General features: G+C 70.7%; 46 protein-coding genes (1 of these 46 only partly in view). 26 read left to right on the plus strand and 20 right to left on the minus strand.

What is annotated here, in order from left to right; genetic code table 11:
* The first annotated feature begins 143 nt into the window (after nucleotides 1-143).
* The 4 genes from ACIHFD_RS54720 to ACIHFD_RS54735 all read left to right on the plus strand — a co-directional run bounded on the left by ACIHFD_RS54720 (nucleotide 144) and on the right by ACIHFD_RS54735 (nucleotide 3,272).
* Complete coding sequence (locus ACIHFD_RS54720; protein ID WP_350729473.1) at nucleotides 144-674, plus strand: PadR family transcriptional regulator; 531 nt, start codon at nucleotides 144-146, stop codon at nucleotides 672-674.
* Between the two features lie 95 nt (nucleotides 675-769).
* On the plus strand, nucleotides 770-1,786 hold the full coding sequence (locus ACIHFD_RS54725) for an alpha/beta hydrolase (protein ID WP_397373660.1): 1,017 nt from the start codon (nucleotides 770-772) through the stop codon (nucleotides 1,784-1,786).
* Nucleotides 1,783-2,250 carry a nitroreductase family deazaflavin-dependent oxidoreductase gene (locus ACIHFD_RS54730; RefSeq protein WP_397373661.1) on the plus strand — a complete coding sequence of 156 codons (468 nt, stop codon included), beginning with the start codon at nucleotides 1,783-1,785 and terminating at the stop codon, nucleotides 2,248-2,250. Before ACIHFD_RS54725 ends, ACIHFD_RS54730 begins: the two co-directional genes overlap by 4 nt.
* 119 nt (nucleotides 2,251-2,369) lie before the next feature.
* Nucleotides 2,370-3,272 carry an aminoglycoside phosphotransferase family protein gene (locus ACIHFD_RS54735; RefSeq protein WP_397373662.1) on the plus strand — a complete coding sequence of 301 codons (903 nt, stop codon included), beginning with the start codon at nucleotides 2,370-2,372 and terminating at the stop codon, nucleotides 3,270-3,272.
* Between the two features lie 460 nt (nucleotides 3,273-3,732).
* Here the strand turns inward: ACIHFD_RS54735 and ACIHFD_RS54740 are convergent, their stop codons facing one another.
* The 5 genes from ACIHFD_RS54740 to ACIHFD_RS54760 form a co-directional block, all read right to left on the minus strand.
* Nucleotides 3,733-5,091, minus strand: a complete 1,359-nt coding sequence (locus ACIHFD_RS54740; RefSeq protein ID WP_397373663.1) for a S8 family peptidase — start codon at nucleotides 5,089-5,091, stop codon at nucleotides 3,733-3,735.
* A gap of 199 nt (nucleotides 5,092-5,290) precedes the next feature.
* Complete coding sequence (locus ACIHFD_RS54745; RefSeq protein ID WP_397373665.1) at nucleotides 5,291-6,655, minus strand: S8 family peptidase; 1,365 nt, start codon at nucleotides 6,653-6,655, stop codon at nucleotides 5,291-5,293.
* Nucleotides 6,656-6,795: 140 nt separating this feature from the next.
* Nucleotides 6,796-8,694 (minus strand): S8 family peptidase, encoded by a 1,899-nt coding sequence (locus tag ACIHFD_RS54750; RefSeq protein WP_397373666.1) that lies wholly within the window; start codon nucleotides 8,692-8,694, stop codon nucleotides 6,796-6,798.
* Nucleotides 8,695-8,794: 100 nt separating this feature from the next.
* Complete coding sequence (glgB, locus tag ACIHFD_RS54755; RefSeq protein ID WP_397373727.1) at nucleotides 8,795-10,957, minus strand: 1,4-alpha-glucan branching protein GlgB; 2,163 nt, start codon at nucleotides 10,955-10,957, stop codon at nucleotides 8,795-8,797.
* A gap of 103 nt (nucleotides 10,958-11,060) precedes the next feature.
* On the minus strand, nucleotides 11,061-14,156 hold the full coding sequence (locus ACIHFD_RS54760; protein ID WP_397373667.1) for a BTAD domain-containing putative transcriptional regulator: 3,096 nt from the start codon (nucleotides 14,154-14,156) through the stop codon (nucleotides 11,061-11,063).
* Nucleotides 14,157-14,260: 104 nt separating this feature from the next.
* On the opposite strand from ACIHFD_RS54760, the gene ACIHFD_RS54765 reads away from it, so the two are divergent.
* Nucleotides 14,261-15,094: an NAD(P)-dependent oxidoreductase gene (locus tag ACIHFD_RS54765; RefSeq protein WP_397373668.1), complete on the plus strand. Its 834-nt coding sequence runs from the start codon at nucleotides 14,261-14,263 to the stop codon at nucleotides 15,092-15,094.
* A 60-nt stretch (nucleotides 15,095-15,154) separates the two neighbouring features.
* On the opposite strand, the gene ACIHFD_RS54770 is transcribed toward ACIHFD_RS54765, so the two are convergent.
* From ACIHFD_RS54770 to ACIHFD_RS54780, 3 genes are all read right to left on the minus strand, one after another.
* Nucleotides 15,155-16,480, minus strand: coding sequence for an aminoglycoside phosphotransferase (locus ACIHFD_RS54770; RefSeq protein WP_397373669.1), 1,326 nt, complete (start codon nucleotides 16,478-16,480; stop codon nucleotides 15,155-15,157).
* Nucleotides 16,481-16,483: 3 nt separating this feature from the next.
* Entirely contained in the window at nucleotides 16,484-18,187 is a 1,704-nt protein-coding gene (gene treS, locus ACIHFD_RS54775; RefSeq protein ID WP_364264377.1) for a maltose alpha-D-glucosyltransferase, read from the minus strand.
* Nucleotides 18,188-18,259: 72 nt separating this feature from the next.
* On the minus strand, nucleotides 18,260-20,359 hold the full coding sequence (locus ACIHFD_RS54780; RefSeq protein ID WP_397373670.1) for an alpha-1,4-glucan--maltose-1-phosphate maltosyltransferase: 2,100 nt from the start codon (nucleotides 20,357-20,359) through the stop codon (nucleotides 18,260-18,262).
* Nucleotides 20,360-20,652: 293 nt separating this feature from the next.
* Here ACIHFD_RS54780 and glgP point away from each other — a divergent pair, with 293 nt between their 5' ends.
* Both glgP and ACIHFD_RS54790 read left to right on the plus strand, forming a co-directional pair.
* Nucleotides 20,653-23,235 (plus strand): alpha-glucan family phosphorylase, encoded by a 2,583-nt coding sequence (gene glgP, locus ACIHFD_RS54785; RefSeq protein ID WP_397373671.1) that lies wholly within the window; start codon nucleotides 20,653-20,655, stop codon nucleotides 23,233-23,235.
* A gap of 53 nt (nucleotides 23,236-23,288) precedes the next feature.
* Complete coding sequence (locus ACIHFD_RS54790) at nucleotides 23,289-24,185, plus strand: MurR/RpiR family transcriptional regulator (RefSeq protein ID WP_350729495.1); 897 nt, start codon at nucleotides 23,289-23,291, stop codon at nucleotides 24,183-24,185.
* Here the strand turns inward: ACIHFD_RS54790 and ACIHFD_RS54795 are convergent.
* Together ACIHFD_RS54795 and ACIHFD_RS54800 are read right to left on the minus strand one after the other, a co-directional pair.
* Nucleotides 24,148-26,067 carry an N-acetylmuramoyl-L-alanine amidase gene (locus ACIHFD_RS54795; RefSeq protein ID WP_397373672.1) on the minus strand — a complete coding sequence of 640 codons (1,920 nt, stop codon included), beginning with the start codon at nucleotides 26,065-26,067 and terminating at the stop codon, nucleotides 24,148-24,150. The two genes, ACIHFD_RS54790 and ACIHFD_RS54795, sit on opposite strands and share 38 nt — an antisense overlap.
* A gap of 104 nt (nucleotides 26,068-26,171) precedes the next feature.
* Nucleotides 26,172-27,110: an LD-carboxypeptidase gene (locus ACIHFD_RS54800; RefSeq protein ID WP_397373673.1), complete on the minus strand. Its 939-nt coding sequence runs from the start codon at nucleotides 27,108-27,110 to the stop codon at nucleotides 26,172-26,174.
* Between the two features lie 68 nt (nucleotides 27,111-27,178).
* Between ACIHFD_RS54800 and ACIHFD_RS54805 the strand changes: the two genes are divergently transcribed.
* Complete coding sequence (locus ACIHFD_RS54805) at nucleotides 27,179-27,970, plus strand: class I SAM-dependent methyltransferase (protein ID WP_397373674.1); 792 nt, start codon at nucleotides 27,179-27,181, stop codon at nucleotides 27,968-27,970.
* Here the strand turns inward: ACIHFD_RS54805 and ACIHFD_RS54810 are convergent.
* From ACIHFD_RS54810 to ACIHFD_RS54825, 4 genes are all read right to left on the minus strand, one after another.
* Nucleotides 27,967-28,938, minus strand: a complete 972-nt coding sequence (locus ACIHFD_RS54810) for a zinc-binding dehydrogenase (RefSeq protein ID WP_397373675.1) — start codon at nucleotides 28,936-28,938, stop codon at nucleotides 27,967-27,969. The genes ACIHFD_RS54805 and ACIHFD_RS54810 overlap by 4 nt on opposite strands.
* Before the next feature lie 72 nt (nucleotides 28,939-29,010).
* Complete coding sequence (locus ACIHFD_RS54815; RefSeq protein WP_397373676.1) at nucleotides 29,011-29,793, minus strand: SDR family NAD(P)-dependent oxidoreductase; 783 nt, start codon at nucleotides 29,791-29,793, stop codon at nucleotides 29,011-29,013.
* Nucleotides 29,790-31,064, minus strand: a complete 1,275-nt coding sequence (locus ACIHFD_RS54820; protein WP_397373677.1) for a beta-ketoacyl-[acyl-carrier-protein] synthase family protein — start codon at nucleotides 31,062-31,064, stop codon at nucleotides 29,790-29,792. The genes ACIHFD_RS54815 and ACIHFD_RS54820 overlap by 4 nt, the downstream gene beginning before the upstream one ends.
* 232 nt (nucleotides 31,065-31,296) lie before the next feature.
* Complete coding sequence (locus ACIHFD_RS54825; RefSeq protein ID WP_397373678.1) at nucleotides 31,297-32,325, minus strand: 3-oxoacyl-ACP synthase III family protein; 1,029 nt, start codon at nucleotides 32,323-32,325, stop codon at nucleotides 31,297-31,299.
* A 176-nt stretch (nucleotides 32,326-32,501) separates the two neighbouring features.
* On the opposite strand from ACIHFD_RS54825, the gene ACIHFD_RS54830 reads away from it, so the two are divergent.
* On the plus strand, nucleotides 32,502-32,750 hold the full coding sequence (locus tag ACIHFD_RS54830; RefSeq protein ID WP_397373679.1) for an acyl carrier protein: 249 nt from the start codon (nucleotides 32,502-32,504) through the stop codon (nucleotides 32,748-32,750).
* A gap of 114 nt (nucleotides 32,751-32,864) precedes the next feature.
* On the plus strand, nucleotides 32,865-33,125 hold the full coding sequence (locus ACIHFD_RS54835; RefSeq protein ID WP_397373680.1) for a hypothetical protein: 261 nt from the start codon (nucleotides 32,865-32,867) through the stop codon (nucleotides 33,123-33,125).
* A 287-nt stretch (nucleotides 33,126-33,412) separates the two neighbouring features.
* On the opposite strand, the gene ACIHFD_RS54840 is transcribed toward ACIHFD_RS54835, so the two are convergent.
* Nucleotides 33,413-34,126 carry a helix-turn-helix domain-containing protein gene (locus ACIHFD_RS54840; RefSeq protein WP_397373681.1) on the minus strand — a complete coding sequence of 238 codons (714 nt, stop codon included), beginning with the start codon at nucleotides 34,124-34,126 and terminating at the stop codon, nucleotides 33,413-33,415.
* 339 nt (nucleotides 34,127-34,465) lie between these two features.
* On the opposite strand from ACIHFD_RS54840, the gene ACIHFD_RS54845 reads away from it, so the two are divergent.
* Nucleotides 34,466-35,596, plus strand: a complete 1,131-nt coding sequence (locus ACIHFD_RS54845) for a DUF418 domain-containing protein (RefSeq protein WP_397373683.1) — start codon at nucleotides 34,466-34,468, stop codon at nucleotides 35,594-35,596.
* Between the two features lie 131 nt (nucleotides 35,597-35,727).
* On the plus strand, nucleotides 35,728-36,603 hold the full coding sequence (locus ACIHFD_RS54850; protein WP_397373684.1) for an oxidoreductase: 876 nt from the start codon (nucleotides 35,728-35,730) through the stop codon (nucleotides 36,601-36,603).
* On the opposite strand, the gene ACIHFD_RS54855 is transcribed toward ACIHFD_RS54850, so the two are convergent.
* The 3 genes from ACIHFD_RS54855 to ACIHFD_RS54865 form a co-directional block, all read right to left on the minus strand.
* Nucleotides 36,583-37,725, minus strand: coding sequence for a helix-turn-helix domain-containing protein (locus ACIHFD_RS54855; protein ID WP_397373685.1), 1,143 nt, complete (start codon nucleotides 37,723-37,725; stop codon nucleotides 36,583-36,585). The genes ACIHFD_RS54850 and ACIHFD_RS54855 overlap by 21 nt on opposite strands.
* Nucleotides 37,718-38,479, minus strand: coding sequence for a hypothetical protein (locus ACIHFD_RS54860; RefSeq protein ID WP_397373686.1), 762 nt, complete (start codon nucleotides 38,477-38,479; stop codon nucleotides 37,718-37,720). The genes ACIHFD_RS54855 and ACIHFD_RS54860 overlap by 8 nt, the downstream gene beginning before the upstream one ends.
* A 142-nt stretch (nucleotides 38,480-38,621) precedes the next feature.
* Complete coding sequence (locus tag ACIHFD_RS54865) at nucleotides 38,622-40,628, minus strand: CehA/McbA family metallohydrolase (protein ID WP_397373687.1); 2,007 nt, start codon at nucleotides 40,626-40,628, stop codon at nucleotides 38,622-38,624.
* A 68-nt stretch (nucleotides 40,629-40,696) separates the two neighbouring features.
* Between ACIHFD_RS54865 and ACIHFD_RS54870 the strand changes: the two genes are divergently transcribed.
* Entirely contained in the window at nucleotides 40,697-41,383 is a 687-nt protein-coding gene (locus tag ACIHFD_RS54870) for a rhodanese-like domain-containing protein (RefSeq protein ID WP_397373688.1), read from the plus strand.
* A gap of 6 nt (nucleotides 41,384-41,389) precedes the next feature.
* Here the strand turns inward: ACIHFD_RS54870 and ACIHFD_RS54875 are convergent, their stop codons facing one another.
* Complete coding sequence (locus ACIHFD_RS54875) at nucleotides 41,390-41,674, minus strand: Fe-S cluster assembly protein HesB (RefSeq protein ID WP_350729526.1); 285 nt, start codon at nucleotides 41,672-41,674, stop codon at nucleotides 41,390-41,392.
* 94 nt (nucleotides 41,675-41,768) lie between these two features.
* Here ACIHFD_RS54875 and ACIHFD_RS54880 point away from each other — a divergent pair, with 94 nt between their 5' ends.
* The 12 genes from ACIHFD_RS54880 to ACIHFD_RS54935 all read left to right on the plus strand — a co-directional run bounded on the left by ACIHFD_RS54880 (nucleotide 41,769) and on the right by ACIHFD_RS54935 (nucleotide 55,040).
* Entirely contained in the window at nucleotides 41,769-42,422 is a 654-nt protein-coding gene (locus ACIHFD_RS54880; protein ID WP_397373689.1) for an endonuclease, read from the plus strand.
* Between the two features lie 46 nt (nucleotides 42,423-42,468).
* Nucleotides 42,469-43,242 carry an enoyl-CoA hydratase/isomerase family protein gene (locus ACIHFD_RS54885; protein ID WP_397373690.1) on the plus strand — a complete coding sequence of 258 codons (774 nt, stop codon included), beginning with the start codon at nucleotides 42,469-42,471 and terminating at the stop codon, nucleotides 43,240-43,242.
* Nucleotides 43,243-43,311: 69 nt separating this feature from the next.
* Nucleotides 43,312-43,674, plus strand: a complete 363-nt coding sequence (locus tag ACIHFD_RS54890; protein WP_397373691.1) for a hypothetical protein — start codon at nucleotides 43,312-43,314, stop codon at nucleotides 43,672-43,674.
* Nucleotides 43,665-44,870: a DUF6395 domain-containing protein gene (locus ACIHFD_RS54895; protein ID WP_397373692.1), complete on the plus strand. Its 1,206-nt coding sequence runs from the start codon at nucleotides 43,665-43,667 to the stop codon at nucleotides 44,868-44,870. Before ACIHFD_RS54890 ends, ACIHFD_RS54895 begins: the two co-directional genes overlap by 10 nt.
* A 16-nt stretch (nucleotides 44,871-44,886) precedes the next feature.
* Entirely contained in the window at nucleotides 44,887-45,729 is an 843-nt protein-coding gene (locus ACIHFD_RS54900) for a M55 family metallopeptidase (RefSeq protein WP_397373693.1), read from the plus strand.
* A gap of 54 nt (nucleotides 45,730-45,783) precedes the next feature.
* Complete coding sequence (locus ACIHFD_RS54905; protein WP_397373694.1) at nucleotides 45,784-47,334, plus strand: flavin monoamine oxidase family protein; 1,551 nt, start codon at nucleotides 45,784-45,786, stop codon at nucleotides 47,332-47,334.
* Between the two features lie 70 nt (nucleotides 47,335-47,404).
* A complete protein-coding gene (locus ACIHFD_RS54910; RefSeq protein WP_397373695.1) occupies nucleotides 47,405-47,923 on the plus strand; it encodes a YbaK/EbsC family protein in 519 nt (172 codons plus the stop codon).
* Nucleotides 47,924-48,055: 132 nt separating this feature from the next.
* Nucleotides 48,056-50,011, plus strand: a complete 1,956-nt coding sequence (locus ACIHFD_RS54915) for a protein kinase (RefSeq protein ID WP_397373696.1) — start codon at nucleotides 48,056-48,058, stop codon at nucleotides 50,009-50,011.
* A 16-nt stretch (nucleotides 50,012-50,027) separates the two neighbouring features.
* Entirely contained in the window at nucleotides 50,028-51,851 is a 1,824-nt protein-coding gene (locus tag ACIHFD_RS54920) for a serine/threonine-protein kinase (protein WP_397373697.1), read from the plus strand.
* A 35-nt stretch (nucleotides 51,852-51,886) separates the two neighbouring features.
* Nucleotides 51,887-53,092, plus strand: coding sequence for a serine/threonine-protein kinase (locus ACIHFD_RS54925; RefSeq protein ID WP_397373698.1), 1,206 nt, complete (start codon nucleotides 51,887-51,889; stop codon nucleotides 53,090-53,092).
* 195 nt (nucleotides 53,093-53,287) lie between these two features.
* Nucleotides 53,288-54,067: an electron transfer flavoprotein subunit beta/FixA family protein gene (locus ACIHFD_RS54930; RefSeq protein ID WP_397373699.1), complete on the plus strand. Its 780-nt coding sequence runs from the start codon at nucleotides 53,288-53,290 to the stop codon at nucleotides 54,065-54,067.
* 19 nt (nucleotides 54,068-54,086) lie between these two features.
* Entirely contained in the window at nucleotides 54,087-55,040 is a 954-nt protein-coding gene (locus tag ACIHFD_RS54935) for an electron transfer flavoprotein subunit alpha/FixB family protein (protein WP_350729546.1), read from the plus strand.
* A gap of 344 nt (nucleotides 55,041-55,384) precedes the next feature.
* On the opposite strand, the gene ACIHFD_RS54940 is transcribed toward ACIHFD_RS54935, so the two are convergent.
* Nucleotides 55,385-56,179 (minus strand): ArsR/SmtB family transcription factor, encoded by a 795-nt coding sequence (locus tag ACIHFD_RS54940; RefSeq protein ID WP_397373700.1) that lies wholly within the window; start codon nucleotides 56,177-56,179, stop codon nucleotides 55,385-55,387.
* A 279-nt stretch (nucleotides 56,180-56,458) separates the two neighbouring features.
* Between ACIHFD_RS54940 and ACIHFD_RS54945 the strand changes: the two genes are divergently transcribed.
* Nucleotides 56,459-57,339 carry the 5' portion of a hypothetical protein gene (locus ACIHFD_RS54945; protein ID WP_397373701.1) on the plus strand. The gene runs 25 nt beyond the window's last position, so only the first 881 of its 906 coding nucleotides appear in the window; its start codon is at nucleotides 56,459-56,461; its stop codon lies off the right edge, out of view.

The raw sequence follows: 57,339 nt of genomic DNA on the forward strand, positions 1-57,339 counted from the left end.
TGGCCGCCGCCCATCTCAACACACTCGACCGCGCTGAGAGATCACGGCAGGATCTCTGGCTTTCATAGCGAATATGGAGAACGGTTCATACCCTGTTCGGCAGGGCTTTGGCGGGTGAGGGGCCCCGGCGAGTGAGGGAGACGATGTCGGCGACGCGACTGCTGGTCCTTGGTGTGGTGCGGCTGCACGGTCAGGCACACGGCTATCTGGTGGGCTCCGAACTGGAGTCGTGGGAGGCCGGGCAATGGGCAGGGCTCAGGTCGGGCTCGATCTACCACGCGCTGCGTCAGCTTGCCAAGGAAGGTCTTCTGGACACCAGCGAGGTGCACGAATGGCCGGGCCGCGTCGATTACGCCATCAATGAGAAGGGCGAGGCGGAGTTCCTCGGGCTGCTCAGAAGCGCCCTCAGGGTTCCCGATCGGCGTCCGGAGCTGCTCAACGCGGCCCTTGTGCTGCTACCCGCGCTGCCCGAGGAGGAAGTGATCGCGCTGCTCAAGGAGCGGGTGCACGCTCTGGAGGGCGAGCGGGAGCAGATCGTGGCCACGGCCCAGGAGGGAAAGCGCCCAAGGAACGTGAGAGAGCTGTTCACCCTGCGCGCGGCGCAGGCGGCGGGTGAGGCGGCGTGGATCCGTGACTTGATCGGGCGGCTGGAACGCGGTGAGGAGCCGGCCTGATCGGCCGGAGACCGGTTTGACGGCAGGAGGGTGGATGAGCCATAGTTCGATACCCAAATTTGGTTAACCAAATTTGGGTACCTCGAAGGAGTTTCATGCGCATCACGACAGCGGTACTTCTGGCGCTCGTCTCGATCCCCGCAACCTCGATCCCGGCAGCTGCGAACGCCGCCTCCGCCTGCCGGACGGTCAGCGCCGAGGTGGCGATGACCTCCACTGGCCCCGCCGACCAGCGCGTCGCCGGCACTCTGTGCCTGCCGCGCGGCCGTGCCGCCACCGTTCAGCTGCTCATTCCCGGCGGCTTCTACGGCCAGGCCTACTGGCGGATGCGCGGCGACCGGCAGAGTCCCTCCTACGTGGAGACGATGACCGCCGCCGGGTACGCGACGCTGGCCATTGATCGTCTCGGCACCGGGGCGAGCTCCTACCCGCCGAGCGCCCGCTTCGGGCAGGACACCCACCAGATCGTCATCCGCCAGCTCATCCGGCAGTTGCGCGAGGGTCGTCTAGGCGGTGGCCGGTTCGCCAAGGTCGTTCTGGTCGGCCACTCGCTGGGCTCGACCCTCGCCCGCACGGTGGCCGCCGCACATCCGGCGGAGGTGGACGGCGTCATCCTGACCGGCGAATCGAGCGTGCCGAACGAGGCCGCGTTCGAGCAGATGGGCGCCGGAATCTACCGCGCCGCCGACGACCCCCGCTTCGCCGGGCGCGGGCTCGACGACGGCTACCTCACCACTCGGCCCGGCCTGCGGGCCACCTGGTTCTACCACCGGCCCAACGCCGACCCCAAGGTCATCGCCGCCGACGAGGCCACCAAGACGACGGACGTCTTCCCTCCCGGCGACTCCTACACCCCGCCCTCGATCAACAAGCAGATCCAGGCCCCCGTACTGATCGTCAACGGCGAGCATGACAAGCTGCTGGCCGGAGCCCGTTCCTCCTCGGCCGCGCTGCACGCCCAGGAGGCCCCTTTCTACGGTCCCCGCGCCAAGCTGGAGACCGTCCTGGTCCCCGGCACCGGGCACGTGCTCAATGGCCACCGCACCGCGCCCCACTGGTTCGCCCAGGCGCGCGCGTGGGCCGACCGCCGCGTGGGCGGAGCGGCGCGATGAGCCAAGAGCCGATCGACAGCCCGACCGGGTGGGTGGCCAGGCACGTCAAGAGCTACGCCGAGTCCGGCGGCGCTCGAGGTCACCTCTTCCACGGCGCTCCCACGCTGCTGATCACGACGATCGGCCGCCGCTCAGGACTTCCCCGGCGCACCGCCCTCATCTACGGCCGCGACGGCGACCGCTACCTCGTGGTCGCCTCCAACGGCGGCGCCGCCGACCATCCGCTCTGGTTCCACAATCTGCTCGCTCAGCCGCAGGTCAAGGTGCAGGTCGGGGCCGAGGTGTTCGATGCGGTGGCCCGCCCGGCGGCCGAGGACGAGCGGCTCCGCCTGTGGGAGACGATGACCGGGATATGGCCGCGCTACATCGGCTACCAGCGAGAGACGTCAAGGCAGATCCCGATCGTGATCATCGAGCGGGCGGCAATGCCAGATCTCGGCAGCGATGCTCCTGTGCCGTATTGATCACGAATCAAGTTCCACCTGATGCTGACATGCCTGGCATGCCGAGGTGGATCGGAGCGACTCTGGCGAGTCGGCGGGTCTGGTCCGCTCCGCCTGTCGCCTCAGTACTGTGACTTCGCATGACCGACCCCGAGATCGAGATCACCGCAGACCTGGTCCGCGACCTGCTGCAGGAGCAACATCCAGACCTTGCAGGGCTGGCCATCCGCGAGGTGGCGGGTGGCTGGGGCAACCAAATGTGGCGCCTCGGGGACGAGTTGGCCGTGCGCATGCAGCGCATGGACCCTACCCCGGAGCTCCAGCTCAAGGAGCGGCGATGGCTACCTGTGCTGGCCCCGCGCCTGCCGCTCCCGGTGCCGACCCCGGTGCGGTTCGGCGAACCGTCCGAGCGCTTCCCCAAGCACTGGACCGTGATGACGTGGGTTCCCGGCGAGCCGCTGGACCACGGCTCGATCAGCCGCGGCGCCCACGCGGCCGACACGCTGGCGGGCTTCCTCAGGGCGCTCCATGTGGAGGCGCCCGCCGAGGCCCCGGCCAGTTCGGACTTCGGCGCTCATCCCAAGAGGTGCACGGGCGGCTTCGAGCAGTTCTTGCAGGCCATTGACCCCGACGCCGTCGGCGATATCCCCGCCGTCCGGGCCGTCTGGGCCGATGCCGTCGCGGCCCCCGAGTGGGAGGGCCCGCCGGTGTCGGTGCACGGCGACCTCCATCCCGCGAATGTCGTCGTCTCGGACGGGACGCTCTCGGGCGTGATCGATTTCGGTGCCTTGTTCGCCGGCGATCCCGCGTGGGACCTCGGCGCCGCGTGGGTGCTGCTCCCCGCGGGCGCGGCCGCACGGTTCTTCGACGCGTACGCGCATGCGGACGAGGCAACGATCAGGCGCGCCCGCGGGCTGGCCGCTATGAAGAGCCTCTTCCTGATGCTCATGGGGCAGAACGGAGATCGGGGCCTTCCCGGCGGCAAGCCGAACTGGGGACCTGCAGGCCGGGCGGCACTTGATCGTGTTCTGAAGGGCGTTTGACGCACACTTCTTGAACTTGTTCTCGATCTTGGCAGAGGCACGATTGCGCCAGCGGACGGGAGTCGGTATCGGACGACGATCAGATCGCGGACCGGTCGGCATTGAAGCTGGTAGCGGTCCACCAGTTCCTCGATGCTCAGCTGGCCCAGGGCGAGCCCGAACGGCCCGCGGCCAAGGGGGGCCGAAAGGCGTCCGGTCCGGGGTGGGCGTCGGTCGGCCGCCGCTTCACCGGTCAACGGGTGGGCTGACCGGTGAGCGGGGTTTTCGGGGTGGGCTCCAGCAGGCCAGATGGGTAATCGGGTCACGGGTGGGCGATGGCGCCGCGAGGCGCGGGGGTTGCGCCGCCAGGCGCCTGAAGGAGAAACGCCTGAGCCCCGAGCGCGAAGCGCCTCTCCGCGAAGACCTTTGGCTCGGGGCGGGGTCCAGCAGGCTGACCACCCAGTAGGGCGACGGGGGCCGTCTAGTAGTGGGTGCGCAGGGCCGCGTACACGTCGATGCGGGGTGTTGTGACCTCGGCCTCCGCGCTCGTGTACGTGATCGGCTTGCCCGTGCGCTTCAAAGCGTCCACCATGCTGTCCACCCCGGCGCGTGGCCGCTTCTGGTGGAGGAGGGCCAGGGAGCCGGCCACGTGTGGCGCGGCCATGGAGGTGCCGTTCAGCGTCGCGTACGTGTTCCCCGCGATCGCACCCTTGATCGACACCCCGGGCGCGAACACGTCCAGGAGCGTCCCACGGTTCGAGAAGGCGGCCACCGCGTCCTGCTTGTCCGTGGCGCCGACCGTGACCGTGTTGGAGACGCACGCGGGCCACGATACCGCGGACTCGAAGCCGTTGTTGCCGGAGGCGACCACCGTGGCGGTGCCCTTGGCGAGGAGCTTGTCGACCTCGGTCTTGAAGTCGGCCCCGTCGCCCGTGTCGCAGGCCTCGGTGTACTGGCCGCCGCCCAGGCTCAGGTTGACGGAGGCGATGTTGTACTGGTCCGCCAGCAGGTCCGCGTACGCCATGCCGGTCAGGACCGACGAGTCGTACGCCAGGATGCAGACGGGGCGGCCGGCGCAGTACGGGGAGTTGTCGAAGCGGCTGAACACCTGCACCGGCACGATCTTGGCCTTGGGGGCGACGCCGCTGGCCGGGAAGTCGGCGGTGGCCTGGCCGGCGGCGATGCCGGCGACGTGGGTGCCGTGGTAGCACAGGCCGTACTGCGGCTGCGGGGCGCCCGTCATGCAGGCGGCCGTCTCGGCGTTGGCGGCGCCGTCGCCGATCTGGAACTGGCTGCCGTTCGGGCACAGCGGCGTGGAGTTGTCGACCGGGTCGGTGGCCGAGAAGCAGGCCTGGGCGACGATGCGATTGCCGAAGGCGGGGTGGTCGTTGTCGATGCCGCTGTCGATGATCGCGACGGCCGTGCCCTTGCCGGTGAAGCCCTTCTGGTGTGCCCGGTCCGCGCCGATCAGCGGGATGCTGTCGGCGAGCGAGGGCTCGTTGAGCTTGTCCTTGCGGATCGAGACCACGTCGGACTGCTCGGCGATCTGCTCGAGCTCCGCACGGGTGCCCCGGTAGACGAAGAAGTCCAGCTTGCCGGCCACCTCGGAGGGCGGATCCGCGTAGACGTTCTTCTTGTCCCGCTTGACCTCCTCCGCGCTGGACTGGACGGACCGCACCTGCGCGGGCTGCTGCACGCGGACGATGGCGCGGTGCTCGCCGGTCGCGGTGATCGCTGGGTCGATCTTGGACTCGGGGTCGGCCAGGGCGGGTGTGGCGACCAGCGCGGCCGAGGTGGCGGCTAGTGCGATGGCGCCGGCCAGCAGAGACGAGAGTCTCAACTGTTCCTCCGGGGGGTTGAGGGAGCGAGGGGGTTGAGGAGGGTGGGGTGGGGGTGAGGGGGTGTTTGTCGTTAAGAGTAACGATTGGTGTAATCACGCAGCGAAAAGGGCCGGATCCCGCCGATCCGGCCCTTGTGGCCGGCCCCCCGCCGTCCGGCCCTCGCAGCCGGACCCCGCCGTCCGGCCTTCCCCGCGCCGATCAGGCGCGGGCGCCCGCGGTGGCGCGCTCGGCGTCGATCCGCGTGGTGGTCACTGAGGTGCCCGCCGCGTCGTAGCGGATGGGCGTGCCCGTCTCCTGCAGCCGCTGCAGGCTCTGCGCGACCGTGAAGGCCGGGTAAGCCTGCTTCATCAGCGCGAACATCCCCGCCACGTGCGGCGCGGCCATCGAGGTCCCGCTCTTCTCCGCGTACGTGTTGTTCGGCACGGAGGAGTTGATGTTCACCCCCGGCGCGAACAGGTCGAGCAGCGACCCCCGGTTGGTGAAGGAGGCCAGCGCGTCGGAGTCGTCGGTGGCGCCCACCGTGACGGCGGTGGAGATGCAGGCGGGGGTGGCTACGCCGTTCGGGAAGCCGTTGTTGCCCGCCGCCACCACGGGGGCCACGCCCAGGCCCACCAGCGTGTCGAACTCGGGCTTGACCGCGGCGGCGGACGCGTCCGTGTCACAGGCCTGGGCGTACGGGCCGCCCCCGCCGAGGCTCATGTTCACCGAGGCGATGTTGTGCGTCTTGGCCACCCGCGCGATGTACTCGAGCGCCAGCTTCTGGTCGGAGGTGTAGCTGAGGAAGCACGGTGCGGAAACGCCGCCGATCAGGCAGGTCATGGGGTTGTCCACGCGGCTGAAGACCTGGACCGGGAGGATGCCCGCCTCGGGGGCGACGCCGTTGGACGGCGCCCCCGTGGCCAGCCGGCCGGCCGCGATGCCGGCCACGTGCGTGCCGTGGGAGCAGGCGTTCGCACCCCTGATGACGCACTGGGCGGTCTCGGCGTCCGCCGCGCCGGGACCGGTCTGGCTGGGCTGGTTGTTCGGGCAGAGCGAGACGGCGCCGTCGCTGGCGTCGGAGGAGGAGAAGCACGCCTCGTCCACGATCCGGCCGGCGAAGAACGGGTGGTCCCGGTCGATCCCCGTGTCCAGGACGGCGACGGTGGCGCCCCGGCCGGTCCAGCCGGCCTGGTTCGCCCGGTTCGAGCGGATGACGGCGGTGCTGACGTCAAGGGTGGGCATGCGCAGCTCGTCCTTGTAGACGGACTGGACGCGGTTGTCCTTCTTGAGCTTGGCCAGCGTGGGGCCGTCCACCTCGGCCACGAAGAAGTGCGGTGACTGCGCGGACTCCAGGACCCGGCTGCCGTCCGACGCCTTCTCGATGTCGCGCGCGACGGCCTCGACGCTCTGCCCGGGCTTGAGCTGGATGATGGAGCGCACCCTGGACTTCGCCTCGACCTCCGCGGCCAGCGACGGGCTGATGATCGGATCGCCCGAGTCGGCGTGGAGCGCCGGGCCCGTACAGAGCCCGGCGACTGTTGCGGCCAGCGCCGCGGCGCCGGCCAACAGAGTTCGTAGCCTCACTTGTTCCTCCGAGAGCTCCTGGCTCGCTTACAGCCGCATACATCCCCACCTGCGACAACTGTGATGTCGGTGGTCTATGTAGCCCAGAGAAACGTTGGAGGCTTTTTTGCCTTCCTGCGGCCCTAGCCGCCTAGCACTGGCTATTTGACGGTTTTCGCCGCCTTCCGCAATGCCGCCGCGGTCGACTTGCCGTTCAGCCGCACCTTCTCGGCGGTGGTCAGCGTCTTGGTGCCGTTCGTGCCGTGCGCCCAGTTCAGCCAGGACGTGAGCAGCGCGCTGTCCAGCTTGGCCTTGCTTGCCTTGGTGCTCTTCAGCACCCGGTACGCCTTGCCGAGCGAGGACGCCTTCGTGACCTCGGGGAACACCTTGCTCGACTTGCCGATCAGCTTGAGGTAGCAGGTGAGCGTGGCGTCCGGGATCGTGCCGCTGCTGCGGTGGATCTCCACGGCCCACTGCTTGGCCGACAGCTTGGTGGCGTTCGTGCCCCGTGTGCAGACCTGCGCGGTGGTCTTCGGGGTCGGCGTGATCGTCACCGTGACGGTGACCGTGGGCAGCGGGACCGGCGAGGTGGAGGTCGAGGGCTGGGGCGCGGGGTCGGCCGGGTCGTCGGGCTCGGGGCTGGGGCCGCTGCTGTCCGACGGGTCGGGCACGGGGGCGGGGCCGTCGGTCGGCACGCCCGGGGACTGCGTGATGGTCGGCTGCGGCGAGGCGCCGGCCAGGGCCGCCGCCAGGTCCAGGCGCGGCGTGCTGACCTGCTGGCCGTTGGCCTGGTACGAGTACGGCCTGCCGGTCGTCTTCAGCGTGTTGATCAGGTCGGCCATCGGCGTCTGCGGCGAGGCCTGCTTCATCAGCGCCAGCGCGCCGGCCACGTGCGGGGTCGCCATCGAGGTGCCGCTGTAGACGGCCGTCCGGTTGTCCGGCACGGAAGACTCGATGTCCACGCCCGGCGCGAACAGGTCCACGATGGCCCCGCGGTTGGAGAAGTCCGCGATGACGTCGTTGTTGTCGTTCGCCCCGACGGCCACCGCCGAGGAGATGCAGGCCGGGTACGACGCCCCCTCGAAGAACTCGTTGCCCGCGGCGACCACGGTCGCGATGCCCTTGGCCAGCAGGGCGTCGATCTTCGGCTTGAAGATCAACCCTTCCTCGCTGGAGTCGCAGTCGGTCTCGGACAGCTCGCCGCCCAGGCTCAGGTTCACGGCGGCGACCGGCTCGGTCAGGCCGGCCACGTAGTCCATGGCCTGCCGCAGCGACGACTCGAACGCCAGCAGGCACGACGGCTCGCCGCAGATGTCCTCGTCGTTGACCCGGCTGAAGACCTGCACCGCCACGATGTTCGCGCCCGGCGCGACGCCGCCGGTGCCGGCCGCGATGCCCGCGACGTGGCTGCCGTGCTCGCACAGGTTCGCGCCGTCGGCCAGGCACTTGGCCGTCGTGGCGTCCGCCGCGCCCGCCCCGGTCTGTGACGTCTGCCCGTTCGGGCAGAGCGACTCGACGCCGGCCTCCACGGCGGAGAAGCAGGCCTCGGCCACGATCCGGTTCCCGAACCACGGGTGGTCGCGGTCGATGCCGGTGTCCAGCACGGCCACCGCCTGCCCGGTGCCGGTGTAGTTCTTGGCGTGCGCCTGGTCGGCCCCGATCAGCTTGAGGTTGGGGCTCACGTCCACCGGCGCGTACGTCCTGTCCCGGTGGATGGACGTGACCCGCGGGTCGTCAGCCAGCTTGGCCAGCTCCTCCGCGGTCCCCTCCACGACCATGAACGACTGGTTCTGCGGCTGCATCACCACGTCCACGCTCTCGGCGGCCGCCTGGCTCGCGACGGGCGCGTTCTGCGCCGGGTCGGAGAGCTCGACGATGGCCCGCACGGAGCCGCCGTCGACGCCTAACCCCTCCTCCACCTTGGCGGGGGGCTCGGCGGGGGCGGAGGTCGTTTCTTCCACGACGCTCGGACTGGGAGTCGGATCCTCCGCGTAGGCCGGCGCCGATAACGGCAGCAGGGCCAGCGCGATCGAGCTCACGATCAGGGGGCGAAGTCGCACGCGTCCTCCGAGAGGGGGATGATCTCGGAGTTTAGGGTGATTTTCCGGACAGAGACAGGTCTCCGGCCCGGTTTCTCACCGAACTTTCAGCGGGCGCACCTCAAACGTTCAGCGTTTCCCCCTCGTGCGTGAGCCACACTGCGCCGAGCGGCGGCACCCTCAGCGTGGTCGAATGCGGCAGCCCGTGCCACGGCTCGTCGTCGGCCTCGACCACGCCCATGTTGCCCACGCCGCTGCCCCAGTAGTCGTAGGCGTCGGTGTTGACGATCTCCGACCATTGACCGGAGTAGGGAAGGCCGAGCCGGTAGCTCTCGTGCGGCGCGCCGCTGAAGTTGATGACGCACGCCAGCGCGGACCCGTCGTCGGCGTAGCGGACGAACGAGAACGTGTTACCGGAGGCGTCGTCGGCGTCGATCCACCGGAACCCCTCGGGCTTGGAGTCCTGCTGCCACAGCGCCGGGGTCTCCTTGTAGATCCGGTTCAGGTCGCGGACCAGCCGCTGCACGCCCTGGTGCCCGTCGAACTCCAGCACCCACCAGTCGAGCCCGCGCTCCTCCGACCACTCCGAGCCCTGGCCGAACTCGCCGCCCATGAACAGCAGTTGCTTGCCCGGATGCGCCCACATGAACGCCAGCAGCGCCCGCAGCTGCGCGAACCGCTGCCACTCGTCCCCGGGCATCTTCCCGAGCAGCGACCCCTTGCCGTGCACGACCTCGTCGTGGGACAGCGGCAGCACGTAGTTCTCGGAGTACGCGTACAGCAGCGAGAACGTCAGCTGATGGTGGTGGTACTGGCGGAAGATCGGCTCGTGGCGCAGGTATTCGAGCGTGTCGTGCATCCACCCCATGTTCCACTTGAACCCGAACCCGAGCCCGCCCAGGTGCACCGGGCGCGAGACCCCCGGCCAGGCCGTCGACTCCTCGGCGACGGTCGAGATGCCGGGTATCTCCCGGTAGGCGACGGAGTTCATCTCCTTGAGGAACTCGACCGCGTCGAGGTTCTCCCTGCCGCCGTAGACGTTGGGCGTCCACTCGCCCTCGCGCCGCGAGTAGTCGAGGTAGAGCATCGACGCCACCGCGTCCACCCGCAGCCCGTCGATGTGGAACTCCTTGAGCCAGTAGAGGGCGTTGGCCACCAGGAAGTTGCGCACCTCCCTGCGGCCGAAGTCGAACACGTACGTGCCCCAGTCGGGGTGCTCGCCCCTGGCCGGGTCGGCGTGCTCGTAGAGGGGGGTGCCGTCGAAGCGCGCCAGCGCCCAGTCGTCCATCGGGAAGTGCGCAGGCACCCAGTCCAGCAGCACGCCGACGCCGCGCCGGTGCATCAGGTCCACGAAGTGGCGGAACTCGTCGGGCGTGCCGAACCTGGCCGTCGGCGCGTAGTAGGACGTCACCTGGTAGCCCCACGACCCGCCGAACGGGTGCTCGGCCACCGGCAGCAGCTCCACGTGGGTGAACCCCATGTCGACCACGTACGCGGACAGCTGCTCGGCCAGGTCCAGGTACGACAGGCCCGGCCGCCAGGACCCCAGGTGCACCTCGTAGATGCTCATCGGCCCGTCCTGCGGATGGCTCTCGGCCCGGTCCGCCACCCACTGGTCGTCCGCCCAGGCGTAGGCGGACCTGTCGACCACGGAGGCGGTCAGCGGCGGCACCTCGGTGCGCCTGGCCATCGGGTCGGCCTTGTCACGCCACACGCCGTCGGCGCCCAGGATCTGGAACTTGTACCGCTCGCCCGCGCCGACGTCCGGGACGAACAGCTCCCACACCCCGGAGCGGCCCAGCGACCGCATCGGGTAGGCGGTGCCGTCCCAGTGGTTGAAGTCGCCGACGACCCGGATGCCGCGCGCGTTGGGCGCCCAGACGGCGAACGCCGTGCCCTCGACGTCCTCGTGCTCCATCACGCGGGCGCCGAGCGCCTCCCACAGCCGCTCGTGCCGCCCCTCGCCGATGAGGTGCAGGTCCACTTCGCCGAGCGTGGGCCAGTGCCGGTAGGGGTCGCGGACCTCGTACGGGTCGTGGTCGGCGTACTTGACGCTCAGCGCGTAGTCGGGCACCTTGTCCAGGCCGGGGACGGTGACCTCGAACACCCCGTGGGCCTGATGTGTCATGTCGTGGGCCGTGCCGTCCTCCAGCACCACCCGCACCCGCTCGGCCAGCGGGCGCAGCGTGCGGAAGACCACCCCGCCGGACACGGGATGCGCCCCCAGCACGGAGTGCGGATCGTGGTGTGCCCCACCCGCGAGGCGGTCGAGCTCTGTCCTCATCGGCATGCTCCCAACCTTGCCCTATGATGACCGTCCATCCCAGGCACTGCCCGCTTTCACCGAGACAATCACCGAAAGTGCGAAATCCTGGGTTTAACCTGCCTCACACCAGGCTTGGATCCAGCCTCTCCGGCTCCGACTCCGCGCCGCGTGCCAGAGCCGTGTCGAGCGCCTCCTGACCCAGGGCCGCCCGCACCGCGGCGCTGATCCGGTCGACGTCGCCCCGTTCCCCGGCGGGGAGCGGCGCGCCCGAGGCCGCCCGCAGCGCCGCCGCCCGGCCCAGCAGCAGCGCCGCCTCCTCGTGGCGTCCGTCCAGAGCACGCGCGCCCGCCAGTCCTTCCAGCGCGAGCGCGGTGGCCCGCGGATCGCCGACCCTGCGGGCCGCTCTGAGCCCTTCCAGCTGCAGCTCCAGGGCGGCGGTCGCGTCGCCCCGCTGCTCGGCCGCGAACCCCAGCTCGGCCAGGATCAGCGCCGCCCCCGGCTCGCCGGCCACCTCCCTGACCCAGCCCAGCCAGGCCCGCAGCCGCCGCTCGGCCTCGTCGAGGCGACCCTGCCGCCGCGCCGCGAGCGCCAGGCCCAGCTCCGCGAACTCCTCGGCCGGACGGTTCGACTGCTCCACGGCCAGCCGCCTGGCCCGCTCGTGATAGTCGTCGGCCCGCGCGTGGTCGCCCGTCAGCAGGGCGATCCGCCCCAACCGGGACAGCGCGTCGGACACCGAGCTCCACAGCCCGAGCTCCTCCGCCATCCGCAGGCCGTCCGCGCGCAGCTCGGTGGCCCGCTCGTAGTCGCCGGTGATCTCGGCGAGCGTGCCGAGGTTCTCGGCGGCCCGCAGCTCGCCCCACCGGTCGCCGAGCTCCCTGAACAGCGCCAGCCCCCGCTCGCCGTCCCGCCGCAGCGCCGCCAGGTCGCCGCGGGTGGCGGCGTAGCGGGCCAGCACGTTCAGCGCCGCGCCGGTGCCCCAGTTGTCGCCCAGCTCCTGGAACGTCTCCAGCGCCCGCTCGATCAGGGCCCGGCTGGCCGACAGATCGTCGTAGCCGAACATCGCGTACCCGATGAACCACCGCGCCCTGGCCCGCGCCGACCGCCCTTCGATGGCCTCGAAAACCTCGTCGTCCGGCGGCCGCAGCCACCCCGCCAGCATCCGGAGCCCGGCCAGCCACACCCTCGCCTGCGCGGCGCCGGGTCCGGCCACGCCCGGGACGGACAGCGCGGCCTCCAGCGCCCGCTGTCCCTCGCCGAGCCTGCCGCGCAGCACCCAGTACCAGGCCATGGCGTTCACCAGTCGCACCGCCTCGCCGGACCGGGCCAGCCGCACCGCCGTCTCCAGCGCCGCCCGCAGGTTGGCGCTCTCGGCGTCGAGCAGCGCGAGCGCGTCCCGCTGCCCGTGCCCCCGCAGGTACGGCTCCGCCCGCTCGGCGAGCGCCGTGTAGTACGCGGCGTGCCTGAGCCGCACCTCGTCCAGCTCGCCGGCCTCCTCCAGCCGTTCCAGGCAGTAGGCCGAGACCGACTCCAGCAGCCGGTACCGCGGCTCGGCCCCGGGCGCCCGCACGCGGACGACCAGCGAGCGGTCCACGAGCCTGGCCAGCACGTCGAGGACGTCCACGCCGGGGTCGGCGGACACCTCCTCGGCGGCCTCCAGCGTGCTGCCGTCGGCGTGCGCGGCCAGCCGCCTGAGCACGACGCGCTCGGGGCCGGTCAGCAGCTCCCAGCTCCAGTCGATCATCGCCCGCAGCGTCCGCTGCCTGGCCGGAGCCCCGCGCAGACCCGACGCGAGCAGCCTGAACCGGTCGTCCAGCCGGTCGGCGAGCTGGCGCGGGGTCAGCGCCCGCATCCTGGACGCGGCCAGCTCCAGTGCCAGCGGCAGGCCGTCCAGGCGGGCGCAGATCTCCGCCACGTCCGCGTCGGGCTCCACCCCGGCGCGTGCCGCGAACAGCTCCACCGCCGCCTCGCGCGTCAGCGGCGGCACGCTCCACAGGGCCTCGCCTCCGATCCGCAGCGACTCCTGGCTGGTGGCGAGGATCCGCAACCCGGGAGCGGCCTGGAGCAGCCGCCCGGCCAGCGCGGCGACCTGCTCGACGACGTGTTCGCAGTTGTCCAGCACGAGCAGCGTCTCCCTGCCCGCCAGCGCGCCCGAGATCCGCTCGACCGCGCCTTCGTACGGAGCGCCCGGCCCGGCCGTGTCGTCGCGCAGGCCGAGCACGGCCGCGATCGCCTCGGCCACCTCGACCTCCGCCACCTCGACCTCCGCCGGCCGCGGCCGCAGCGCGGCCAGCTCGACCAGCCACACGTCCCCGCCGCCCGTACCCGAGGCGGCGGCCAGGGCCAGGCGGGTCTTGCCGACGCCGCCGGGGCCGGTGAGCGTCACCAGGCGGCCCGCCCGCAGCAGCGAGCGGACCTCGGCCACCGCCTCGTCCCGGCCCACCAGGCTTGTCAAGGGCGCGGGGAGGTTGCCTCGGGAGCGCGCGACCGGGCCCAGGGACGGGTCCTGCCGCAGGATCGCCTGGTGCAGGGCCGCCAGCTCCGGCCCGGGGTCCAGGCCCATTTCCTCCGACAGGCGCCGCCGCAGCTCCTCGTAGCCGGTCAGCGCCTCGCTCTGCCGCCCGGCCAGGTAGAGGGCCCGTACGTGCGCGGCGCGCAGCCGTTCGCGCAGCGGATGTTCGGCCACCAGTGAGGCCAGCTCGGCTGCGAGCAGGACGTGCTCACCGAGCCCGAGCCGCGCCTCGGCCAGCTCCTCCAGGGCCGCCAGCCGCTGCTCGCCCAGCCGGGCCACGGCCGCCAGGGCGAACGGCTCGTCGGCGAACTCGGCGTAGGCGTCCCCGCGCCACAGCCCGAGCGCCTCGCGCAGCAGCGCGGCCCGCTCCTCCGGGCCGGAGGCCCGCTGCGCGCGCCCGATCAACGTCTCGAACAGGCCGGCGTCCACGGAGGACGGCTCCACGTGCAGCACGTACCCGGGCGCCCGGTACGCGACCAGCCCGCCGACCGCCCGGCGCAGCTGCGACACCTTCACCCGGAGGGCGCCGGACGCGTTCGCCGGGGGACGGTCGCCCCAGAGGTCCTCGATCAGCCGGTCCGCGGAGACTGGGCGGCCGGCGTGGATCAGCAGGTCGGCGAGGAGCGCCCGGACCTTGACCTCCGGCACCTTGACCGGCTCCCCGCCCGCGGTCCACACCGCGAGCGGGCCCAGCACCCCGAACCGCATCCCGCCCCCATAACCGACTCCGAATCAGACCATAACCGCGCACCTGGAGGGTGAACGCATCACTCCTACTCAGAGAGAACACTGAAATGTCGGAAAATATCTCCGTGCTCGGCCTCGGTCTCATGGGCACCGCGCTCGCGGCGAGCCTCATCGAGGCGGGCCACCGCGTCACCGTGTGGAACCGTACGCCGGCCAAGGCCGACCCCCTCGTCGCCAAGGGCGCGACCCGGGCGGCCACCCCGGCGCAGGCCGTCGAGGCGAGCCCGCTGGTGATCGTCTGCCTGCTTGACTACCCCTCCGTCCTGGAGACGCTCAGGGACGTCCCGCTGGAGGGCCACGTCGTCGCCAACCTCACCACCGGCCGCCCCGCGGAGGCCCGCGAGATGGCGGCCTGGGTGGGCGAGCGCGGCGGCGACTACCTGGACGGGGGCATCATGGCGGTGCCCCAGATGATCGCCAAGCCGGGCGCGCTCATCCTCTACAGCGGCTCGCAGCCGGCGTTCGAGCGCTATGAGCAGGCGTTCGGGGCCATGGCCGGGGCCCGCTACACCGGCGACGACCCCGGCATGGCCCCGCTGCTCGACCTGGCCATGCTGACCGGCATGTACGGCCAGATAGCCGGCTCCCTGGAGGCCCTCGCCCTGGTGAGGTCGGCGAAATACCCGTTGACGGAGTTCACCGCGGAACTGCTGGTCCCGTGGCTCAACGCGATGGGCTCGATGCTGCCCCGCTGGGCGGCGGAGATCGAGTCGGGCGACTACCGGACGGAGGTGTCCAACCTGGAGGTCAACAGGGCGGGCATGGAGAACCTCGTCCGCGCCTTCGAGGAGCAGGGCGTCAAGCCGGACCTGCTCCTGCCCATGAAGACCGTCATCGACCGGCGCGTGGCCCGCGGCCTCAGCCACGAGGGCCTGTCGGGGCTGGTGGAGGAGCTCTAGCGTGGAGGAGCTCTGACGCGGAGGGACTCTGACGCGGAGGGACTCTGGCGGGGAGGGGCTCTAGCGGGGGCGGAAGGCGGCCAGGGGGATGGAGATCCACGACGGGCGGTTACGGGCCTCGTAGACGACCTCGTACACCGCCTTGGACAGCTCGAACGCCCGCAGCAGCGCCGCGTCGCTCCGCGAGATCACGCCGCCGCCCTCGGCGTAGCCCTCCAGGAACGCCGCCCGGTTGCGGTCTGCCCACTCCTGGGCCCGCGGCTCCAGCCGCTCGGCCTGGGAGTGGCCGGCCAGCAGGTGCCTGGCCGCGTAGTCGAACGAGCGCAGCATCCCCGCCACGTCCCGCAGCGGCGAGTACAGCGCCCTGCGCTCGGCCAGCGGCTGCCCGGGCTCACCCTCGAAGTCCAGCACCACCCAGTCCGTGGGCGTGCGCATGACCTGGCCCAGATGGAAGTCGCCGTGAACCCGCTGCACGGGCACCTCGTGGGTGAGCAGCTCCACCTGGTGGTAGGCGTCCTCGATGGCGGTCACGTGCTGGCGCAGCTCGGGCACCTCCGCGGCGGCCCGGCCCAGTTTCCGCCGGAACGCCTCGGCCATGCGCTTGACCTCGTGCGACTCGATGACGTCCGTGGGGAAGGCCGCGGCCAGCTCGTGGTGCACCCGCGCGCTGGCGCTGCCGAGCCGCAGCGACTCGGCCGCGAAGTCGCCGCCCGCCTCGGCCGCCGGCACCTCGGGCAGCGACGCGTACAGGTCGCGGACGCTGGCCAGGGCGAGGTCCCAGCCGTCGTTGGCGTTGGACAGGAACTCCTGCATGAAGCCGAGCGTGGTGTCGGTGCCGTCGAGGTCCGTCTCGATCCACCCGTACGGCTGCGCGACGTGCGGCGCGCCCCTGGCCGCCAGCGCCGTGACGATCTCCAGTTCGGGGTTGACGCCGGGGATGAGGCGGCGGAAGAGCTTGCAGATGTACGCGTCCCCGTACACGAGCGAGGTGTTGGACTGCTCGGCCCCCAGCACCAGGCTGCGCTGGGAGGTGTCGATGGCGGCCTCCGGCACGTGGCGCAGGCGCAGGCCGTTGCCGCTCACGTCGTGGGCCATGCCTTCGAGGAGCCAGCTCATGCGCTCGGAGTCGTGGACGGCGTCGTAGAGGTAGGTGTCGCCGATGGTGCCGATGAGGGCGTGGGAGAGGCGGTCGGGGAGCTCTGCCCGCTCGCCGAGCAGGATCTGGTAGCGGTCGCGCGAGCCTTCCTGCCACACGGCGACGATCAGATGTCTGAGCCCGGACGTCAGTTCGACATCCGATTCGATCGACAACTCGTCGATCACCCGCCCCTTGCCGCCGAACCAACGCTGACGACCGATCCATGCGGCAAGGGGCTCGCTCAGCACGTCCTACTCCTCCTGGGTGATGGCCGGCGGGAGTGTGAACCAGTAGAACCCATGCCCAGGAAGCGTCAAAAGATACGGAAGTTCGCCAATTGCCGGGAATGGGACCCCACCCATCGTCTCCACGGGGGAGACGCCGACGAATCTCCGCAGGTCAAGCTCGACCGGCTGGGGGAAGCGTGACAGGTTGTTCACGCAGAGCATCCGGTCGTCCCCCAGCTCCCTGACGAACGCGAGCACGCTGGGGTTGGAGGAGTTGAGCTCCGCGTAACCGCCCAGCCCGAACACCGGGTGCCGCTTGCGGATCTCGATCATGCGCTTGGTCCAGTGCAGCAGCGAGCCGGCGTTGCGCTGCTGGGCCTCGACGTTGAGGCCCTGGTAGCCGTAGATCGGGTCCATGATGACCGGCAGGTAGAGCCGGCCGGGGTCGCAGTCGGAGAAGCCGGCGTTGCGGTCGGGGTCCCACTGCATGGGCGTGCGCACGCCGTCGCGGTCGCCGAGCCAGATGTTGTCGCCCATGCCGATCTCGTCGCCGTAGTAGAGCACGGGGGAGCCGGGCAGCGACAGGAGCAGCGCGGTGAACAGCTCGATCTGGTTGCGGTCGTTCTCCAGCAGGGGCGCCAGGCGGCGGCGGATGCCGACGTTCGCCCGCATGCGGGGGTCCTTGGCGTACTCGGCGTACATGTAGTCGCGCTCCTCGTCCGTGACCATCTCGAGCGTCAGCTCGTCGTGGTTACGGAGGAAGATCCCCCACTGGCAGTGCTCCGGAATTTTCGGCGTTTGCGCCAAGATTTCGGAAATGGGGTAGCGAGACTCCCGGCGTACGGCCATGAAGATGCGCGGCATCAGCGGGAAGTGGAAGGCCATGTGGCACTCGTCCCCGCCGCCCACCGGGTCGCCGAAGTACTCCACCACGTCCGACGGCCACTGGTTGGCCTCGGCGAGCAGCACCCGGTCGGGGTAGATCCGGTCGATCTCGGCCCTGATCCGCTTGAGGTACTCGTGGGTCCTCGGCAGGTTCTCGCAGTTGGTGCCCTCCTCCTCGAAGAGGTACGGCACCGCGTCCAGCCGGAACCCGTCGATGCCCAGGTCCAGCCAGAAGCGCAGGACCTCCAGCATGGCCTCCTGCACGTCCGGGTTCTCGTAGTTGAGGTCGGGCTGGTGGTGGAAGAAGCGGTGCCAGTAGTACTGGCCGCGCACCGGGTCGTAGGTCCAGTTGGACGTCTCGGTGTCGATGAAGATGATCCGGGCGTCCTGGTACTTCTCATCGGAGTCGGACCAGACGTAGAAGTCGCCGAACGGCCCCTCGGGGTCGTGACGCGAGGCCTGGAACCACGGGTGGGCGTCGCTGGTGTGGTTCATGACGAGGTCGGCGATGACGCGCATGCCGCGTTTGTGCGCCTCGTCCACGAGCTTCACGAAGTCTCCCAGGTCCCCGAACTCGGGCAGGATCTTCATGAAGTCCGCGATGTCGTAGCCGCCGTCGCGCAGTGGCGACTCGAAGAGCGGCAGCAGCCACAGGCAGTCGACCCCGAGCCACTGGAGGTAGTCGAGCTTGTCGATGAGACCTCTGATGTCGCCCGTCCCGTCGCCGTTGGAGTCGGCGAAACCCCGGATCAGGACCTCGTAGAAAACCGCGCGTTTGTACCAGTACGGATCGCGCGGCTTTTCCTCGTCAAAGGTGTTGGGAATGGGTGTGGTTGAGCTCATGAGCCACTCCGGGAGTGGCTCATGACGGAGGCGCTTTCACACACGTTGAAGACTCCCCGCTGAATTCAGTTCTTACCGTGGAGCGGCTCGGACGGTGAGAATATGGGCAGGCTGGATGTGGGGATCGAGGCGCACGTAGTTGCTCTGCCGCCAGCGGTACGACTCACCCGAGAGTTCGTCGTCCACGACGAACTCGGCGTTCCAGTCGAGTCCGATGGCAGGAAGGTCAAGTTCTACGGTCGCCTCGTGGGTATGGTGCGGATCCAGGTTGACGACCGCCAGTACCACGTCGCCCGGCCCGTGCCTACGCGTGGCCGGATCATAGGCGCCGGGAAGCCGCTTCGAGAAGCAGACGATGTCCGGCTGGTCGACCCTGTGGATCCGTAGATTACGCAATTCCTGCAGTGCGGGATGCGCTCTTCGGAACAAATTCAGGTGGGTGAGGAAGGGCGCCAGGCTCCACCCCTCACGTTCGGCGGTAACCCAATCGCGAGGTTTGTACTGATATTTCTCGCTATCGAGGTATTCCTCGCTGCCGGGGCGTACCGGAATGTTCTCTATAAGCTCATATCCGGAGTAAACCCCCCAACTCGGCGAGCCGAGCGCCGCCAGCACCGCCCTGATCTTGAAGGCGGGGATTCCGCCGTGCTGCAGGTATTCGTGCAGGATGTCCGGCGTGTTCACGAAGAGGTTGGGGCGCACGTAGGTGGGAGTCTCGTGGGAGAGCTCCATGAGGTACGACTCCACCTCGGGCTTGGTGTTGCGCCAGGTGAAGTACGTGTAGGACTGGTGGAACCCGACCTTGCCCAGCATGCGCAGCATCGGGGGCCTGGTGAACGCCTCCGACAGGAAGATCACGTCGGGGTCGGTGGTGTGCACGTCGGCCAGCAGCCGCTCCCAGAACCCGACCGGCTTCGTGTGCGGGTTGTCCACCCGGAAGATCCGCACGCCGTGGGCCATCCAGCGCATCAGCACCCGCTTGACCTCGGCGTAGATGCCCTCGGGGTCCTTGTCGAAGTTGATCGGGTAGATGTCCTGATACTTCTTCGGCGGGTTCTCGGCGTAGGCGATGGAGCCGTCGGCCCTGATCGTGAACCACTCGGGGTGCTCCTTCACCCACGGGTGGTCGGGCGAGCACTGGAGCGCGAGGTCGATCGCGATCTCCATGCCCAGCTCTTTGGCGCGGCCGACGAACACGTCGAAGTCCTCGAACGTGCCCAGGTCGGGATGGATGGCGTCGTGGCCGCCGTCCTCGGAGCCGATGGCCCAGGGGGAGCCGGGCTCGTCGGGCTCGGGGCTGAGCGTGTTGTTGCGGCCCTTGCGGAACGTCGCGCCGATGGGGTGGATCGGCGGCAGATAGACGACGTCGAAGCCCATCTTGGCGATGGCGGGGAGGCGCTTGGCAGCAGTCTGGAAATTTCCGGACTTGGAGATGCCGAGCTCGTTGACGACCGCGCCTTCCGACCTGGGGAAGAACTCGTACCAGGAGCCGTACAGCGCCCGGCGCCGGTCCACTCTGATCTTGTTCGACTTGGACCTGGTCACCAGCTCCCGGAACGGGTGCGACTCCAGCAGCGCGGCCGTCTCCGGCAGTTGCGCGATCGACAGCCGGGCCCTGGGGTCCAGGTCCTCGTCGCGCAGCGTGGCGGAGACCGACAGCAGGGCGGCACGGTGCCCGCAGGCGCTGTCGCCGTTGCCGTTCCCCTTGGAGCGGCCGTTCGGGCCGCCGTTGGAGCCGTTCGAGCCGTTCTTGGGCTTGCCGTTGGGGCAGTCGGCCGTGCGCACGGCCTTCGCCGCCCGCTCGAACAGCCGGGCGCCCTCCTCGCACATCAGATCCACGTCCATGCCGCGAGGGATCTTGATCTCGGCGTCGTGCAGCCATGTGCTGATCGGGTCGCTCCACGCCTCTACCCGGAACAGCCAGTCACCCTCGGCGGGAAGGGAGACCTCCACGCCCCAGCGGTCGGTGCCGGGGGCGAGCTCGCGCATCCGTCTCAGACGGGCACGCTGCCCATCGGGCGAGGTGAGCACCACGCCCGCGGCCACGGCGTCGTGGCCCTCTCTGAACACGGTCGCCGAGACCTCGAAGGTCTCGCCGGCGACCGCCTTGGCGGGCCACTGCCCGCAGTCGACGACGGGGGAGATGTCCGTGATGGGAATTCGTCCGATCATCGCATTCAAGGGTTGGCGACGGCGCGCTCGGTGCCGCCGGAGGCTTTCCGTGGGTGCAGACTCCGCGTCCCGGCGGTGGGCCGCTGGAAGCGAACCACCGTGGTCGGAACGATCCTTGCATGTAAATTGTGGACAGCAGCGGATAGACCTCCCGAGTGTGTCCGCGGGAGTGCCAACATTCAGGAAAGTTGCCCCAATCGTCCGTCTTCATGCTTGTTCCCGGAAGGGGTTTGAACGGTCTTCTTGGGGGTGAAGGACTGAGAGGTCCCTCCTAGCCCGTAGGGTGCAGAAACGTGAGAGCAATCCGCCGGTTTACCGTCCGCACCGTCCTGCCCGCGGAGCTGGCCGCCCTCGGCGAGCTCGTCCACAATCTCCGCTGGTCCTGGCACCCGGAGACGCTGGACCTCTTCGCGGAGGTGGACGCAGCCCTCTGGGAGCAGGTCGGGCACGACCCCGTGGCCCTGCTCGGCGCCGTCACCCCCGCCCGGCTCAGCGAGCTGGCCGCAGATCGCCGCTTCCTGCGCCGCCTCGCCGACGCGGCCGACGACCTACGCGAATACATGACCTCCCCGCGCTGGTACCAGACGCTTCCCGACGGGGCGCGGGCCATCGCGTACTTCTCCCCTGAATACGGCATCGCCGCCGCCCTCCCGCAGTATTCGGGCGGCCTCGGCATCCTGGCCGGAGACCACCTCAAAGCCGCCAGCGACCTGGGCGTGCCGATCCTCGCGGTCGGCCTGCTCTACCGTCACGGCTACTTCACGCAGTCGCTGTCGCCGGAGGGCTGGCAGCTGGAGCACTACCCGTCGCTCGACGCGGGCGGCCTGCCGCTCAGCCTGCTGAAGGACGCCGCCGGCGAGACGGTCAAGATCCGCCTAGCCCTGCCGGGCGAGCGCGAGCTGCACGCGCAGGTGTGGGTGGCGCAGGTCGGACGGGTGCCGCTGCTGCTGCTCGACTCCGACGTGGCCGAGAACGACACGGCCGCCCGCGACATCACCGACCGCCTCTACGGCGGGGGCACCGACCACCGGCTCATGCAGGAGCTGCTGCTGGGCGTGGGCGGCGTACGCGCCATCAGGGCGTACTGCAAGATCACCGGGCATGCCGATCCCGAGGTGTTCCACACGAACGAGGGGCACGCCGGCTTCCTCGGCCTGGAGCGCATCCGCGAGCTCACCGAGGCGCGGCTCTCGTTCGACGAGGCGCTGGAGGCGGTGCGGGCGGGCACCGTGTTCACCACGCACACGCCCGTCCCCGCGGGCATCGACAGGTTCCCCGTGGACATGATCGAGCGCCACTTCGGCGGCGCGAACGCCTGGCCGACCGTGCCCGTGGAGCGGATCCTGGCGCTGGGCGCCGAGGCCGATCCCACCCGGTTCAACATGGCCGTCATGGGCATGCGGCTGGCCCAGCGGGTCAACGGCGTCTCCGTGCTGCACGGCCAGGTCAGCCGGGAGATGTTCAAGGATCTCTGGCCCGGATTCGACGTGGCCGAGGTGCCGATCGGGTCGATCACCAACGGTGTGCACGCGCCCACCTGGGTCGGCAGGGAGCTCATGGAGCTGGCCGAGCGCGAGCTGCCCTCGCTGCTGGAGCGGGCCCGTGGCTGGGAGGGCATCCAGAAGATCTCCGACGCCGACCTCTGGCAGATCAGGGGCACGCTGCGGCAGCGGCTCGTCGAGGGCGCCCGGGTGCGCCTGCGCAGGTCGTGGCGCGAGCGCGGCGCCTCGGACGCCGAGCTCGGGTGGATCGACGACGCGCTCGACCCCGACGTGCTGACCATCGGCTTCGCCCGGCGGGTGCCGTCGTACAAGCGGCTGACGCTGATGCTGCGCGATCCCCGGCGGCTCACCGAGCTGCTGCTCGACCCGGACAAGCCGGTCCAGATCGTGATCGCCGGCAAGGCGCACCCCGCGGACGAGGGCGGGAAGAAGCTGATCCAGCAGATCGTCAAGTTCGCCGATCAGGCGCACGTGCGCCACCGCATCGTCTTCCTGCCCGACTACGACATGGCGCTCGGCCAGCTCATGACCCAGGGCTGCGACGTCTGGCTGAACAACCCGCTGCGCCCGCTGGAGGCGTCCGGCACCTCGGGGATGAAGTCCGCGCTGAACGGCGGGCTCAACCTGTCGATCCGCGACGGCTGGTGGGACGAGTGGTACGACGGCACCAACGGCTGGGCGATCCCGACCGCCGACGGCGTGACGGACACCGACCGGCGCGACGAGCTGGAGGCCGCCGCCCTCTACGACCTGATCGAGCACGAGGTGTCCGACCGGTTCTACGACCGTCCCGTGGACGGGCTGCCGCGGCGCTGGCTGGAGATGGTCAAGCACACGCTCACCTCGCTGGGCCACAAGGTGCTGGCCGGTCGCATGCTGCGGGACTACGTGGTCGACCTGTACAGCCCGGCCGCCGCCGCGGCCAACGCGCTGTCGGCCGACTCGTACGCGCCCGCGAAGGCGTTCGCGGCCTGGCGGGTCCGGGTCACCAGGGCCTGGCCCGGGGTGCGCGTCGAGCACGTCGAGGCCTCGGGCGTGGGGGACACGCCGGAGGTGGGCGCCTCCATCGAGCTGCACGCCACGATCGCGCTCGGCGACCTGGAGCCTGACGACGTGCTGGTCGAGGCCGCCTACGGCAAGGTCGGGCCGCACGACGAGCTGATGCGTCCGACGTACGCGAAGCTGACCGTCGCGTCGGCGGGCGACGACGGCCGGGCCCACTACACGGGCACGGTGCCGCTCGACCGGACTGGAGCGTTCGGATACACCGTGCGCGTCGTTCCTTTCCACCCGCTCGTGGCCACCCCCGCCGAGCTCGGCCTGATCGCCGTGCCGGAGGAGCCCGTGGGCATGACAAATGGCACATTGCGTTAATCAGGGGCACCCGCGAACGGCATATCGCGTTAAACGGACGGCATAATCAGGACGTGGACGACAGCGGGAACGGCATGCGGGCCGACACTCTGGTGGCCACGGTCCGCGGTGTGCTGCCGTCCCTGACGCCGGCCGCGCAGACCGTCGCCCGGCTCATCCTGGAGGACCCCGCGACGGTGGCCAGGAGCACCATCACGGAGCTCTCCGCCGCCTCGGGCACCAGCGAGGCCACGATCGTGCGCACGGCGAGGCTGCTCGGGTTCGCGGGATACCCGCAGCTCCGGCTGGCCTTAGCCGCTGCCGCCGCGCAGCCCGACCGGCTCGTGCCCGGCGACCTGGCGCCGGACGACCCGTTGTCGGAGGTCATCCAGAAGGTCGCGCGGGCCGAGTCGGAGGCGATCAACGACACCGTGGCCCAGCTGACCTCCGAGCGGCTGGGCCTGGTCGTGGACGCCATCGTGGGTGCCCGGCGGATCGACGCGTACGGCGTGGGCGCCTCCGGGCTGGTGGCCGAGGACGTCGCGCAGAAGCTGCTGCGCATCGGGCTGTCCAGCCACGCCTTCCAGGACGCGCACCTGGCGCTGACCAGCGCGGTGCTGCTCAGGGAGGGCGACGTCGCGATCGGCATCAGCACGTCGGGGGAGACGCCCGACGTGATCGAGCCGCTGACCCGGGCCAAGGAGGCCGGGGCCACCACGGTCGCCATCACGAACAACCCGCGCTCGTCCATCGCGGAGCTGGCCGAACACGTGCTGATCTCCGCCGGGCGCGAGACGGAGTTCCGTCCCGGCGCCCTGGCCAGCCGGATCAGCCAGCTCCTCGTCGTCGACTGCGTGTTCGTCGGCGTCGCCCAGCGCACGTACGACTCCTCTCAGGAGGCGCTCGCGAGCACCAGGCGCGCCGTCAAGGAGTTCACCCGGAGAACGTCACCTGCACGTCGTCAGCCTTGACGAACATGACGCGGTGGCCGAACTGGATCTGCAGGTACTTCGTCTTGCCCCGGACCACCTTGTGGTCCTGGTCCATGGTGAAGGTGACCGCCCGGTAGTACTCCGCGGGCGCCGCCCCGGCGAGCGTGTACTTCTCGCCTGCCGAGAACGTGTACTGCAGCGGGGTCACCGCCTGGTACGGGATGTCCGCCGGGTACGCCTCCTGCTCCGGGTACGCCCTGCCGAACACCGGGACGGTGGCCTTGCCCGGCTTCGGGGTGACCACGAGGCCGGCTGACGGGACGGCGGTCGGCGCGCTCGCCGGGTTGAGGAACCACGCCTTCTGACCCAGGTACCAGATGGCCGTCCAGTCGCCCTGGCGCTCGGCCACGGCGAAGCGCTGGCCGGTGGTGGCGCGGGCGCTGTGGTCGTACACGCTGTAGAGGGACTCGCCCGTGGGGTGCTTGCCGATGTCCTTGACCAGCGGCGCGTCCGCCCTCGGCTCGGTGCGCAGCCAGACCGTGCTCGCGGGGAGCGGCGGGCAGGCGTTCTCCGGGTTCTTGCGGTCACACCCATAGAAGTACGGCTTGTTCGACGCGAAGTCCGGCTTGATCATGACCGAGCCGGAGTTGGGCCCGCCGAACCGGTGCAACGGGGCGCCCATCAGCTGGAAGTAGTGCGCCCAGTCCCAGAACGGGCCCGGGTCCTCGTGCATCTGCTTCACGGTCGTGGGCAGCGTGCCGGGGACGTTGTCGTGGCCCAGGATGTGGGCGCGGTCGAGCGGGATGCCGTACCTGAACGCCAGGTAGCGGACCAGCCGGGCGCTCGAGCGGTACATCGCCTCGGTGTACCAGGTGCTGCCCTCGGCCAGGAAGCCCTCGTGCTCGATGCCGATGGACTTGGCGTTGACGTACCAGTTGCCGGCCTGCCAGGCGACGTCCTTGCCCTTGATGTGCTGGGCGATGTGGCCGTCGCTGGAGCGTACGGAGTACTGCCAGCTTGCGCCGTACTTCGGGTCCTGGTTCAGGCGGATGGAGGAGTCGAAGTATCCCTCCATGTCATGGATGATGATGTACTCGATCTTCTGGCTGACCGGCCGGTTCGCCAGGTCGTAGTGCCCGTAGTCGTCCGGGGGCAGCTCCTGGTACCCGGACGGGATCCACTCGCACGAGACCGAGGCCGGGCACTCCACGCCGTCCGTCCTGGACGGGCGGAGACCGAGCTTCTCCAGCCACTTCTCGATCTTCTCCAGGCCCGGGACCGCCGGGAGGGCGACCTGCTGGCCGTCGTCCGTGGTGCGCGCGGCGCCGTCCTTGATCGTCGTGAACACCTCGTCGGCGAAGAACTTCGCCGCCCCGGCCTCCTGGGCGCCGGAGTACCTGGCGACGGCGCCGTACCACTCGGCGGGGTTGGCGCTCAGCGGCGCGCCGAGCGCCTTCTGGTAGTCGGCGAGCAGCGCGGCGCCGCCCCGGATGTTGGCGACGTCGTCCGTGCGCAGCCGCTCGTGGGTCTCGCCGGTGAGCTGCGCGGCCTTCTCCATGGTGCGGAGGGAGGCGGGGATCTCGGCGGGTGACGCCTGGGGTTCGGGGGCGGGCAGGGGCCGGGTCTCGTCGCCCCGGGCGTCCTCCTCGCCCTCGCTGTGATGGTTGGAGGCGGTGTACGCGGCGGCGTCGGTGAGATGCATGGGCCCGAACCCGGCGTCGTTGGACGGCTGCCCGGCATGGGCCTCCCACCGCGACTCCAGGTAGGACACGCCGAGCAGGACGCTCTCGGGGACCTTGAACTCCTGCGCGGCGGCCGCGAAGGCCTGCTGCCGATCAGCGGGATCCTGGGCGTGAGCTGGAACGATGCCAGAAGTTAAGGGCAGCGCGGCGACCGCGGAGATCGCCAATAGGCGGCGCATGAACCACTCCTTGGGGCTGGGGGCACCTGGTGCAGATCAGCGTCTCAACATTTTCCTTCGTAAGCGAGATCTTTGCGAAGAGATTCTTCATCGCTTAACGCGGATCATCTGACGGCGGCCTGCACGGTCAGGGTGCCCGCGGCCGTGTCGATCGTGGCCTCCGTGCCGATGGGGATGGTCGGCGGGTTGTCGCCGTGCCCGGCCGGCAGGCCGCCGAGGATCGGGACGCCGAGCCGGTCGAGGTGGTCGCGCAGCACGTCCACGACGCCCCAGCCGCCCAGCGTCGGGTCCCCGTCGTCCTGCTCGAACCCCCGGAACTGCCCGAGCGCGATGCCCCGTACGCCGTCGAGCGCTCCCGAGCGGGACAGCTGCGTCAGGGAGCGGTCGACCTCGCCCAGACCGGTGCCGCGGTTGTCCTCCAGGAAGAGGATCGCTCCCTCCAGGCTGGGCAGCCCGGCGCCGACCTGCGTGCGGACCGCGCTCAGGTTGCCGCCGATCAGCGTGCCCGTGGCGCTGCCCGCCGCGCCGACCTGCGCGGTGACCTCGGACGGGTCGCGGTGGACGGTGACGGGGTCGGTGGTCATCAGGGCGCGGCGCAGCGCCTCGGCCGACGCCGGTCCCGTGACGGACGCGTTCCAGTTGACGAAGGGGCCGTGCAGGCCGGCCAGGCGGCAGTGCCGCCACACGGCCAGGTGGAGGTGGGTGATGTCGCTGAAGCCGATCACGGGTTTGGGGTCACGCGCGAGCGCGTCGAAGTCCAGGTCGTCCACGATCCGGTACGCGCCCTTGCCGCCCCTCGTCGCGAACACGGCCCGTACGCCCGGATCCCGGAAGGCGTCGTTCAGGTCGGCGGCGCGCTCCTCGTCGCGGCCCGCCATGTAGCCCCACTGGTCGAAGGCGTGCTCGGCCAGCTCGACCCGGAGGCCCCACGAGGTGAGGAGTTCGACTCCGGCGGCGACCAGGTCGGGGTTGGGCGGGGAGGCAGGGGAGACGACCCGGACGCGATCGCCGGACATCAGGCGGGGAGCTCGTAAGGTGTCCATCGCCTGGCACCTTATTGGGTGGACTTTATTGGGTGGACCGGGTGCGATGATCGTGCGAGGCTCGCTTCGTGTCGGACTACTACCGTGACCTGGCCGTCGACTACCACTGGATCTTGGCCGACGAGGTCGTGAATGCCCCGGGCGTGATCGGCGGCACGTCCGTCTCCCGCCGGGAGTTCATCCAAGCCGTGGTCGACACCCTGCCGCCGGGCGCCCCCGTGCTCGACTGCGCCTGCGGCATCGGGGCGGACGCCATGGCGCTGGCGCACGCCGGGTTCCGGGTGACCGCCACCGACGGCAGCCCGCAGATGGTCGCGGAGGCGCGCCGCCGCGTGCCCGCCGGCGTGGAGCTGCTCACCTCCCGGTGGGAGGACCTGCCCGCCGCCGTGACCGGGCCGTACGAGCTGGTGCTGTGCCTGGGCAACTCCCTCGTCCACACGGGGTCGCGCGAGGCCATGGTGGCGGCGCTGTCGGGGATGCGGCAGGTGCTGTCCCCGACCGGCACGCTGATCGTCGACTCCCGCAACTGGGAGCTGCTTTATCGCGAGCGCCGGCGGATCGTGGTCGGTGACCGGGTGCGCGAGCGGGACGGCGTACGGTCCACCTGCGTCTACGTCTGGACCTTCCCCGAGAGCTTCGGCGAGCCGTGCCTGGCCGAGATCCTGTTCATCCAGGAGCACCCCGACGGCACGCTCAGCCACCACCGGCACACCATCGACTTCCTGCCGTTCACCCCCGCCGACCTGGAGGAGCGGCTGGCCGAGGCCGGGTTCACCGTCGTCGGCTCGTCCTACCGCCCCGAGAACCCGCAGTACGCCATCGCGGCCAAGGCAATCGCGGCTCAGGGGATTCGCGGCTAAGGGATGAGCACGACCTTGCCCGTCGTACGCCTGCTTTCGAGCGCGGCGTGGGCGGCCGCCGCCTCCGCGAGCGGGAACGTCTGCACGGCCGGGGCCAGCGTGCCGTCGGCGAGCGCCGCCAGCGCCCTGACCTCGTAGTCCGGCCGCGTGTTCGGCTCGCCGAGCAGCAGCATCAGGGCGTTGGTCACGGTGAGGCCGCGCTCCTCCACCGTCCGGGAGTCCGGCTGGAACTCCTGCCGGGAGGCGTTGCCGATGGTGACGTAGCGGCCGCCGTCGGCCAGCAGCCCGAACGCGGCCCGCGCCCTGTCGCCGCCGACCCCGTCGAGCAGGGCGGTGACCGCGCGGCCGCCCAGCTCCCTGGCGACGGTCTCCTCCCAGCCCGGCTGGTCGTAGTCGACGGCGAGGTCCGCCCCGAGGTCGCGTACGGCCGCCACCTTCGCGGCCCCGCCCGCCGCGCCGACCACCCTGGCGCCGAGGCCGCGCGCGTACTGGACGATCAGGCGCCCGATACCGCCGGCCGCCGAGGTTACCAGCACGACGTCGTCAGTGGTCAGCTTGGCCACGTCCAGGAACTGCAGCGCCGTCACCCCGGTGACGACCATGGCCACCGCCGTCTCGTAGACGGAGGTGATCGGGTGCACGGACGTCACGTCCGCGACCGCCAGCTCCGCGTAGCCGCCGGGGCGGCCGTTCGCGGTCACCACATCACGCCCGATCCAGGACGGATCCACCCCGGGACCCACCTGGTCCACGCGTCCGGCCACCTCGCCGCCGAAGATCGCCGGGAGCTCCGGCAGCGGCGGCGTCATGCCACCGGTCGCCCCTGACCGCATGGTCGTCTCGATCAGGTGCACCCCGGCCGCCTTGACGGCGATGCGAACCTGGCCGGGTCCCGGCTCGGGGTCGGGCACGCTCTCGTAGCGGAGGTTCTCGGCGGGGCCGAAGGTGTGCAGGACGACGGCATGCATGGCGCACTCCCGGAGACAGCGGTCAACTCGTCTTCCGAGCCTGCAACCTCAACCTTGCTTGATGTCAACCGGTCACAGGAAGCCGCGGCCGGCGGCGGCGCGGGCGTACCCCTCGACCCCCATGAGGCGCTGCACCCGCGCCCCGGCCCCGGGCCACACGCTCGCCAGCCCGGCCGCGACGCGGACGGGCAGCGGCGCGACGTCGATCTCGGCGGCGTCGGTCAGGATGGCCCGGCACACCGCCCGCGCCACGTGCAGCGGGCTGCGCGTCATCCATGGGGGCACGGTCAGCGAGGTACGGGTGAGCATCCCGGCGTCGCGCACCAGCCCCGGGCAGATGACGGAGACGCCGACGCCGTAGGGCGCCAGGTCCATCCTGGCCGCATGCCCGAACCCCCGCAGGCCATGCTTGGTCGCGTTATAGACGGCTAGATGCGGATGCGCCATCTTTCCGCCGATCGAGCTCATGAACACCAGGTGGCCACGCCCGTTGGCCACCATCCGCTCGGCGGCCAGGCGGGCCATCACGAGCGGCACGCGCAGGTTGAGCTCCAGGTAGTGGTCGATCTCGTCGAGATCGTGATCGGTCATCCGCGCGGGAGCGATGACCCCGGCGTTGGCCACCAGGATGTCGACCGGTCCGGCCTGCTTCATCATCTTCGCGATGGCTTTGCGGCCCGTCAGGTCGGCGGGGACGGCACGCCCGCCCACCTCCGTGGCCAGCGTCTCCAGCACGCCGGCGTCGCGGCCGGTCAGGACCAGGTGCACGCCGTGCCGCGCGAGCGCGCGGGCCGTGGCCTGGCCGATGCCACCGCTGGCGCCCGTGACCAGGGCGATCGTGCCCGCCAGTTTCATCGGTCCTCCTGGAACGGGGTGAAGACGAGGGTCGCGTTGTGCCCCCCGAACGCGAACGAGTTGGACAGCACCGGGCCGGGAACGACGGGGCGCGGCGCGGTCACGACGTCGACGGGGCAGGCCGGGTCCCGGCGGTCGAGGTTCGCGGTGGGGTGGATGGTGCGCTCGATCAGGGTCAGCACGCTGATCACGGCCTCGATCGCGCCCGAGGCCCCCAGGGCGTGGCCGATCACGCTCTTGCTCCCCGTGACCGGCACCGCGTACTCGCCGAACAGCCGCGCGATGGCCCGCGCCTCGATCTCGTCGTTGAGGCGGGTGGAGGTGGCGTGCGCGTTGACGTGGACGACGTCGGCCGCCGCGACCCCGGCGTCGGCCAGCGCGTGACGCATGCAGCGGTACGCGCCGCCGCCCTCGGGGTCGGGGGCCGTGAGGTGATGGCCGTCGGACGTCCGGCCGTACCCGCTCAGCTCGGCGTACACGTGGGCGCCCCGGCGCAGCGCGTCCTCCAGCCGTTCCAGCACGAGGAACGCCGCGCCCTCACCCAGCACGAACCCGTCGCGGTCGGCGTCGAAGGGCCGGCTGGCGCGTCCGGGCTCCGCCGCGCGGCGCGACAGCGCCCCCACCCGCCCGAACCCCACCAGCGCGCTGGCCTGCACCCCCGCCTCCATGCCGCCCGCCAGCACCACGTCCGCCGTCCCGTCGCGGACCAGCCGCATACCCTCACCTATGGCGTGGCTGCCGGAGGCGCACGCGGTCGCCACCGACATGCTCGGGCCGAGGAACGCGTGCCGGATGCTGATCTCGGCGGCGGCGGCGTTGTGCATGCTCATGGGGATGTGCAGGGGGCCCGGCCAGGCGCGTCCGCGCTCGTCCAGGGTGCCGAAGGCGAGCTCCTGGGTGGCGACACCGCCGTACCCGGTCCCCGTCACGACGGCCCGGCGCTCGGGCCCCGCCGCCGTCCGGCCCGCATCGGCCAGGGCGTCGGTCGCGGCGCAGAACGCCAGCCGCGTGACCCGGTCCATCCGGCGGGCGTCCCTGGGCTTCACGTAGCCGTCCAGGTCGAGGTCGGGCACCTGGCAGGCGAAGTCCACCGGCAGGCCCTCGGCGTCGAACGAGGTGATCGTACGTGCCGTCGACCGGCCGGCCAGCAGGGTGTCCCACAGCTCCTTTGGATGGGCGCCTGCTGGGGTACGCACGCCCATGCCGGTGACGGCCACCCGGGCGCGCACCGGACCTCCGCTGGATCGCATGTCCCACATGGAAGTGATCATCGCATGCATTGTCACGAAAAGTAGCGCGACAACTCCGTAGTGTCGCGGCCGTTCACCCCACCCTCAACCCCGCCACACCGGCACCCGCCAGCCTTCAGCGCCGGTCACCGTCCGCCGAGAACCTCCAGCCCCTCACTGCCGGTCACCGACTCCCGGGAACCCCCAGCCCCTCAGCGCCGGTCTCTGCCTCCCGGGAACCCCCGCCCCTCGACACCGGGAGTCTTGGAGGCCGTCACCAGCGCAGCAGCACGGTCCCTGCGCTGACCCCGCTGGCCACCCCCACGAGCGCAACCAGATCGCCGCGCTGCACCCGGCCCGACTGGACCGCCTGGTGCAACTGCACGGGGATCGTGGAGGCGACGAGATTGCCGTGCTCGGCGATGGTCACCACCACCTTCCCCAGCGGGATCCCGGCCGCCTCGCAGAAGGTGTGCAAGGACGACAGGGACGCCTGATGCACGCAGATCGCCGCCATGTCGTCCCAGTCGAGCCCGCGTTCGGCCAGCGGCGCCCGCAGCACGGACCGGTCGAGCTTGTGCACCCCAACGGCCAGCCCCACGGGGTCCACGGTGAACGCGCCCACCTGGTAACCGGCCGAGATGGAACGCGTGACCGGCAGGACGGCGGCGTCCCAGTGTTCCGAGCTGGCGCAGAACCGGTGCCCCAGCACCCCGGGCACCGCACTGGCCTCCAGCAGCATGGCCGTCCCCGAGTCGGAGACGGTGTAGGAGGGCCCGGCGGCGACGAAGTCCGCGTCCGACTCGACCTGCCAGCGGATGGCCGGAGTGGCGACCTCCCCGCACACGATGAGGACCGTACGGTAGCGGCCGGCCGTGATGAGCGTGTCGGCCAGCTCGACCGCGTTCAGAACGCTGTTGCATGCATTGCGTACATCGAATACCGGGCAGCTCGCCCCCAGCTCGGCGGCCACCATGTGCGCGGTGGCGGGCTCGACGGCGTCGACGGTCACCCCCGCATAGATGATCAGGTCTATGACGGGCGGGACATGCCCGGTCTGCTCGAGCAGAGTGCGGGCGGCGGCCGCGGCCATCCCGGCGGCCGTCTGACCGGGAGCGGCCACGTGCCGCCGCTCCACGCCGCTGGCTTGCTCGATGACGCCGAGGGGGATGTGCGTGCCCGGATTACGGGCGGCCAGTAGCTTTTCCAGCTCCGGCGTGGTCAGGCTCTCCTCGGGCAGGTGCACCGCCACCCCGGCCACGTGGGCGTACCGCCTCGGGTACGGCTCGGACTGCGCGGCCACGCCCATCCCCCCTCAAGATCAGGTGCTGCTCAGGATAGGTACGCGGCCCCGCGGGCACCCGTCGCGACCCTCGAAACTTGATCAACTCCTTAACGGCGGGTTCCGCGTCACGAGTGCCCATTTATCGGGCGACCGGCCACGCTAAGTGACAAGACGCTACGAGGAAAGGGCCCGGTGTGAGCGACGAGGAGATCTTGACCGTGGTGCGCGACCGCTGCGTCAGCATCCTGAAGGTCCACCCGAGCCGGGTCACGCTGGACGCGCGGCTCCGCGAGGACCTGGAGGCCGACAGCCTGGACCTCGCCGAACTCCACGTCGCCATGGAGGACACGTGGGGCCCGATGCCTCGCGAAGCCCTCGTCGGCGTACGCACGATCGCCGACGTGCTCGCCCGAGCCCGCCTCTTGGCCGTGGCGCGTACGTGAAGCACGCTCCCGCTCCCTCGTCCCCTGGAGACGCGGGCACGGGTGCGATGAGCGTCGGCGCCTCATCGGCGACAGCACGAATTTGATCTTCTCGTCGGCTACGAAGGAAGCAACATGTACAAGCACGCTCTGACCGCGACCGCCATCGGCGCCGCTCTGCTCTCAGGCCCGGCCGCCATCGCCGACACCCCGCCGAAAGTCTGCGTGAAAATCCCGGTAACGGCCATCGCCCAGTCCTTCATGGATTTCGTCACTACGGGCGATCTGGCCATTCCCATGGAAAAAATTGCGACGGGAGACCAGATCTCCCCTTCTGACTTCTTCCGCGGCAAGCCGCTGAAAGACGTGACCATCCTGGAAAGAACGTCGTGTTAATTTGCCCGCCGCCTCGTTGAGTGTTTCCGGACCGCCTGCCGCTGTACCGGCTGAAGCGCCCTTGCGCCGGTCGCCATCGCGGGCCGGAGTTGCCCCTCGCATCGGTCCTACGGGAGCGGGTGAGCGGGTGCTTGCCGCAGGTCAGGCGACGGCGATGGAGCCCGAATCGGGTAGCCTCACCCGGGCCGAGCTCAGCATCTCAGGCACCATCGTCAACGTCGGCGTCGAGCTCGTGCGGATGGCGCATGCCGTGTGGCGGTGTCGCCGCGTCCACGGATCGCGTTGAATTACTCAGGGTTTTCGCGTGCTTGCGGGATCAAAAGGTGCTGCCAGCGTTCGGCCGTCTGGAGTATGTCCTCGCCGGTACGTCGAAGGAATTCACCCACGAATTCACAGCGCGCTCCGGCTGGGGTCGTGGCGCCCAGGATGCGTGCCCCGTCGCGGGCGGTCTCGGCCAGCAAGAAGTTTCGCTGCGCACTCGCCAGAAACGACCGGTACCAAAGAGCGTTGTCGACGCTGTACAACTCGCGACGGCTCCGCGGGTCGCGGTCGCGCCTGATCAGCTCCTGTTCCTCCAGGTAGGCGACGGCGGTGGAGATCGAGGCGGGGCTGACCTGGAGGCGCTGGGCGAGGTCCTTGGCCGTGAGCGCGCCGGTGTCGGTGATGTAGAGGCAGGCCAGGACCCTCGATGCCATCCGCTGCACACCCGTCTGCACCAGGGTCTCGACGAGGCGCTCCGCGAATTCGCGCATCTCCTCGGGGTCGCGGCCGTACGCCGTGTTGGCGGCCGGGGGCGCTGATCGCGGGGTCTGCCGGCGGCGGCGGGCGCGTCGTTCGGTCGCCTGGTGCGCCCGCTCGGCCCGGTACGCTCCGGGGCCGCCGTTGCGGCTGACCTCCCGGCTGACGGTGGAGGTCGGCCTGGACAGGCGCCGGGCGATCTCGGCGTAGCCGAGCCCGTTCGCCAGGCCTGCGGCGATGTCCCGGCGGTCCTGTTGGGTCAACCTGCCTCCCGGCATCGGCGCTCGCCTCCTGTGCTCCTGTCCCTGTGCTCTGGCGATCCAGTATTGCCTTCGATCGCACCCCATTGCAATAGAGGCAAACGTGAGAGTTGCATTCAGCTTCAGGTCCATTGCAATTATCAGTGCCATCTGGCTGCATAAATGACGGATTCTCGGCACGGTTCTGATTGACAAATATTTGAACGCAACGTAGCTTTTGGCTTCAAGTGAACACGTACTATCGCGAATGGCGGCTCCCGGCGAGCCGTGGGCGCGCAGGACGTAGCAGCACCGTCAGGCCCGCAGCAGCGGCCCGGCACGCCGAACCGGAAGGAAACCAACATGACCCTCACGGCGCCCACCGGCGTGACAGCGAGAGCGCTGGCGCCGGATCTGGCACGCGGCTTCATGCTGCTGCTGATCGCCCTGTCACACGCGCCGGCGTTCGTCGGCGACTGGGACGCGGGGCCCGCCGCGCTTGACACCGCGGCGAAGTTCATCAAGTCGCTGCTCGCCGACAACCAGGCCCGCGACATGTTCGTGTTCCTGTTCGGCTACGGGCTCGGGCAGTTAGCCCACAGCCGGCAGGCCAGGGGCGGCGACTGGGCCTCGATCCGGAGCCTGCTGCGACGCCGGGCGCTCTGGCTGATCGTCATCGGCTTCCTGAACACGGTGGTGCTCGTGCCCATCGACATCATCGCGGTGTACGGGCTGACCCTGCTGGTGCTCGCGCCCCTTGTGCGAGCGCGGGATTCGGTGCTGTGGTGGACGGGCCTGCTGACGCTCGTCCCCGCGACCCTCCTGCTGGCCTGGCAGAGCGTGGTGGCCCAGGCGAAGCCGGTGAACATGGCGGAGTTCATGGAGCCCACGTTCGCCGCGCACCTCGTCGCCGCCATTCCGTCCTGGCCGGTGGAGACCGCGATCTCCACCATCATGGTGGTGCCGGGCATGATGCTGGGCATCTGGGCCGCCAGGCGCCGGTTCCTCGACGAGCCCGAGCGGCACCTGCCGCTGCTGCGCCGCGTCACCGTGGTGCTCATCGGCGTGGCAGTGGCGGGCAGGCTGCCCGCGGCGCTGCTCGCGGCCGGCGTGTGGACTCCCACCTCGGTCCCCGTCAGCTGGGCGGTCGCCGTGGCGCACGACCTGACCGGGTACGCGGGCGGCATCGGCATGGCCGCCGCCGTCGGACTCGTCGCGGTCAAGGTCCGGCCCGGCCGGCTCACCACGGCCCTGGCGGCGCTGGGGCAGCGGTCGTTGACGTTCTACCTGTTCCAAGCCGTGGTCTGGGTGGTGCTCTTCTACCCGTTCACGCTGGGCCTGCGCGACGGCGTGAGCTTTGTCGTCACCTTCGGGATCGCCGTCGGGGTCTGGCTGCTGTCGATCGTGCTGGCCGAGTGGCTGCGCGCCGTCGGTCACCGGGGGCCGGCGGAGGTGTTCCTCCGGCGGATGTCGTACGGCCGCCCCAAGCGGTGAGGCGGCCCGGCTGTGCGTGGAAGGTGACCAAGGCGAGGTCCGACCAGGACCCTGCGACCCTGGAACAGCGGGTACTCCCACCTGGAGCAGGCACGTTGCAGAGTGTCCACGGAATGAGAGGAAATCATGAAATGTCGGATAAGGCGCTGACGCTTGCGGACGACCTCACCCTCAACCGCATGGGCTACGGCGCCATGCAACTGGCCGGCCCCGGCGTCTTCGGGCCGCCCCAAGACCGCGACCAGGCCATCGCCGTGCTTCGCGAAGCCCTCGACCTGGGGATCAACCACATCGACACCAGCGACTTCTACGGCCCCGCCGTCGTCAACGAGCTCATCAAGGAGGCCCTGCACCCGTACCCGGCGGACCTGCGCATCGTCACCAAGGTCGGCGCGCGCCGCGGCCCCCAGGGGGAGTGGATGCCCGCTCAGGACCCCGCGGACCTCAAGGTCGCGGTGCACGAGAACCTCCGGCACCTCGGCCTGGACGTCCTCGACGTCGTCAACCTGCGGGTGGTCACGCACGAGGGCGCCACCGACGAGTCGCTCGCGGAGCAGTTCGGGGCTCTGGCGGAGCTGCGCGAGGAGGGGCTGATCCGCCACCTCGGCCTCAGCGCGGTCTCCACGGCCCAGCTCACCGAGGCCCAGTCCATCGCGCCCGTCGTCACCGTGCAGAACCTCTACAACGTGGCGAACCGGCAGGACGACGCTCTCGTCGAGCGGTGCGCCGCCGAGAACATCGCCTACGCGCCGTTCTTCCCCCTGGGCGGTTTCACCCCGCTCCAGTCGGAGACGCTCCGGAACGTGGCCGCCCGCCTGGGCGTCTCACCCCAGCAGGTCGCCCTGGCCTGGCTGCTGCAGCGCTCGGCCACCATCGTCCTCATCCCGGGGACCTCGTCCCCGGCCCATCTCCGCGAGAACGTCGCCGCGGCCGACCTGGTCCTGCCCCCGGACGCGGTCGCGGAGCTGGACGCCATCGGCGCGGGGCTAAAGGACGAGCTTCAGTGAGGGCCGCTGGTCGGGCAGGCCGATCAGCTCGCGTACGCGGGTGATGGGCCAGGCCAGCTCCCGGGCGAGGGTGGCGGCGGTCAGGTCGCTCTCGCGGGTGGCCAGGTCGAAGGCGTGGGCGAGCAGGACCGGCTGCTCGCCGGGGTAGCCGGAGACGGGCTCGTTGGTGAAGCCCGGCTGGTCGCGCAGCGCGGCCAGGCGCTGGTAGGCGCGGCCGGCGGCGGAGTCGGAGATCAGCCCGGTCTCGCGGCACCGGTAGAGCAGCGAGTCGACCGACACCCCCCACGTCCGCCGCAGCTCGGCGAGCTTGCGCAGGTCGGCCCGCTGCGGCAGCTGCGGCAGGATGCTGTCGCGCGGCGTGAGGAACTCGGCCGCGAACGCGTCGGCCTCGCGCTCCTGGTGGCTGTCACCGGCCGCCGTGTCGCCGTGCAGGACGAGGTGGCCCAGCTCGTGGGCGGCGGTGAAGCGGTGGCGGTAGATGTCGTCGAACCGGTTGGGGGTCAGCACGACGATCGGCCGCGGCAGGCTGGAGGTGGAGAACGCGTCGACGGTGACCGCGTCGGGGTCGTGGCGGGGGAAGGCGACGACGATGCCGTGGGACTCCATGTGGCGTACGAGGTGGCTGACCGGGCCGGTGCCGAGCCCCCAGTGGGCCCGCAGCGCGCGGGCCGCGCCCGCCGGGTCGCGCGGCAGCGCCGAGTGCATCTCGCCGCCCGCGAACCCGGGCAGGTCGACGGCCGGCAGCTGGATCCGCTTCTCCAGCGCGTACGTCAGCTCCCACACCTGCTCGACGAAGGCCACGGCCTTGGCCCGCTGGTAGGCGCGGGTGGAGCGCAGGCTGCGGAAGTGGGCCATGGAGCCGTCGAGCTTGCCGTGCGGCCGTCCGGGCAGGAAGAAGGCCATCGGCACGGCCAGCGCCTCGGCCAGCAATGGGACCAGGTCGGGGCGCGGGCGGGTGACGCCCGCCTCGTACTGCCCGACCGCGGAGGGGGAGACGCCGAGGAGCTCGGCCACCTCCTTCTTGGTGAGCGCGGCCAGGTGGCGGGCCTGGGTGAGGCGGGTGGCGTCGAACGCGTCGGCGACGGCTTGGGGGGTCGGCGCGCCGGTCTTGAACTCACTCACCGCCGGCGGCTTCTGCCCTGGTGATCGGTACGGCTTCGCTGACGGGCGCCGTGAGCCGCGCGGCCCCGGTGCGGGGGTTGAGCGCCGGCGTGGGCAGGGCGCCCTGGTCGAACGCGGCCGGCTGCGCCCCGGCCTGCCCGGCCGTCGTCGTGTCCTGGGCCAGGGGGATCGGCTCGCACACGTGCCAGCGCAGGCTGCCGGTGCGGTCGAGCAGCTCGGCCTCGCCCCACCAGGCGTCGAGCAGCCCCGCGTGCGCGTTGCAGGCGTACGCGATCAGCACCAGGCTCGTGTCGTCGGGCAGGTCGGACAGCGCCTCGGCCACCGGCACCGCCTGCGGCGCGAGGTCGTGGAGCGAGAGCTGCCGCATCCGCGGCTCGGGCCCGAACCGGTTGAACAGCGCCTGGACCAGCGTCGAAGGCCGGCCCTCGCCGATGCGCGCGCTCATCACGCCGATCGAGCGGTCCTTGGCATAGCGGAACGGGAACAGCAGCTTGCCGTCGAGCACCACCAGCTCGTGGGGGGACCCGGCGGGCTTGATGATCCGCACGTCGCCCATGTCCTCGAACGCCTTGGCCAGCGCCTCGAACTTGCGCGACATGAGCGTGAACCCGAACGGGTGCGTGTGCTCGGTCTGCGCGGCCGTCTGGGCGTCGCGGGCGTTGTCGAGCGCGACCGACAGCGCCTCGGCGATCGCCTGTCTGATCGCCGGCACCCGCTGCCCGAACGTGTCACGGGCCCACTGCGACTCCAGCATGCGCCGACCTCCGAACGCTTCGCCCGGCGGCGACCGGGGACCGGAGCCGCTTCAGTTTCCAACATCATAGACCCGCCACGACTTCACGAAGCCACTCCGCCGACACGCGCGTGTCGCGGGTCTCGCCTAGGGAAGTCGGGCCCTAGGGAAGTCGGGCGCGGTAGACGGCCCTGGCGCGCTCGTACAGCTCCAGGTGGTCGTCCAGCTGGGCGGGCGTCTCGAACGTGCCGTACCGCCGCAGCAGGACCTCCAGCCGGTCCAGCCACGCCAGGCACCAGCGCACGTCCGCCTCCCTGGCCACGTGCCCGCCCGCGACGTCCACGTACACCGGGCTGGTGTGCGCGTACGCCCCCGACCGGTGCACGGTGCGCGGGTGGGGCCCGCCCGAGGCCACCGCGACCACGTACGTCGGCTCGCCCGCCGTCATCGACGCGACCAGCCGCCCCGGCGGCCCCTGCGCCAGGACGCCGTCGGCGGTGCGGATCTCCAGCGACTCGACCTCGGGCCCGATCGAGGAGACCACGATCTCGACCCGCTGCCCGGGTGCCAGCTCCAGCGTGTCGCCCGGCCCGTGCCCGTTCACGGTCAGCTCCAGCCACGGCCCGGTGGTGGCGAACGTGCGGCCGAGCAGGATCGCCTCGGCATAGGACTCGGCGGTGAGCGGGCCCGCGACGTTCGCGTACACCCGCTCCCACCCCGGCGGGCTGGACGCGGTGCCGCGGCGGCAGAAGGACAGCACGGCGTCGGTGCCCGCGGTGACCGTGAGCCTGTTGCCCGCGCCGATCAGGCGGCGGTAGACGGTGGCGGTGGCCGCGAGCGAGGAGTGGTTGAGCACGTCGAGCGTGTCGATCAGGCCGAGCGCGGCGTCCGCGACGATCTCCCTGGCCGCGCAGTTGCGGCCGGTGTTGAGGATCACGTCCGGCGGGTCGTCGTCGGAGAACGCCGTGTGGAACGGGTGCCCGTACCCCGTCACCCCGCCGAGCCGGCGCAGCTCCTCCAGCGCGACCGCGTTGGGCGGCCAGTCGGCCGTGCCCTCGAACCCCGCGTGGTAGCGGCTCGGCGGCTCCCGCAGGCCGAAGGCGGTCAGGTGGCCGACGACGTCGTTGCGGTACTCGACGCCGAGCCTGGCCAGGTGCCTGTCGTCGGACCAGGGCAGGTCCTTGCCCACCCAATGCTCCAGCGCCTCGACGTCGTAGACGCGCCCGCTCGCGACGTTGCCCGCCACGAGGTTGAGCACGTGCAGGTCCTCGCCGTGCTGCGCCGCCGCGGCCAGCTCGGGCGCGGCGGGCTCCTCGCCCATCCAGTTGAGGTGCACGTGCAGGTCGCCGCCGTACCAGCCGCGGGCCGCCGCGTCGTACAGGCGCTCGGGGGTCAGCTCGACCAGCGTCTCCGCGCCCGCTTCGGGGGTGATCACGACCTCGGACGCGGTGTACTCCATGCCCCTGGCCACCGCCACCGTGACCGGCTCGGCGGGCACGGCGATCACGAGGTCGTCGCCGTGGAAGAACGGCCTGCGGTGGACGTCCACCTTGGGCGGGGCGCCCTCGGGGTACCAGCCCTGCCCGTCGGCTCCCGTCACGCTCCACCGGCACGGGAACCCCGCCCGCACCCTGATCGTGGCCGCCTCCGCCCGCCTGCGCAGCGGCGACAGGTCCACGGGCTCCCCGTTCACGCTGACGTCCCGCTCCAGGCCGGCCACCCGGGCGCCATGGGGAGGCACCTCGTACGGCGTGCCATCCACGACGACCGTGACCGGCTCGTCCACGCTGGAGTCGAGGAGCAGCGGCGTACGGAAGGGCCGGTCGTCCAGTACCACCCGGGTGACGGCCTCCAGCGCGAACCCCTCGGGGGTCAGGCGCAGCGCGGCCAGGTTGTCCGGCACGTCGCCCGCCAGCGCGTCCCGCACCGCCCGCTCCGGGTCCACCTCGTCGAGATGATCCTCGGCCTCCTCCGGGGAATATCGCCCGGCGAGCTGGCGCAGCCCCGCGCCCCAGTAGTTGTGGCGGCGGTCGAGGAAGACGGTGGCCCAGGCCTGGACGACGTACGGGATGGGCGGCTCGCCCCAGCAGGGGCCGTGCGCGTCGCGCAGCTCACGGTAGTCGGCCAGTGCGCGGGCCACGGAGGCGGGCAGCAGCGGATCGTCACACATCGGGCACTCCCTGAATAGGACGCCTCGTCATCGTGACACGAATCGCCGTCTGAGGGCAGGGGGACGCCATGACGCACATCATCGATCGCGAAGCCGTGCGGGACCTGGTCGCCAACCGGCGGGCCCAGCTCGTGGAGGTGCTGCCGGAGAAGGAATACGCGTGGGCGCACCTGCCCGGGGCCGTGCACCTGCCGCTCGCCGCGATGCGCACGTCCGCCGGTGAGCTGGATCCGGGGCGGCCGGTCGTCGTCTACTGCCACGACTGGCTCTGCGACCTGAGCCCGCGGGCCGCCCACCGGCTCGACCACCTCGGGTTCGAGCACGTGTACGACTACCGGCAGGGCAAGATGGACTGGCTCTCCGCGGACCTGCCCTACGAGGGCACGGCCACGCTGGTGTCGCGGTACCTGCGCCGCGACCCCGTGAGGGCCGCCCTCGGCGACCCCCTGGACGAGATCACCGAGCGCATCATCGCCGACCCGGCCGGGCTGGCGGTCGTCGTGGACGACGACGTGGTCCAGGGCGTCATCGGCTCGCGCGAGCTCAAGGGCGCCGATCTGAACGGCGTCGCCGAGCGGGCCATGCGGGTCGGCGTGACCGCCGTACGGCCGAGCGAGGAGCTCGAACCGCTGGTCCGGCGCATGGACCGGGCCAAGGTGGACCACGTCGTCGTCACCCGGGTGGACGGGACGCTGGTGGGCCTGTTCGGGCTGGGCGACGTGCGCCCGCCCGAGACCGGACCCGATTTCGGCTGAGCCCTGTCAGGCCCGCCGACCCAGCCGGAACATCGGCTGCCCCGGCGCGCCCGGCTGCGCGTCGAGCGCCTTGTCGTCGAGGATCTCGACCACGTCCTCGGCGACGAAGACGCGGACGTTCTCCTTCTCGACGACCTGGTCACTCGCCTCCGGTGTGCTCGTCAGCGAGAGCTCCAGCGTTCCCGCCTCGTCGGGCTTCGGGGAGATGCGCAGGCCCGCGTCGGCGGGCACGTCCTCTCCGACCATCAGATCGCGGATCGCCTCGACGGCGTTGTCAGTCAAGGTCAGCACGGCTAGCTCCTTCGCAGTCGCCAACCCTCCGCCTCCCCAGCGACCTCCACCCCAAACCCGGCATGTCACGACACGCCCCGGGTAGCGGGCGGGCATGGGCAAGACCGAGAAAGCCGTCGTGGACGTGCTGCTCGACCGATACGGCCGGACGTTCGCCCGCGAGGCCGGCATCAAACTCGCCGACCAGCCGAAGCCCCTCTACCAGCTGCTCGTCCTGGCCACGCTGCTCAGCGCGCGCATCTCGGCCGAGGTCGCCGTCGCGGGCGCCAGAGAGCTGTTCGGGGCCGGGTACGGCACGCCGAAGGCCATGCGGGAGGCGAGCTGGCAGGACCGGGTGGACGCGCTGGACCGCGGCCACTACGTCCGCTACGACGAACGCACCTCGACGATGCTGGGCAAGGGCGCCGAACTGCTCCTCGATCGCTGGAAGGGCGATCTGCGCCGCCTGCGCGAGGAGTCCGGCGGCGACGACCGCAGGATCGCGGCGCTGCTGACGGAGTTCCCGGGCATCGGCCCGACGGGGGCCGACATCTTCCTGCGCGAGGTCCAGGCCGTGTGGCCCCAGGTCGCGCCGCACCTGGACCAGCGGGTGCTGGAGGGTGCGGGCAAGCTCGGGCTGCCCCGCCAGGCGCGCCCGCTGGCCGCGCTGGCCCACTCCGGCGACGAGCTGGCCCGGCTGTCGGCGGCGCTCGTCCGCGCCTCCCGCAGCAGGAAGACGGTGGACGAGGTGATCTCCGCCGCCCGTTGACCGTGGCTGCCATGGACGAACGCGATCACTCTGTTAGGTTCGGCTCATGGGTGAGTTTGTGAGCGTCGAGGTGGCCGACCAGATCGCCACGATCCGTCTTGACCGTCCGAAGATGAACGCCCTCAACATGCAGGTCCAGCGGGAGATCGTCGAGGCGGCCCGCGAAGTGGACGCCGACCCGCAGGTGCAGGCCGTGATCGTCTACGGCGGCGAGAAGGTCTTCGCCGCGGGCGTGGACATCAAGGAAATGGCCGACATGTCCTACGCCGACATGGCCGCCCACTCCCGTACGCTCCAGGCCTGCTTCACCGAGGTCGCGCGGATCGGCAAGCCGGTCATCGCCGCCATCACCGGCTACGCGCTGGGCGGCGGCTGCGAGCTCGCCCTCTGCGCCGACTTCAGGGTCGCGGGGGAGTCGGCCAAGCTGGGCCAGCCGGAGATCCTGCTCGGCCTCATCCCCGGCGCGGGCGGCACCCAGCGCCTGCCCCGCCTGATCGGCCCGGCGCGGGCGAAGGACCTGATCTTCACGGGCCGCCACGTGCCCGCCGCCGAGGCCCTCGACCTGGGCCTGGTGGACCGGGTGGTGCCGGACGAGCAGGTCTACACGGCCGCTCTGGAGTGGGCGGCCACGTTCGTCGGCGGCCCCTCGGTCGCGCTCCGCGCCGCCAAGCAAGCGGTCGATCAGGGCCTGGAGGCCGACCTCGACACGGGGCTCGAGATCGAGCGCCTGCAGTTCTCCGGACTGTTCGCCACGGACGACGCCAAGATCGGCATGCGGGCCTTCTCGGAGAAGGCCAAGCCCAAGTTCACCGGCCGCTGAAAAGGGAAAGTCCACCCATTCGAACGGCTCGTCCTATCGGGCGCGGGTTTGCCAGTATGGTGGCGTTTCATGATGCGCGTCCTGGTCCCTGCGCGGCTCCGGAAGGCCGTGCGTACGTGGTTCGACTCCCGCTACATCTCCATTTCCGACCACCGTCAGGACATCAGGGACGCGCTCTGGGAGGTCCAGACGGTCCGGCGGGAGATGGCCACCCTCCAGAGCGAGGTGGAGCGGCTCAGGAACGCCCGCCCGACCGGCTCCGGGATCAGCAGGGCCGACAAGGCGAAGCTCGACGACACCCACCGGCTCGCCCAGGAGACGGCGAAGGCGCTGGACGGTGTACTCCAGAACGAGGTCCTGGTCTGGCAGGCCATCGACGACCTCCGCTCCGGAAGCGCTTCCGGGCAACCGGGGGAGCAGCCGTGCGCGTGACCTGGACCGGCACGAGCCTGACCTTCCGCCTCGACGCGGAGGACGAGATCACGGGCAAGGCCTCCGACGAACACCCCATCAAGCTGGCCATCAACTCCTGCTCCATCGGCGGCGTCCCCGGCGACGCCCACCCGGACCTCTTCGCCGTCGCCGCCTGGACGGTCGTGGCGCCGTGGACGAGGAAGCGCATCTCCTTCGACCGCGCCATCTCGGCCGACCTCGCCGACGCCCTGCACTCCGGGTGGGGCGTCGAGGCCGGTCCGGTGGGGGCCGAGCCGCGCCGCCCCGGGGCCCGGCTCGCGATCTCGTACAGCGGCGGCGCGGACTCCGTGGCGGCGGCCACCGTCTACCCGCAGGCGCCGTTCGTCCATTTCCGCCGGGTGCCGCACCCGCGCGTCCCCAACCGCTGGTCCCACTACCGGTCGGACGTCCTGGCCAAGCTCGCCGCCAAGACCGGGCGCGAGCTGAGCACGGTCACCTCCGACCTCGAGTTCACCCTGGCCGAGCCGCGTCCCGGCTACCCGGAGCACCACGCGGTCGCGGCCGGCGCGCTGCTGCTCGCCGACCAGCTGGACCTCGGCGGGCTGGGCTTCGGCTACGAGCTCGGCTCGCGCTGGCTCGGCGGGGGCCGTTACCTGTGGCGCTACACGCCCGACAACCCCATGTGGTCGCCGCACGGCAGGTGGGGCCGGCTGTTCGCCTCCGCCGGCGTGCACATCGTGCTCCCCGTCGGCGGGGTGAGCGAGGCGACCACGATGCGCCTGGCGCTGGGGTCCGACCTCAAGGACTACGTGCGCTGGTGCCTGCGCGGCACCGACGGCCCGTGCCGTACCTGCGGGAAGTGCCTCTACAAGGAGCTCATCCAGGCGGCCGTCGAGCGCCGCCCCCTCGACACCCCCATCACCGCCGACCGCCCCGTCGCGCAGAAGTACCTCAAGAAGCCGCCGTACGGGGGGCAGGAGATGATCGAGTACGGGTTCGCTCGCGTCCCCGGCATCGAGAACACGCTCTTCGCCAAGGCGCTCGACTACTTCGACGTCTCGGAGGAGTCGACGGCCTGGCTGGACCGCTGCTACCCGCGGGCCCTGGCCGAGATCCCGGACCGGTGGCGCGAGGAGGCCACGGCGTTCGTTGAGAAGCACGTGGGGCTCATGACGGAGGACGAGGTCCGGCGGGTGGAGACATGGGGCGCTTGATGAGGAGTGGGAACGCGTGAAGGTTTATCTGTCCGTCGACATGGAGGGCGTCACGGGGCTGACCGACCCCGAGGAGATGCACGCCGGCAAACGTGGGTACGAGCGCGGCTGCGAGCTGATGACGGCCGACGCGAACGCCGCCATCGAGGGGGCCTTCGACGCCGGGGCGGCCGGCGTCCTGGTCAACGACGCCCACGGCTCCACCAAGAACCTCCGGATCGACCTGCTCGACCCGCGCGCCAGCCTCATCCGCGGCCCGGGCAAGGCCCAGCGGATGGCCCAGGGGCTCGACGGCTCGTTCCAGGCGGCGTGCTTCGTCGGCTACCACGCCCGCGCGGGCGTGCCGCACGGCGTGCTCAACCACACCTGGATGGGCAAGGAGATCCAGAACGTCTACCTGAACGGCGAGCTGTGCGGCGAGACCAGGCTCGTGGCGGCGTGCGCCGGGTTCCACGGGGTGCCGGTCGTGCTGGTGACCGGGGACGAGGCCGTCGGGGAAGAGGCGCGCGAGCTGCTCGGCGACGTCGAGACGGTCGCGGTGAAGAAGGGGATCGACAAGTTCTCCGCCGAGTTGCTGCCGCCGAGCGTCGCCCAGGCAAGGATCCGTGAGGCGACGGCTCGTGCGCTCAACCGGTTGAGCGACTTCACGCCTTATGCGGTGGCTGCGCCGTACACGCTCGGGGTGGAGTGGAACTCCACCGCCATCGCGGCGGCCGTGGCGCTGATCCCGGGTGTGAAGTCGGTGGGGCCGCGGCACATCGAGTTCACGACGGACGACTTCGCCCAGGTCATGGCCCTGTTCGGCATCTTCGCCACCATCGGCGGCCAGATCGCCTGCGGCAGCGGCCCGTACGGCTGACCCCGGGCGGATGGTGCGGAGCGGTTCTGTGGAGTGCGGAGGGGAGACGGCGGCGTGGAGGGTGCGGCGCTGACCCGGCGGGGGTTGCTCGTCGGGATCGGGGCGGTGGGCGGCGCGGGCGCCATGTACGCCGCCATGGGCGCCCTCGGACTGGCGCCGTCCGAGCAGGACAAGCAGTTCGCGGCCCCCAGGCCGGGCGACTTCAGCCTGAGCGGCAAGGGGGCGGCGAAGGTCGTGATCCTCGGCGCCGGGGTGGCGGGGCTGACGGCCGCGTACGAGCTGGGCAAGGCCGGGTACGACTGCACGCTCCTGGAGGCCAGGGAGAAGCCGGGCGGGCGGAACCTCACGTTGCGCGGCGGCGACCGGCTGGCCGAGCTGAACGGGCCCGCCCAGGACGTGAAGTTCGGCGAGGGCGTCTACTTCAACGCGGGCCCCGGCCGGATCGCCCCCTGGATGGTGACCCTCGATTACTGCCGTGAGCTGGGCGTCCCCATCGAGACCTTCGTCAACAACAACGCCGCCGCCTACGTGCACACCAATAGCCGGACGGTGCGGGCGCGCACGGCCCGAGCCGACATGTATGGCTATATCGCCGAATTACTGGCTAAAGCGACAAATGTCGGTGCGCTGGACAAAACCGTCAGCAAGGCCGACCAGGAGACGCTGCTCGACTTCCTCCGGAGATTCGGCGACCTGGGCCCGAAGCACGAATACGAAGGGTCCATGCGCCGCGGTTTCACGAAATATCCGGCAATAGACACCGGCACCCCCCTCGACGCCCCGGGCACCCTCCACCAGGTCCTCGCCGCCGGCACCGGCCGGGCCATCACCAACGACTTCGGCTACGAACAGGCCACTCCCATGTTCCAGCCCGTCGGCGGCATGGACGCCATCGTCACCAAGCTGACGGAGGCGGTCGGCCGCGACCGGATCAGGACCGGCGCGAAGGTCACCAAGATCACCAGCCTGGCGGACGGCGTCGAGGTCGCCTGGGAGGGCGGCGGCATCAAGGCCGACTACTGCATCGCCGCCCTGCCGCCCCACATCCTCGCCAAGATCCCGCACAACCTCGGCGCCCAGGTCACCACCGCGCTCAGCACCCCGGTCCCGGTCGCCGCCGGCAAGATCGGTTTGGAGTACGGCCGGCGCTGGTGGGAGCTGGAGGACCGCATCTACGGCGGCGTGACCGAGACCGACCTGGACATCACCCACATCTGGTACCCGTCCCACGGCTACCACTCCGAGCGCGGCCTCCTCGTCGGCTACTACAACACCGAGCGGAACGCCGAGCTGTACGCGGCCCTCACCCCCGAGGACAGAAGGCGCAGAGCGCTCACCCAGGGCAAGAAGATCCACGGCGACAAATACCGCCAGAACCTCCTGTCCAGCGTCTCCATCGCCTGGGACCGCCAGCCGCACATCCAGGGCGGCTGGGTACGCTGGCCCGACTTTGATTCGTCCTTCACTTTTCTGCAACGCCCCGCCGGAAGGGTTTACTTCGCGGGCGACTGGCTCACCCATCTGATCGCATGGCAGGCGGGGGCCATGGAGTCCGCCCGCAGCGCCGTCACCCAGCTGCACCAGCGAGTGCTGCAGTCCGCCTGACGCCGCACGCCACCCCCGCGGCCACCGTAGGCTCCTGGGAGAAGCGATCTGCGGAGATAAAATCGAGGAGATGGGGATGGCGTTGCACTGGGTGCCCGCCAACGACCGGACCGACCTGCTGGCCGACCCGGTCGCGCTCGCCGTGCCGGAGCTGGAGGGCGTCGAAGTGGCCGAGATCGATCCTGAGCTGGCCGACACGGCGGCGTTCTGCGAGCGGTATGGCGTGACGCTCGACGAGTCGGCCAACTGCGTGGTCGTCGCGGCCAGGCGCGGCGGCGAGACGCGCTACGTGGCCTGCATGGTGCTCGCGACGATGCGCGTGGACGTCAACGGAGTCGTCCGCCGCCACCTCGACGCCCGGAAGGCGAGCTTCGCGCCGATGGCCGACGCGGTCGAGCTGACCGGGATGGAGTACGGCGGCATCACCCCGCTGGGCCTGCCCGCAGACTGGCCCATCCTGGTGGACACGCACGTCGCGGAGCACCCCAGAGTGGTGATCGGGAGCGGCGTGCGCAGGTCGAAACTGGCCGTGTCCGGTGCCGCGCTGGCCGGGCTGAAAAGCGCCGAGGTTCTGCCGCTGGCCGGTTGAGGGGAAACTGAAGCCGATTCGAGACCGTTGGATGGGAAACCGATGGCCCCTTTCTGGACGTTGTACGAGTGGGAATGTGGCCTCATGGTTCATCTCGTGGGCGGGGATTAAGCCGGTATGGTGCTTCATGCCATGAACGATGACCGACTAGGCCCTTACCGGCTGCTCAGGCGGCTCGGTGAAGGCGGGATGGGCGTTGTCCACCTCGCTGTCGACCCCCAGGGGCGGCAGGTGGCGGTCAAGGTCCTGCGCGGAGAGGTCGCCGGCGACGAGGTCGCCAGGCGGCGGCTTTCGCGCGAGGTCGAGACGATGCGGCGCGTGCGGAGCAAATACATCGCCGAGGTGCTCGACGCCGATGTCACCGGTCATCGCCCGTACATCGTCACCCGTTACGTCCCCGGTCGTCCCCTCGACGAGATCGTGAAGGACGACGGGCCCCTCGACCTGCCCTCGCTGGTCAAGCTCGCGCACGGGGTGGCCGCCGCGCTGGCCTCCGTGCACTCGGTGGGCGTGATCCACCGCGACCTCAAGCCCGGAAACGTGCTGATCCTCGACGGCGAGCCCGTCCTGATCGACTTCGGCATCGCCCAGGCGGTCGACGCGACCCGGCTGACGCAGACCGGCATGTTCATCGGCACGCCCGGCTACCTCGCGCCCGAGATCATCGAGGGCCAGGAGGCGGGGCCGGAGGTCGACGTGCACGCGTGGGCGGGCACGCTGCTGTTCGCCTCCACCGGCCAGCCGCCCTTCGGCAAGGGCACGCTGGAGATGATCTTCTACAACATCACCGCGGGCAAGGCCGACGTGAGCGCCGCCCCGGCGACGTTGCAGTCGCTGCTGAAGGCCGCGTTCCAGCGCAACCCGAACAAGCGCCCCAAGGCGGCCGACCTGGCCGAGCAGACCGCCCGGATGCTCCAGAAGACGCCGAGCAACTCGCCCGACGAGATCTCGACCGTTCCCCGGCCGACCGAGGCCCCGCCGGCGCAGGACAAGCCGTCGTACGACATCTCCACGCCGCCGGTGACGCCCAAGCGCCTGCTGGAGTCCCAGGAGCAGCCCACCGCGCCGCCGCAGGACCAGCAGTACGTCTCGCTCCTGCCCAACCAGCCGGACCCGTGGCCGACCCGCAGGGTGACGCCGGAGGAATTGCGGCGCATCCAGCGCGAGAGCGGCCTGACCCCGCCGCCCTGGCAGCCGCAGCAGCCCGTCAACAACCACGGCCTCGTGGCCCCGCCGGGTGAGGGCGACGTGCCCACCCGACGGGTTCGCCCCGACTCGGCCGACTACGGACGGATCCACACGCCGGTCCCGAACGCCCAGGCGCCTCATGCCCAGGTGCCGAGCGCGGGTCCCGACGTGCCCGACTACGCCCGGCCCGGGCCGAGCCCGCTCCAGCCGCCCCCGTACATCCCGCCGCAGTACCCGCAGCCCGACCCGAGCACCAAGCGGGAGCCGTACATCCCGTCGGTCGCGCCGGGCAAGATGCTGCAGCGGTCGAGGGCGTACGGTGTGGCCGGCGCGATGCTGCTCGTCGTGATGATCGTGGCGGCCGTGATCGCGCCCGTGCTGGTCGCGGTCGTGGCGATCCCGGCCGCGATCCTGCTGCGCGCGGCCGACCTGGCCCAGCCCCAGCTGACCTCCCGCAGGGCCGCGGGGGCCGCGGCGCTCGACGTGGTCAGGGTGTTCGCCTTCCCGCAGGCGCTGGCCAAGTCGGTGGGCATCACGCTGGCACTCATGCTGTACGCGCTCATCCTGGGCCTTCCGGTGACGCTCCTGCTCACCGTGGTGGCCAGGATGGACCCGTCCAATGCCCTGGCCTGGGGCGCCGCGGTCGCGTTGTGGACCGTCTGCGCGGGCCCGGGAGTGGAGGGTCCTGGCAAACAAATGCGCAGAACGCTCTCATCGCTCGTACCCTCGAGGACAGCGGCGATGGTGATGGCGGGGGCTCTCGCGGCGGCCGCCGCGCTCTCGCTGATCCTCGCCGCCGGCACGTTCGGGGACAAGCCAAGGGGGGCCGTATGGACTCCGCTGAACGTCAATCCAGTGGTCAGACAGCTAGACGGGCTAAGGGGGAATCCCGGGGGATGACGCGGGGAAGGTGGCGATGAGCACCCAAGCACCAGAACGCCTGGGCCCGTACCGGCTGGTCAGGAAGATCGGCGAAGGTGGCATGGGGGTCGTCCACCTCGGTCTCGACGGCGAGGGCCGCGAAGTCGCCATCAAGGTCCTCCACCCCCACGTGGCCGCCGACCTCAAGGCGCGCGACCGGCTGACCCGCGAGGTCGAGACCATGCGCCGGGTGCGCAGCCCGCACGTCGCCGAGGTGATCGACGCCGAGCTCGTGGGCGGCCAGCCGTACGTCGTGACCCGCTTCGCCCCCGGCCGCACGCTGGAGGACACCGTCCTGGCCGACGGCCCGCTGGAGGCGCGCGAGGTCATCAGGCTCACCCAGGGCCTCTGCCAGGCGCTGGTGGCCATCCACACGGCCGACGTGATCCACCGCGACTTCAAGCCGTCCAACGTCATGCTGGTCAACGGCGAGCCGCTGGTCATCGACTTCGGCATCGCCCATCTGGTCAACGCGACCAGGCTGACCCAGACGGGCATGTTCGTCGGCACGCCGGGCTATCTGGCGCCCGAGATCATCCGTGACTCCGAGATCACCCAGGCGGCCGACGTGCACGCGCTGGCCTCGACGGTGTTCTTCGCCGCGACGGGGGCGCCGCCGTTCGGCACGGGAACGTTCGAGGCGGTCTGCTTCAACATCATGGAAGGGCGGGCGCAGATCGACAAGGCGCCCGCATGGCTGCGCGGCTGGCTCGGCAGGGCGCTGCAGGTCGACCCCGCGTCCCGGCCCAGCGCGCACGAGCTGCTGCGGATGGCCAGGGCGCTCGACCCGGCCGTGACCACCTTCAACGAGACGTCCTTCGACGGGCCGACCGGCACCAAGCGCATGGGCGGCGGCACGCGGACCATGGACACGTTCTCCGACCTGCTGCCGCCGGTCGAGTACGGCAAGACCGCGCCGCCCCCGGCCAGGGAGGAGCGACCGCCCACGCGCAGGGAGGAACGGCCGCCCCCTCGCCGGGAGGAGCGGCCGTACCGGGAGGAGCGGCCGCCGCCGTACGTGCCCGCGCCGGTCGCGGCCAGGCCGATGGCCCGCACCGACCAGCGGGTCGCGGGTTACCCGGCGCCGCCGCCCACCTCGCCGTCGCAGGTCAGGCCCTACACGCCGCCGCCTCAGTACACCCCGCCGTCCGAGCGGAAGAGATACCTGTTCGGCAGCCAGGTCGTGGGCCTGCTCCTGCTGGTCACGCTGGTGGCGCTGACCGTCATGATGCCGGTCATGGTCGGCGCGATCGCCGTCGCGCTCGCGCTGGTGCTGCGGCTCGGCGAATACCTGTTCGGCGACCTGGTCAAGCGGCGCCAGATGCGCGGCAGCAGCTCGGCCGACCCGCTGCTGGCGGTCGTCGGCACACCCTGGGCGCTGGTCAAGTCCGCGCTTGTGACGGCCGTGCACGTGCCGCTGGCGCTGCTGTTCGGCCTGTGCGTCTGGGGCCTGCTCCGCTGGGTGGGCGGGATGAGCGTCAACGAGGCGGCCTCGTTCGCGGCGGGCGCCTTCGCGGCCGGCCTGTTCGTGCTGCCGGGCGGCGGCGCGCCGCGCCAGGCCGTCACCCGCACGCTCACCGGCGTGCTGCGCAGCCCCGGCGCGGCGCTGGTTGCAGTCGTGCTGGTGGGTACGGCGGCGCTGTTCTCAGTGATGTTCGCGCTGGGACAGGACGCGTCGTGGTACCCGTGGCGGGCGCCGAAGACGGTCATCGACGAGCTGGCGAACAACGCCCAGCAGAGCACGATCGGCCTGATCACCGGGCTGATCGACAGCCTGCTCAGCGACCTCGGGCTGGGGTTCCTGACTCCCTGGTCCTGAGTGTCCCCATCGGCTCTCGGGGGGAGAGATGAGGTATGAGCGAGCACCTCGGCCCATATGAGCTTCTTTCCAAGCTCGGGGCGGGCGGGTTCGGCGAGGTACATCTCGCCCTCGACGCCGAGGGACGTACGGTCGCGGTGAAGGTGCTCCATCCCCACGTCATCGCCGACGGCGGGGCGCTGGCCCGGCTGGCGCGCGAGGTGGAGACCATGCGGCGGGTCGGCGGGTCGCACGTGGCGGAGGTGCTCGACGCCTCGCTGGAGGGCGCCCGGCCCTACCTCGTGACCCGCTATGTCCAGGGCCGCCCGCTCAGTGCCACGCCCGTGCCCGTGGCCGACCTGCGCAGGCTGGCCTCCGGGCTGGCCGACGCGCTGCTCGCCATGCACGAGTCCGGCGTGGTGCACCGCGATCTCAAACCGGCCAACGTGATGATGGCCGAAGGCGAGCCCGTCGTCATCGACTTCGGCATCGCCAGCGCGCTCGACTCGCTGTCGGTCACGGCCTCCGGCGCCGTGGTGGGCACGCCCGGCTACCTGGCCCCCGAGGTGCTGGAGGGCAAGAGCGCGGGCATGGAGGCCGACGTGTTCTCCTTCGGGGCGACGCTGGCGTACGCGGCGACGGGGCGGCAGCCGTACGGGCAGGGGCCCGCCTCCGCGGTGGCCTACCGGGTCGTGCACCATTCGCCCGACCTGGAGGGCGTCCCCGAGTGGCTGGTGCCGCTGTTACGCGAGTGCCTGTCCACCGATCCTGCCGCGCGGCCGACGGCCGCGCAGCTCTGCGCCAGGCTGGGGGTCGAGCCGGTCTCCCACGTACGCCACATCCCGCCCCGGGCGGCGAGCGCCGCCGACGACCTGGCCACGAGGGAGTGGCGGCTGGGCAGGGGACGGCCGCGCAGGTCGGTGGAGGAGTCCAGGGCCAGGCACCGGGAGAAGGTGCGCAGGCGCTGGCTGATCGGTTCGGGGCTGTTCGTGTCGCTGCTGGCCGCCGCCGCCCGCGAGCCGCTGCCCGAGGTGGCGCTGTTCCTGCTGGCGGCGTACGCGCTGGCCGTGGTGGCCGACGCCGGGGTGGCGCTGTTCTCGAAGAGCCTGTTCCGGCGCAGCCGCATGATCACGGATCTGGTCAGCGTGGCGGGGGCCGTGGGACTGTGTTTCGGGCTGGCGACGGTGTTCAGCCCGTTCACGCTGGCGCTGTTCGCGGGTACGGCACTGGTGGTGGGAGTCGTGTTCGTGCTGTCGGCCTAGACCGAACAAAGTTCTGTATAGTGGGTGGCTGCGGGTTTGCAGTAAAGCTACTCATGGGTAACATAACTGGCGAAAGCTTGGGCAGACCCTCTGTCAGTGGCCCGGTGGGCACCTGGCAGTCTGGACAGCATTGCATTCGGCGCCCGCCGCAACGAGGCGGTGGCGCACGCGAACACGGGAGGTCGGCCACCGGCCATGAACATCGTCGTCTGCGTGAAGCAGGTCCCCGACACTGCGACCGAGCGCAAGCTGCGGTCCGATGACAAGACGCTCGACCGCGACGCCGTCGACGGCGTGGTCAACGAGCTTGACGAGTACGCGGTCGAGGAGGCGCTGCGGCTCAAGGAGGCCCACGGTGGTGAGGTGACCGTGCTCACCATGGGCCCCGGCAAGGCCACCGAGACCATCCGCAAGGCGCTGGCCATGGGCGCCGACAAGGCCGTCCACCTCAGCGACGACGCGCTGCACGGCTCCGACGCGCTGTCCACCTCGTACGCGATGGCGCAGGTGCTCAAGAAGATCGGGTTCGACCTGGTCATCCTGGGCTCCGAGTCCACCGACGCGCGCACCGGCGTGCTGGCCGCGATGCTGGCCGAGCGCCTCGGCACCCCGCAGCTCACGCTGGCCAACAAGGTCGACGTCGATGGCTCCTCGATCGCCGTCCAGCGCATCACCGACTACGGCTTCGACAAGGTCGAGGCCACGCTGCCGGCCGTCGTCTCCGTGGTCGAGAAGATCAACGAGCCGCGCTACCCGTCGTTCAAGGGCATCATGGCCGCCAAGAAGAAGCCGGTCGAGACGCTGGCCATCGGCGACGCCTCCATCGACGCCACCCAGGTGGGCCTGGCCGCCGCGTGGTCCTCGGTCGTCGACTTCGCCGCCGCCCCGCCGCGCGCGGCCGGCACGATCGTCAAGGACGAGGGCGACGGTGGCGCGAAGGCCGCCGACTACCTCGCGTCCAAGAAGTTCATCTGAGAACGGGAGTTTTGCTGATATGTCGGAGATTCTCGTTCTCGTCGAGCAGGTCGAAGGCGAGGTCAAGAAGGTCACGCTGGAGCTGCTGACCCTGGCCCGCTCGCTCGGCACCCCCTCCGCCGTCTGGGCGGGCCCCGGCCTCACCGCCGAGGCCAAGGCCAGGCTCGCCGAGTACGGCGCTGACAAGATCTACGTCGCCGCGTCGAGCGACATCGTCGACTACGTGGTCGCGCCCAAGGCCGAGCTGCTCGCCCAGCTCGTCGCCGCCACGTCCCCGGCCGCCGTGCTCGTGGCCGCCACGTCCGAGGGCAAGGAGGTCGCCGGCCGCCTGGCCGTCAAGACCGACTCCGGCGTCATCACCGACGCCGTGGGCCTGGGCGAGGGCTTCGTCGCCGACCAGTCCATCTTCGGCGGCGGCATCAACGTGCAGTCCAAGGTGAGCAAGGGCACGCCGATCGTCGCCGTACGCCCCAACTCCACCGCCCCCGAGGCCGCCCCCGCCGCCGGCACCGAGGAGGAGGTGTCGGTCACCCTGTCCGACGCCGCCAAGGCGGCCCGCATCGTCGAGCGGGTCAAGCAGGAGAAGGGTGCCCGGCCGGAGCTGACCGAGGCCGCGATCGTGGTCTCGGGCGGGCGCGGCGTCGGCTCCGCCGACAACTTCTCGATCATCGAGGGCCTGGCCGACTCGCTCGGCGCCGCCGTCGGCGCCTCCCGCGCCGCCACGGACGCCGGCTGGTACCCGCACCAGTTCCAGGTGGGGCAGACGGGCAAGACGGTGTCGCCGCAGCTGTACATCGCGGCGGGCATCTCGGGCGCCATCCAGCACCGGGCCGGCATGCAGACGGCCAAGACGATCGTCGCGATCAACAAGGACCCGGAGGCCCCGATCTTCGAGCTGGCCGACTACGGCGTGGTGGGCGACCTCCACCAGGTCGTGCCGCAGCTCACCGAGGAGATCAACAAGCGCAAGTAGCCGCAGGGGAAAGGCACGGTCTTCGCGCTATAGCGCTCTGGCTGTGACTTTGGGGGGCGCAGCCCCCAAAGCCCTTGGCTTCAAGGCGCGGTCGTCGCGGTGGGGGCGCTTCGCATGGGGCTCGGGCTGTGACATTGGGGCCCCAATGTCACAGCTCCGCCGATCCGTCGGCCCATCCATGACGCTTGGATCGCTGCCACAGCCATTGCACACCAGGTTTCTTCGTCACGGCGGCTTCTGGACGGCGCTCGGCGCGACCGCCGTGCCCTTCGGGCTGCTCGCCTTCCTCTGGGCGGGCCGGCGGGGCGGTAGTCCGCGACGTCGTCGAGCCCTGATCGGGGAGGTCACGCATCCTCCGGCAGCGGTTCGCCGGTCTCCAGCAGCGACTTCAGGCTCGCCACCACGTTCGGCCAGCCGTGGCTGACCATCTCGGCCAGGCTCGATCCGGGCTCGAAGCCGTCGTGCATGACGGTGAGCTTCACGACCTGCGCGGCGGCCTCCTCAATGGTGAAGGTGACCTTCGAGCGGGCCTCGCCGGACAGCCGGGCGAGCATCTCCTCGTCCCAGCCGAAGCGCTTGGCGAGCTCCGGGGTGATGGCGTGCCAGGTGTAGGAGAGGCGACTGTAGGGGTCGGCCTCCAGCACGACCTGCTCCGGGTCGCTGATCAGCACGCCGTGGTTGTCCCAGGTCATCGGCGAGCCGACGGACCAGTCCGTGGTGAACTCCGTGGCCCAGTATTGGCGGGTGAAGGCGGGCTCGGTCAGCGCCTGCCAGAGCTTCTGCGGGGTGGTGCGGATGTAGGTGGTGTAGACGAAGGTCGGCGCGTCCATCGGGGTCTCCTCCAGGGCGAGTTTCAGGTCCGCCAGGGCTTGGACCCTGGCCTGGTCATAGCGGCTGATCCACCGGTGGGCGATCTCGTGCACGGGCGCGGCGTTGAGGTAGTGCAGCTTCTCCCGGCCCCGCCGCACGGTGGCGACGAGCCCGGCCTCCTCCAGCACCGCGAGGTGCTTGCTGACGGACTGCCTGGCCATGTCGAGTCCGGCGCAGAGCTCGCGCAGCGTCTGCCCGTTGCGGGCGTTGAGCGAGTCGAGCAGTGCGCGCCGGCTCGGATCGGCCAGCGCCTTGAACACCTCGTCCATGTCCGCCCTCGTACTTGGGTTGCCGCTTGTCGATATGCAGCCTTTCGGCTGCCTTTAATTTAGGCAGCCAGATGGCTGCCTGTCAAGACGCGCGACTAGCGGGAGCTGATCATCCTCGGGACGGCGGTCATGTGGGACGGAATGCCTCTGGATCATCGGATGTCGCCACCTTCGAGAGGTCGGCAGTCCAGGCCGACGCCGAGACGCGTCTCGCACGGAGAAGTAGGTTCCGTCGCCATTCTCGTAACTTTAAGTACTGGACATGTGACAATAGGTGTCATGCCGTCCCCCCGCCATGACGCCCTCGTCCAGATGTTCACTGACCGTCCCCTACTGGCAGTGGAGGTCTTGCGTGATCTTCTGGGAGTCGAGTTGCCCGCCACCCAACTGGTCCGGCTGGAGAAGTCCACCTTCAACACTCGCCCCTCCGACGACCTGGAGTCCGACCTGGTCGTTGTCATGGGGCCGCCGCAGACCGCCGCGCACGCCATCATCCTGGAGGTCCAGCAGGACAAGTCCAAGGATCCTCTGCAATTGGCGCGCTACGCTGCCGCGCTGTGGCTCATGCTGCGCTGTGATGTCACGGTCTTGCTCGTCTGCCCCGATCGTGGAGTTGCCGTCCATTACGCGAAACCCGTCGATTCAGGGTTGAGCGGCTACCGCCTGCAGGCACAGGTGTTGGGGCCGGACGACATTCCGGCCATCACCGATCCTCAGGAGGCTGTCGCCCGCCCGGGTCTGTCGATCATGGCGGTCATGGCCCACGGTCGTGACCGCAAGGTGGTGGAGGCTTTCGCCATGGCGCTGACAGAGCTGCGTGATGAACACGCTGCGAAGTACTATGAATACGCTTACAGCATGTCCGCGCCCGAAGTGCGGCGCCTCCTGGAGGAGATCATCATGACGTCCACCACCTGGCCCGTCTACAGCCCCTTCGCCCGCGAGCACTACGGCCGCGGCCAGGAAGAAGGCAAAGCGGAGGGCGTGGCAGAAGGCAAGGCGGAGGAGGCGGTCAGGATGCTTCTGCTGGTGCTGGGCGCCCGTGGCTTCGACATTCCGGATGACATGCGCACCCGGATCTCCACCTGTGCTGATCTGGCCCAGTTGGAATCATGGGCCACTCATGCGGTGACCGCCCAGTCCCTCGAGGACCTGTTCGA

The organism is Nonomuraea sp. NPDC051941 (assembly GCF_044593615.1).

Excerpts from the sequence above, each read along its gene's own strand:
- ACIHFD_RS54870 (WP_397373688.1), top strand. The coding sequence starts at position 40,697 with ATGACGCACATCATCGATCGCGAAGCCGTGCGGGACCTGGTCGCCAAC.
- ACIHFD_RS54910 (WP_397373695.1), top strand. The coding sequence starts at position 47,405 with ATGGGGATGGCGTTGCACTGGGTGCCCGCCAACGACCGGACCGACCTG.
- ACIHFD_RS54735 (WP_397373662.1), top strand. The coding sequence starts at position 2,370 with ATGACCGACCCCGAGATCGAGATCACCGCAGACCTGGTCCGCGACCTG.
- ACIHFD_RS54920 (WP_397373697.1), top strand. The coding sequence starts at position 50,028 with ATGAGCACCCAAGCACCAGAACGCCTGGGCCCGTACCGGCTGGTCAGG.
- ACIHFD_RS54925 (WP_397373698.1), top strand. The coding sequence starts at position 51,887 with ATGAGCGAGCACCTCGGCCCATATGAGCTTCTTTCCAAGCTCGGGGCG.
- ACIHFD_RS54780 (WP_397373670.1), bottom strand. The coding sequence starts at position 20,359 with ATGATCGGACGAATTCCCATCACGGACATCTCCCCCGTCGTCGACTGC.
- ACIHFD_RS54800 (WP_397373673.1), bottom strand. The coding sequence starts at position 27,110 with ATGGACACCTTACGAGCTCCCCGCCTGATGTCCGGCGATCGCGTCCGG.
- ACIHFD_RS54810 (WP_397373675.1), bottom strand. The coding sequence starts at position 28,938 with ATGCATGCCGTCGTCCTGCACACCTTCGGCCCCGCCGAGAACCTCCGC.
- ACIHFD_RS54820 (WP_397373677.1), bottom strand. The coding sequence starts at position 31,064 with ATGATCACTTCCATGTGGGACATGCGATCCAGCGGAGGTCCGGTGCGC.
- ACIHFD_RS54915 (WP_397373696.1), top strand. The coding sequence starts at position 48,056 with ATGAACGATGACCGACTAGGCCCTTACCGGCTGCTCAGGCGGCTCGGT.
- ACIHFD_RS54730 (WP_397373661.1), top strand. The coding sequence starts at position 1,783 with ATGAGCCAAGAGCCGATCGACAGCCCGACCGGGTGGGTGGCCAGGCAC.
- ACIHFD_RS54865 (WP_397373687.1), bottom strand. The coding sequence starts at position 40,628 with ATGTGTGACGATCCGCTGCTGCCCGCCTCCGTGGCCCGCGCACTGGCC.
- ACIHFD_RS54885 (WP_397373690.1), top strand. The coding sequence starts at position 42,469 with ATGGGTGAGTTTGTGAGCGTCGAGGTGGCCGACCAGATCGCCACGATC.
- treS (WP_364264377.1), bottom strand. The coding sequence starts at position 18,187 with ATGAGCTCAACCACACCCATTCCCAACACCTTTGACGAGGAAAAGCCG.
- ACIHFD_RS54815 (WP_397373676.1), bottom strand. The coding sequence starts at position 29,793 with ATGAAACTGGCGGGCACGATCGCCCTGGTCACGGGCGCCAGCGGTGGC.
- ACIHFD_RS54835 (WP_397373680.1), top strand. The coding sequence starts at position 32,865 with ATGTACAAGCACGCTCTGACCGCGACCGCCATCGGCGCCGCTCTGCTC.
- ACIHFD_RS54880 (WP_397373689.1), top strand. The coding sequence starts at position 41,769 with ATGGGCAAGACCGAGAAAGCCGTCGTGGACGTGCTGCTCGACCGATAC.
- glgB (WP_397373727.1), bottom strand. The coding sequence starts at position 10,957 with ATGAGGACAGAGCTCGACCGCCTCGCGGGTGGGGCACACCACGATCCG.
- ACIHFD_RS54890 (WP_397373691.1), top strand. The coding sequence starts at position 43,312 with ATGATGCGCGTCCTGGTCCCTGCGCGGCTCCGGAAGGCCGTGCGTACG.
- ACIHFD_RS54725 (WP_397373660.1), top strand. The coding sequence starts at position 770 with ATGCGCATCACGACAGCGGTACTTCTGGCGCTCGTCTCGATCCCCGCA.
- ACIHFD_RS54935 (WP_350729546.1), top strand. The coding sequence starts at position 54,087 with ATGTCGGAGATTCTCGTTCTCGTCGAGCAGGTCGAAGGCGAGGTCAAG.
- ACIHFD_RS54845 (WP_397373683.1), top strand. The coding sequence starts at position 34,466 with ATGACCCTCACGGCGCCCACCGGCGTGACAGCGAGAGCGCTGGCGCCG.
- ACIHFD_RS54760 (WP_397373667.1), bottom strand. The coding sequence starts at position 14,156 with ATGCGGTTCGGGGTGCTGGGCCCGCTCGCGGTGTGGACCGCGGGCGGG.
- ACIHFD_RS54720 (WP_350729473.1), top strand. The coding sequence starts at position 144 with ATGTCGGCGACGCGACTGCTGGTCCTTGGTGTGGTGCGGCTGCACGGT.
- ACIHFD_RS54850 (WP_397373684.1), top strand. The coding sequence starts at position 35,728 with ATGTCGGATAAGGCGCTGACGCTTGCGGACGACCTCACCCTCAACCGC.
- ACIHFD_RS54860 (WP_397373686.1), bottom strand. The coding sequence starts at position 38,479 with ATGCTGGAGTCGCAGTGGGCCCGTGACACGTTCGGGCAGCGGGTGCCG.
- ACIHFD_RS54940 (WP_397373700.1), bottom strand. The coding sequence starts at position 56,179 with ATGGACGAGGTGTTCAAGGCGCTGGCCGATCCGAGCCGGCGCGCACTG.
- ACIHFD_RS54930 (WP_397373699.1), top strand. The coding sequence starts at position 53,288 with ATGAACATCGTCGTCTGCGTGAAGCAGGTCCCCGACACTGCGACCGAG.
- ACIHFD_RS54795 (WP_397373672.1), bottom strand. The coding sequence starts at position 26,067 with ATGCGCCGCCTATTGGCGATCTCCGCGGTCGCCGCGCTGCCCTTAACT.